Origin of the sequence: Paenibacillus cymbidii, assembly GCF_004764705.1 — a bacterium.
Classification (GTDB): domain Bacteria; phylum Bacillota; class Bacilli; order Paenibacillales; family NBRC-103111; genus Paenibacillus_AN; species Paenibacillus_AN cymbidii.
Genome location: NZ_SHLX01000040.1, coordinates 1 through 57,671, shown reverse-complemented (window position 1 = coordinate 57,671; position 57,671 = coordinate 1). Strand labels below are relative to the sequence as shown.

Here is a 57,671-nt window from a genome sequence, read left to right as displayed (position 1 = left end):
GAAAGATTTGCACGCCCATATGGAAGAGAAGCTGGCCCCCACGCTGACGGAAGGCCAACTGAACGTGCTGGAGCTGCTGTTGTCCGGCGACAAGATGAAGCCGTCCGACTTTATCGCCCACCTGGAAACGACGCCGGCGGCGATTACGACGCTGCTCGACCGGATGGAGAAAGGCGGGCTGATCGTGCGCGAACGCGACGACAAGGACCGGCGCATCGTGTGGGTCGTCGTGACGGAGCTCGGCCAATCCGAGTGTGCGCGCGGCATCCAGGTGCGGCAATCGTTTCTGGAATCGTACCTGAACCGGATTTCGTCGCACAACCAGCAGGTGCTCGTTTATTTGCTCGGCAAGATCGCCAATTGACAGAACGGGGATTATCGCATGCCGGCCGATTCGATTTTGGATCAGGAGCTGCAGCCGTATATTCGTTTTGCGGACCAGCTTCAATTTCACAACTGGCGGACGCCGCTAAGAATTATCACGGACTACTTGCTCCTCTATGTTCTGGAGGGGACTTGCCGTCTGGTCATGGAGAATGACGAAGCGCATACCGTGGAGACGGGGCAATTTTGCTTCGTGGAGCCCGGCACCGTCCACCGGTTCGAGGCGGAGGGAGATGTGGAGCTGTTGTCGCTGCACATGGACTGGTTCCCGTCAGCGGCAAGCCCCAGGCCCGGTCTGCTTGTGCCGGTCGAGCCGGGCAAGGCGGTGGATGCCGCCGGTTTGCAGCCCGGTTTGGTGCGTTTTGCCGATATCGTCATCCCGCCTGTGCCGCAGCCGCCGGGTTCGGAGTGGCTCGCGGAAACGATGCGCAAGCTTGTTGCGCACCGGCATGGCGGCAACGCCGTGGACCAGCTCCAGGCGCAGCTGCATGCGATGGAAATTGTGCTTTATTTGGTGAAAACGTATGCTGCTCCGAATACGAGAGGCAACTCGCTGCAATGGGTGCCGTCCTACATGCAGTACCGATTGTCGGAACCGCTGTCCGTCGAAGAGATGGCCCGCAAGGCACTGATGTCTCCTTCCTCCTTTACCCACCGCTTTCGCCGCAAGTTCGGGTTGCCGCCGCATCAATATTTGCTCAAGCTGCGCTTGCAATATGCTACGGAGCTGCTTGGCGCCACAGACCTGCCGCTTCAGGCGATCGCGGAGAGCTGCGGCTTTTCGAGCGTGCATCATTTTTCAAAAATGTACAAGCAGCACATCGGATACCCGCCGGGCAAAACGAGACAACAGCAGCAATAGGCGGGCCGCTCGTTTTGATAAATATTCGCCACGATTTGACAACGCCAAGCCGCAAGCCTCCTTCTATAATGAAACTATGATCGATGTAAGTCAGCGAAGTTGGCCCGGCGCTAGAGGTAACCTTCATTGCCGATTGGACCTGAGATGCGGTCCAATGCGGTAATGAAACTATGATCGATGTAAGTCAGCGAAGTTGGCCCGGCGCTAGAGGTAACCTTCATTGCCGATTGGACCTGAGATGCGGTCCAATGCGGTAATGGAACTATGCGCAGGAGCATGGATTTCATCGTGTGGAGGAGGAATCAACAATGGCGGATAAGCGTGGTGGTTACGATTTTCACAGAAGCATTGCAACCTACGACCGGGCGGATGTTGTCGTGATCGGCGGGGGGCCGGCGGGAACGGCGGCGGCGATCAGCGCGGCGCGCTGCGGGCGGAACGTCATCCTGCTGGAAAAATCGGCTCAACTCGGCGGCATGGGGACGCTGGGCAATGTGAGCATTTTTATGCCGATCGGGAATGTGACGGGGCTGTATCGGGAAATCATTCGCGAGGTGCTGGCGGAATATTTGCCGGAAGGGCACGACACGTCGATCGCTCCGCAGTACTCGCCGTTTTTGTTGCGGTATTATTTTAACGAGAAAATGAAAAAAGAAGGCGTGCGCGTCATCTACCACACCGAATTTATCGGCGCCGTGAAGGAAGGGGAGCGTCTGCAGGCGGTTATCGCGTCTACGCGGGAAGGGCTGCGGGCTTTCGAGGCGGCGCAATTCATCGATTGCACCGGGGACGCGCGGGTGGCGATCGACGCCGGGGTGCCGTATACGTCCGGCCGCGAGGAGGACGGGCTGACGCAGCCGATGACGCTGATGTTCATGATGCAGAACACCGGCAAGCCGGTGGTGCCGATCCTTCCGGAGGGCTGTTACCGGTATGAGGACGTGTCCGAGCTGCCGCAAGGGCGGCGCTTGTACTGGGAGCGCAACAAGGACGGGCAATTGCTGGTGAACATGACGCGGGTGAAAGGCAACGGCGCGAAAATCGAGGATATCAACTTTGCCGAGGCGGAGGCGCTTCGCCAGGTGTTTTCCGTTGCGAACTACTTGCAGCGCAACGGATTCGAGACATATGCGCTTGCTCATGTCGCGAATCAGGTCGGCGTGCGGGAAACGAATCAGATCCGGGGACTGTACACACTGACCGAGCAGGATGTGGTGGAAGGCCGGCGGTTTGCCGATGTGGTGGCGCAGACGAATTACGAGATCGACATTCACAGCCCCGACGGGAGCAAGACGACCGACGAACGCCACGTCAGCGGCTACGACATTCCGTATCGCTGCATGGTGCCGTCGGAGCTGACGAACTTGCTTGTGGCCGGACGCAGCATTTCGGCGACCCATGTCGCGATGTCGTCGATGCGCGTGCAGCCGACGTGTTACGCGCTCGGTCAGGCGGCCGGCATCGCCGCGTCCCTTGCGCTGGCGGATGGCTGCGATACGCGGAGCGTTTCGATCGAGAAGCTGCACGAGCGGCTGCAGGCGGGCGATGTCCGCCTGTATAAGCCGGCGGCGAAGGCGTAAGCGCCGAATGGTCGGGGCGGTTGGCGCGGTTGGTTGGTGCGGGCGCCCGGCCGGTTGCGGTGCGGTAGCCGGCCCGTAAGCCGGTGGTTTTGCAGCAGCGTGATCGAAATAGGCCATGTTTTATTGGCTATTACGCCCGAAATGGCCGCGAGTAAAGAAATAGCCAGTGATTTCACTGGCTATTTCTTTGAAACGTACCATTTTGCGGCTGATCGGTCGCAATAACCAGTGTTTTCACTGGCTATTTTCGCCCGAGCCGGTAAAAAGGTGCGAATAGGCCATTTTTTGTGGGCTATTTTGTTGGGTGAAGTGTGTTTCGGACGGTTCAATCAGCTTTTATTCGTATTAGGTGGGCGGGTGCATGGTGTGCATCCGTTTTTTAACGGGTACCTTACTTGTTTTGTTTTATTTAGTGGACATTGCCGGAAGCAGAAGAAGAACCGGAAGCAGAACCAGAAGCAGAACCAGAAGCAGAAGCAGAAGCAGAAGCAAATTCACACCACAACCGCAACCCGAACCACAACCCGAACCGCAACCGCAACCCGAACCACAACCCGAACCACAACCCGAACCACAACCCGAACCGCAACCCGAACCGCAACCCAAACCGCAACCCAAACCACAACCATACCCTAACCCAACAACCATACCACGATAACCACAAATTTTACTGCATTAATACACTGAAATTCGCACCTAACAGCAGATTTAAACGGCTTAACTGTATAAGCGCACTTAATATCCTTGTGAATTCCAATAAATGGGCATATTCTATGGATTTCAATGCTTTTTTACACTTAAAATATAGAACGGACCTTTCAGGCCGTGGTTGAGTATTTTTACGCTTAAGCCATAATCGGCGCTCATCGAGGTGCCAGTTTTTTGTGCGGCTGTTTGAAAAGTGAGCACCGCGGGGAGGGTGTCCGACGATTTCACAACGATCCGGTGAAGGATCAGGTGAGACACATGTGCGAAAGCGGGCAGCAGAGCGAGCATTTGTGTACTGCAAAAAAAGGGTGAGGAACGGGAGCGGAGCGGGAGGGTTGGTCCGGAGAAACGATAGTGGTCGCCTTTGGCTTTCGGATGGAAACCGCTGAATATTGTTCAGATCCATCCGAAAACAAGGAGCGATCGGAGGACCAACCCTCCCGCGCAGCGGCATGCCCTCACGGCCTTGCCAATCCGGCATGCCCTCACGGCCTTGCCAATCCGGCATGCCCTCACCGCTCTTACTATCCCAACTAGGAAAAGAGACTCACCCTTTCCCCTAACCGGCAGGATTTTCGCCATCCCGTGTCGAATCGTAACGATTGCGAAACATTTCTACCTCACAAAGAAAGCATGGGGATCAGTACGATGACGAAACGAAAACAGGCAAGCGGATTAACCGCTTGTTGCGCCAAAGCGCTGCTGGCGATTGTTGTCGCCGGCTCGGCCATAACGCCGCTGCCGTCGATCGGCACGCAGGTCGCTTTTGCGGAAGGCGGGCCGACAAGCCAGGACGCCGTATTCGCGGCCGATTTGAAAGTAAAGGGCGGCACGTCCGTCACCATCGCCAGCTCCGGCGTATCGTCGAACCAGATCTGGTTTGCGCCGGCGGGGACGACCAGTTTTGTAGCCGGCGTCACAATGACGAGAGCGACGAACGGCGTAGCGACAAAAATCAATGCGCCGAGCCGATCCGGTACCTATAAGCTGTATGTGCTCGATTCCGCCCGCAGGGCATCGCTCGCTTCGATCGCAACGCTTACGGTCGACAGCGATGCGCCGACGACGCAGAATGTGGTGTTTTCTGCCGCCAGAATGGTCAAGGGCGGAGCAACGATGCCGATCAACCCGTCCGGCGACGAAACGAACACGATCTGGATCGCCCCTTCCGGCACCAGCAAATTTGCGGCCGCTGCGAACATGACGCGGTCCGTTTCCGGCAATGCGACGGAAATGTCGGCGCCCGCCAACCCCGGCTCCTACCGGGTGTATGTCGTCGATGAGGTGGGCAACGTATCGCCAGCCTCGACTGCCGTCCTCACCGTCAAAAACACGCCGCCAACGAATCAGAATACGGTGTTTCCGGCCAGCGTCAAGAAGAAAGCGAACGGCGATGTGCCGCTCAGCAGCTCCGGCGTCATCGGGAACAGCGTGTGGTTTGCTCCCGCAGGCACCACTTCGTTCGCCGAAGGGCCGACGATGACGAAAGCGGCTAACGGCACCGCCAGGACGATCAAGGCGCCGGGAACCGACGGCGTGTACAATCTGTACGTGCTGGACGAGGCGGGCAATGTCTCTGCGCCATCCAAGGCGGTATTGACCGTCGACGGGCAGTCGCCAACGAACCAGGATGTTGTGTTCTCCGCCAACGTTTCCAAAAAAAGCGGGGCATCCGTCACGATCGTCAGTTCGGGCGACACAACGAATCAAATTTGGTTCGCGCCCGCGGGCACGACGAGTTTTGCGGCGGGACCGACCAAAACGAAAGCGGCAAGCGGCACGGCGACCACGATCCTCGCACCGTCGACAGTCGGCCAGTACAAGCTGTATATCGTCGACTCCGCCGGCAACGTATCTCCCGAATCGGCCGCTACGTTGACCGTAGACAATTCCGTCAGTTCGGTGCAAAATACCGTGTTCGCCAGCAACCGGACCGTCAAGGGCGGGGCGCCCGTAACAATCGTCAGTTCGAACGTTGCAACCAACGAAATTTGGTTCGCTCCCGCATCGGCGAAATCGTTCACCGCCGGCCCAACCATGACGAAAGCGGCCGACGGCTTGGCAACAACCATCAACGCACCAACTACGGCGGGCACGTACAAGCTCTTCGTCAAGACGGCGGCGGGAGACATTTCGCCGGCTTCGACAGCGGCGCTGACGGTGGACAATACCCCGCCGACGAATCAAAATACCGTCTTCTCCGCCAATACGGCCAAAACGAGCGGCGGCGCAGTGAAAATCGGCAGCGCGGGAGACGCGGGCGGCTTCGTATGGTTTGCGCCGGCAGGTACCACCGTATTCGCCGAAGGGCCGACGATGACGCGCGCGACAGGCACGGCCGTAACGATTGCGGCGCCGGCGGTCGAAGGGGCGTACAAGCTGTATGTGTTCGACACGGCGGGCAACCAGTCCGCGGCATCGAACGCGACGCTGACGGTCGACAATACGCCGCCGTCGAACCAGAATGCGGTATTTCCGTACAACGTGCTGCAGAAAGGCGGAGCAGCCGTAGCGATATACGGTTCGGGCAATGCAACCGACCAGATCTGGTTCGCGCCGGAACAGGCGCCGTCCGCTTTCGTGGCCGGTCCGACCATGACGAAGGCGGGAAGCGGAACGGCCAGCACGATTGCGGCTCCTTCCGCGGCAGGCGTATACAGGCTGTACGTCGTCGACGCTGCCGGCAACGTGTCGCCGCCTTCGACGGCGACGCTGACGGTGAACAACGCCGTGCCGACAAGCCAGGACACCGTGTTCGGCGCAAGCGTCCGCGTTCGCGGCGGCGCATGGGTTTCCATCGCCGGTACAGGCGATCCGTCGCAAGAAATGTGGTTTGCGCCGAACGGAACGAAGACGTTCACGGACAACGGCACGACGATGACAATGACAAGCGGTTCGGCTACCGGCATCGATGCGCCGACGACGAACGGGGCGTACAAGCTGTACATTCGTGATTCGCTCGGCCGCGTGTCCGCGCCTTCGGCAGCGACGCTGACTGTAAGCAACGCGCCGCCATCCAACCAGAACGCCGTATTCACCGCCAGCATCACGCGGCAAGGCGGGGCGGACGTGACGATCAACAGCTCGGGAGACCCGAGCAACGAAGTTTGGTTCGCTCCTTCGGGAGCCGTGTCGTTCTATGAAAGCGACACAATGACGATGGCGGACAGCGGACTGGCGAACACGATCGCGGCCCCGAACAACGAAGGCGTGTACAAGCTGTTTATACGCGACTCCGCCGGCAACGTATCGCCGGAATCGACGGCGACGCTGACGGTGCGCAATTCCGGGCCAACGGTGCAGAACAACGTATTCCCGCAAAATACGTGGCGCAAAGGCGGCACATCGGTTGCCATCGCAAGCGCGGGCAATCCGGCCTACCAGATCTGGTTCGCGTCGCCCGGGACGTCCGAATTTTCGCCGGATTCGTCCACGACAAGAGCGGCGAGCGGAACGTCGACCAGCATGCTGGCGCCTTCGGACGAAGGCGAATACAAGCTGTTCGTCGTGGACGAGCTCGGCAATGTGTCGGCGGAATCGAATGCTTCGCTGTTTGTCGACAATACCGCGCCATCGCTGAGCTCGAACGAAATCGACGGCTCCTTGCTTACGCTTGTTTATGACGAGCCGCTGCTCTCATCAAGCGTACCGGCTGCGAATTCGTTCGTCGTTGCGGTGAACGGCATCGCGCGATCGATTCAGTCGATCACGATTGTCGAGGACGCAGTACGCATTCGTTTGCTGTCTCCTGTCACGTCGGAACAAACCGTCACCGTCGGCTATTCCCGCGGCGAAACGAAGCTTCAGGACGCCGCCGGCAACGCGGCGGACAGCTTCAGCGAGGAAGAGGCTTCCAACATGACGTCGGAAGACGGCTCGGCGGATCCGGGCGAAACGCAAACGGACGGGGAGCAGACGGGGAGCGGCAATTTGTCTGTCGCCAGCAATGGCGTGACGATTTCGGCTTCCTCGACGCCGGTCAGCCTGCGCAACAAATCGTACGCCAAAGCAGCGATCGATGCGACTACGCTTACCGGCGCATTCGATGCTTGGAAAGGACGCAGCGGAATTTCCCACAAGCTGCGGATTGAAGCCGACGATTCGACGGGCGCCGCACGGATCGAGCTGGCGGGCGACGCCTTGGCGGCCGGGCGCAAAGCATCGGCAGACGCCGTCGTGCGAGTAACGTTTGGCGCCGCCAGCTACGAGTTGCCCGTTCGTGCGATCGATCCCGACGCCCTGGCGAAGTCGCTGGGCGTCGCAACGAAAAATGTGCGCATCGTCATTCAGGCGGAACTCCTTTCCGGCGACGAAGCGCAGCGCATCGCCGATCAGGCAGCGGCGGCGGGAGCGACGACGGTCAGCGGCAGCTACGATTTTGTCGTGTATGCCGAAGCCACCGGCAAGACGCCGCTCGAAGTCAAAACGTTCGCCGGGGGCTACATGACCCGCACGATTGCGCTTGACGAGGAAGTGGACCCTGCTCGGGCGACCGGGGCGATTGTCGATCGCGAGACGGGCGAACTGAGTTTCGTACCGACGATGTTCGAATCGCCGGGCGGCACTCCGATGGCGGTAATGAAACGGCCGGGCAACAGCACGTATGTCGTCGTTACGGCGGAGAAGTCGTTTGCCGATCTGGACGGCCATTGGGCGCAGGACGATATCGTGATGCTGGCTTCGAAGCTGATTGTCAAAGGCATCTCCGACGACGAGTTCGGCCCCGACAATAAAATTACGCGCGCGCAGTTTACGTCGCTGCTCGTCCGGTCGCTCGGCATGGCGGAAAATCGCGATGCGGCGAACTTTCTCGACGTGGCGCAAGGCGCCTGGTATGCGGGCGCCGTCGGCGCGGCGGTCAAGGCGGGCATCGTTTCGGGATACGACGACGGGCGATTCGGTCCGGACGACAACATCACAAGAGAGCAAATGGCGGTGATGGTAGCATCGGCGCTCCGGGCGGCGGGGAAGGAAGCAGCCGTCGGCGACCGTCAGGACGAGCTATTGGAAGTGTTTCTGGACGCGCCGTTCATCTCCTCGTGGGCGCAAGCGGCGGTCGCCATGTCGGTGGAAGCGGGCATCATTAACGGCATGACCGATATTACATTCGAACCGGCCGTCAATGCGACGCGCGCCCAAGCGGTTGTTGTGCTGCGCAAGCTGCTCCAATACGCCGAGTTCATGAACTGAACAAGCCGTCGCCAGCCGGACGAATGAAGGGGCCGCAGCCAGCGGTCCGCCCGAACGAACGATTCGTTCCGGCGGATCGTTGCTGCGGCCCTGTTGGTCAATATCCCCAACGTCCCGGGCTGATGCCCGGCGCGTCGCGTCTCATGCCGGTCGGCCGATTCGGCACGTTATAGTCGATATGGCGCGTATTCCGGCTTTTGAACAACGGCTTCACATGCTCCGGCAGCCGGGCGACGCGATTCGGATCCCAGTCCTCGATGTCTTCGATCGGTCCGGCCCATGCCGGCCGGTAAGCGATCGCCAGCAAGCCCCGGTCTTCCGCGCTGACGTTCGGGAAGTTGGCATGAAAGACGGTTTGATTGATGATGGCCGCCGAGCCCGCCCGGCACGTCACCGCTTTGGCGTCTGGATGACCGATGTAGCGGCTGTACGGATTGCCGTCGGCGTGCAGCGACAAGTGCGAGCGGGGGATGACGAGCAGCGGCGCTTTTTCCAGCGTCAAGTCGTCCAAATAATACAGCACCCGCACCAACCGGGGCGAACTGGCTTGTTTGCCGAAAATGCTGGAGCCGTACGGCTGCGCATCCGTATGAATGGCGATGCCGGGATGGCCGGGCCGAGAAAGCGCATAAACGCAAGAAGTGAATACCAACTCGTCGCCAAAAAGCCGTTCCAGGAAGGAAGTCACTTCCGGATGGGCAATCGTATCGATGACTTGCGGCGAATCGGTCCATTGAACGTTTTGCGCGCCAAGCTGCTTGTCGCTGTAATCGGTGGCGGCAAGCGGCAATCGTGCCAGCTCTGCTTTAATCGCGCGAAGCTGTTCCGGCGTCAGCAGGTCCGGCAGCATAACGAATCCTTCCAACTCCAGCCATTTGACCCGTTCGGCGTGCGAAAGGGCGGCCCAATCCATCTCAAGCAGTTGATCGTGTGCGGCAGGCAGCATATCCATAGCGGGATCCTCCGTTTCAAAAGTGGTTGCGGCAAAAGGGGGCCTACCATTGCAAATGCGCAAATGGGAGCAATTGAACGTCAGCGTGAGGCTGGGCTCATTGAAGTTCGATCTGTTGTTCAACCGGACGTTGGAGCCCGGCTATTCGTCTGCTTACAATCCGAAGCACAACCATTCCGTTTACGAGCTGCAGTTCATTATCGGCGGCGCCGGTACGCTGCATATCGGTGAGGACGCTTACGAGCTGCAGCCGGGCACCGTTCACTTGATCGGTCCGTATGTCTTTCATACCATCAGGAAGCGCAAAGGGAGCGGCATGACGAACGTTGCGATTCAATTCTCCTTTCATGAAGCCCATGATCGCGCCGATACGTTCCCTGGCGAAGAGGCCAGGCAATTGAAAGCAACGCTTGCGGCTGCCGGTCACATTCCTTTCGCCGAAGTGTCCGCCGCAAGCAACGCGGCGTTGTTTCGCCTGATGGAGCAGATGCGGGCGGAGCTGCTGGCGCCTTCTGCCGGCGCTTACGCCCAAATTCAAGGGCTGTTTCTGCAGATGCTGGCAGCGATCATGCGGGCGGACCGCAGCCGCGATTCGGTTTCGTACGCGTTGCCGGGCAAAAGCAAGGACGACTTGCGCATCCCGATTGCCGAACAGTTTTTTGCCCGTTGCGGCGAGCCGCTCACGCTGGGCCAACTGGCGGACCAGCTGCATCTTGGGCCGAAACAGGCAAATCGTTTCCTGCAGCGGACGTACGGCCAATCGTTCAAAGAGAAGCTGATTGAATCCCGACTGGAAATTGCCAAAGATTTGCTGCGCGGCAGCGACAAAGCAATTGCGTTCATCGCCGGCGAAATCGGGTATTCCGCCGCTTATTTCACTCGTTTGTTTACGGCCCGAATCGGTTTTTCTCCGGCGCAATACCGCGACCGCGGCAAAAGGGGCAGCACCTCCTGAAACGTTTTGTTTGCGAAACCCGGAGCGGGAAACAACTTCTGCCGGTTCGACGTCAGTGTACCAAACGGCAGCCGGGCTCAACAGCGACGAACCGGACTTCTTTTGGCCAAACGGGACCGATTTCGACAAGGAGGTACGGGAGGGAATGGAGGGGCAAGCAATAACGCCGCAAGCGGACATGTCCGGCTGCGGCGTTTGCGTTCAATGGGGGGCGGCTTCGCTCAACTGCGCCTCCGTCCACAACAGCCACGGAAACGCGCGCGGGGGCAGCGAACGAAACGTCAGCGTCTCCTCGCTTCGCACCGGATGGGGAATGCCTAGCAGCGTCGCCCACAGCGCGATTTGTTCACCGGGTCGGCTGCGGCCGCCGGCATAACGCTGGTCGCCGAACAGCGGGCAGCCAATCGCCGCGAACTGCACCCGGATCTGATGCGGCCTCCCGGTGACGAGATCGACGGCGACAAGCGAGAAGCCGTCTTCGCTGCCGACAACGCGGTAATGCAGCACCGCATCCTTGCCGTTCGGGTCGCCTGCAGGCACGACGGATACGGTGTTGGTGCGCTCGTCCTTGCGCAAACGGTGCGTCAACGTGCCGGCAGCGGCCGGCGGCTTGCCGTAAACGACCGCCACGTACGTTTTGCCCAGTTTGCGCGTGCGCACGGCATCGGACAGGCGGGAGGCGGCTTTCGACGTCTTCGCGAACACCATAACGCCACCGACCGGCCGGTCCAGCCGGTGCACCAGACCGAGATAAACATTGCCGGGCTTCTTGTGCCGCTGCTTCAGATCGTCCTTCAGCAAGGTCAGCATGTCGGCATCCCGGGAGTCGTCCTCCTGGACGGGGACGTTCGGGGGTTTGACGACGACGAGCAAATGATTGTCTTCGTAAAGGACGGGAATGGCCGGCCGATCGTTCATGCCTGCGACTCCCAGCGACCGAGGATGCCGCACGGCAAATAAAGTCCGGAAGCGGTAATCGGCAACCCGATTTCGCCGCTGGTGATCGTGCCGCCATACGAACGCTTCAGCGTCATGGACAACACATTCGTCAGGACGCTGGCCGAAATGCCGGTCGTATACGAGTTGATGAGGAAAAACAGCGGGTTGTCGGACAAGATCGCTTTGCACGATTCGACGAACGGGTACAGGTGCGTTTCCAGCTTCCACATTTCTCCGCTTGGTCCCCGGCCGTAGGAAGGGGGATCCATAATGATCGCGTCGTACAGGCTGCCGCGCCGCTGCTCGCGCTGCACGAACTTGAACACGTCGTCGGTAATATAGCGCACCGGCTTGTCCGCCAGACCGGACAGGGCGGCATTTTCTTTGGCCCATTGCACCATGCCCTTGGCGGCGTCGACATGGCATACGTCCGCGCCGGCGCTTGCGCAAGCCACCGTAGCGCCGCCGGTGTAAGCGAACAGATTCAGCACGCGGATCGGACGATTGGCCAAACGGATTCGTTCCATCATCCATTGCCAGTTGACGGCTTGTTCGGGGAATAGGCCCGTATGCTTGAAGCTGGTCGGTTTGATATGAAATTTCAGCTTGTCGTACGAAATCGTCCAGCGGTCCGGCAGCTTGACGCGCTCTTCCCAGTGGCCGCCACCGCTCGAGCTGCGATGATAGTGTGCGCTGGCCGACGTCCACATGGCGTTTTCCCGCTCCAGCGGCCAAATGATTTGCGGGTCAGGCCGCCTGAGCACGAAGCCTCCCCAACGCTCCAGCTTCTCGCCGCCGCCGGTATCGAGCAATTCGTAATCTTGCCAATCGTTTGCCGCGAACATGGCACACATCCTTCTGTTTGTGATAAACGCCCGTTTCGCTTGCGGGCCGATACGCTCCATTGTACACGATGGCAACGGCCGTTTCCAATGCCCTGCATACAAAAAAGGACGCCGGATTGCTCCGGCATCCTGATCCTGCTGCGGCTCGTGCCCGCGTGATTACTCCGCTTCGAGGTTGACTTCGACAATCAGGCTGGGCAGCTCGATCTGCTTGAACTGCTCCGTCAGCGTCGGCAGCACGAGATCGCGCAGCTGCGATTTGACGTCGTCCAGCTTCTTCGTCGTCCGGCTGTCCACCTTCACGATGTAGATCGCGCCGTCGCCTTCGACCGGGCCGCTGATTTCGCCGATCGGCAGCTCGATCGCCGCCTCGCGCACGCCTGCCGGCAAGTCGCCCACATTGACATTGTCGCTCTTGATCGTGGTTTCGTCCGAGTATTCGCCGGCGATTTCAGCGAAGCTTGCGCCGTCAAGCAGCTTCTCCTGCACTTCGTTCGCCCGCTCCATAGCCGCGTTTTTGGTGCGCGACTTGGTGCTGATGGCGATTTTTTGGACGGTGGCGTAGTCGAAAGTGTTGTCCGCCTTGAGCAGGTCATACTGCGTTTGCAGCAGCGCGTCGTCGGCCGTTTGCTTCAGCGCCTGCGTGGCGACGATCTGGGTGCCGACGTAGCTCAGAATGTCGCTGTCGGACAGCCTCAGGCGGCTTTTCTCCCGATCCCAGCCGGAGCCGATCGCCGCTTTTGCCTTGATTTTGGCCAGTTGTGCCTGCAGCACCGATTGGTCTTTGATCGCATTTTTGACCGAGGCGTCGCCTTGGGCGTACAATACGCGCAGCGCGATCATGTCGTTGATCGCATCGATTTCGTCGATTTCGTCTTTTGTTTCCTTCACCAGCGACTGAATGGCGACAAACTTCGCGAATTGTTTCTTCGTAATCGTTTCTTCGACGTCTCCGTTCATGTACGTGGCGACAATCACTTTATGGTCGACCGTAATCGTTTCGGTATCGCCGTTGTAATCGACTTCCTGGTTCAATGCTTCGCTTACGAAACGAAGCGAAACGTATGTAGTGTCATCATAGATGAACGCCTTCTGGTCGGATGCCGGCTGCTTCTGCGCGCCGTCGAAGAGGAAGGTGATGTTTTTGAAGTAAACGTCGATGGAAGATGAGTCTGCGGCGAATGCCGCCGTTCCGGTCAACATGGCGCCGATCCCGATGCCCATGACCAGTCCTTTCAGCTTGTCTTTCATGGTATCCCTCGCTTATGATATTTTTGTCATGACTATATTCTACCTTTGCCGAGCGAATCCTCCTTTGTTCGACAATTTTTTGCCGCTTGGCGATCGCCAGAGACCGGAAAGGATTGATTTCCCATGATTCAGACGACAATACCAGGCAAAAAGTTGCGGGGGCGCGCCGCCAAATCGGCAGCCATCGCCATTCCGCTCGCCGCAACGCTGTTTTTCGCCTCGGGCGGAGCCCCTGCATACGCGGACATGTACTGGGACGCGGAGCTGAAGGCGCAAGCCGAAGTGAAGGCGGGCAATACGGCCGGCGCGGTGCCAAGCTGGAAGCTGCTGCTGGAGCACGACGCGGAGACGGGGAATTGGACCAACGCGGCGCTGTACGCAAAGCGGCTGGGCGAATATTTCGACAGCATCGGCGATTACGAGACGGCCATTCCTTACTACGAGAGGGAGAACGAGTACTGGCTGAAGGCGGGGGAAAATTGGGGGGCGTCCGACCTGCAGCGCGCCGAACAAATTCGCACGACCGTCGACCTTTACGTAGAAAACGAAGATCCGGCGGCGGCCGCCCGGCTGGCGGCGCCGGCAAAGGGCGGACTGGCCAAGTTCGAGCCGGCTTACGGTACTTACATCGGCTTGTATTCGGAGAAAGATCCGCAGATGGGCAACGTGTTCACGCAGGCAGAATCGGTCTACGGCAAAAAACATGCCATGTTCCTCGCCTATTCGAACTGGGGGCAGCCGTTCCCGGCCCGTCACGCGCAAAATGCGAAGGCGGCCGGCGGCGCGCTGCAGATCGGCTGGCAGCCGATGGGCGGCCTGGACGAAGTGGTGGACGGGCCGTATTTGCGCCAGTGGGCGCGCGACGCGAAGGCGGCGGGCATTCCGATCTTCCTCCGCTACGCGTGCGAAATGAACGGCGCCTGGGTGCCGTGGCACGGCGATCCGCAGAAATATATCGAGAAGTTCCGCCTCATCTACAACGTCATGCGCGAGGAGGCGCCGAACGTGGCGCTCGTATGGAGCCCGGGCGACGTGCCGCGCTATACGATGGACGCTTATTATCCCGGAGACGATTACGTCGATTGGGTCGGCGTCAGCCTGTACACCGAACCTTACGGCAACGGCGATCCGAACGACCCGATGGTTGCCGGCAGCCCGATCGAGCGGCTGGACGAGCTGTATTCGCTGTATGCGTCGCGCAAGCCGCTCATGCTCAGCGAAACGGGCGTTTCGCATGCGGTGCATACCGACGGCAGCAATTTCCAGGCCTACGGGCTGCTTAACCTGGAGCGCCTGTACGAAATCATGCCGAAGAAATACCCGCGCCTGAAGGCGATTACGTATTTCAACGTCGATCAGGGGAAGACGGAATCCCACAACGACTATTCGCTGCGGGGCGATCCCGCCATACTGGCCGCGTACAAACGGCTGATCGCCGCGCCGACGTTTCTGAGCAAGGTGGAGCAGGGGGCCAAGCCGGCGGTGCCGCTGGCGTATGAACGGAACGACGGGGCGGCGGCTTTCGTGCGGGAGACGCGCATCGTGCCGTTCGTCAAAATTCCCGACATCTACATCGGCAAGCTGGAGTATGTGCTGAACGACGTCGTCGTCAAGACGGAAACGAGCCCGCCTTACGCGCTTTCGCTGAAAGCCGGCGATGTGCCGGAAGGATCGACGCTGCAGCTGCGCGTTTACAACCGGGAAGGCCGTCAGGTCGCTGCGCGCACGCGGACGTTGTCGTCCGAAATCGCGGTGGCGATCGACGGCGAGATATACCGTTTCGAGCAGCCGCCGGTCATTCGCGACGAGCGGACGCTGGCGCCGGTGCGGGCGATCTTCGAAACGCTCGGCGCCACCGTCGGATACGACGACGCGACCCGGACCGTTACCGGCCGCAAGGGCGGCACAACGGTCGTCATGCGCATCGGCGACAAGACGATGACGGTCAACGGAGTGGCCACGGATATGGATGTGCCGGCACAGCTGATAGACGGCCGCACGATGGTGCCCGCCCGTTATGTCGGCATGGCGTTCGGCGGCACCGTCACGTGGGACGACGACTTGCGCACGGTGAACATCGCCACGCGCTAAGCCAAGGCTATGGCGTCGCCTTGGCACGCTGCGCCATATGGCGCTGTTCGAGCGGCGGCGCTATCGCTTCCTTGGCCAGAATGTACATCGCCGTGCTCCAGCCGAGCGGCGTGTTCGGATTCGGCACCGAGGTGCCGGCATAATACAATTCCGGCCATACGCCCGGCTCGAGCATGACCGATTCCGTCAAGGCGAGAAACCGCTTCGCGTCGTCGTCCTGACCAAGCTCGCGACAGCAGAGCGCCAGCCACGGCAGCCCGAACGTCCATTCCGCTTCGCTGCCAAGGTAGAAGCCGGCAGGCTGGCTGCGCCCGTAAGCCCGTTCGAGTGTGCTGTAATAGCTGTCTCCTTCGTAGCGGATGACCCCGCGGGCGCGCAGCAGCCGTTCGCGCACATTGGCGACAATCTTGCCGCCGAGGAAGCCGGTGAACAGGCGGTACGGGTACACGAGGCTGAGCAGGGCGAGGTCGCACGGTTTGCTTTCGCTTTCCCGCGGAAACAGCGTCAGCAGCGTGCGCAGCCCGCGTTCGATCAGCGTTTCCGGCACGTTAACGTACGGCTGAACCGCCTTGAGGCCGGCGACGCAGGCGCCGACGGAGGAGGCGTGCAATTCGCGGCCCTCCTCCCACATGCCGTTGTCCGGATCGTGCCAATATTCGAGCCGCTCGAGGTAGGCGACAAGCTTGCGCACTATGTCGATGTCCCGGGGATCGCGCAGCATCCGTTTGCCTTGGCGCAGGCCGAGACCTGTGCCGTACAGGAAGGCGCCGATCATGTCGTGCTGCGCGTGTCCCCATTCCTGGTTGTGAATTTCTTTCAGCTCGGCGGAATAGCGGGCGTGAATGTATTCCCAGACGTGTTCGGGACGCCGCGTGCACAATTGATCCAACTTCCACTCGTAGGAGAGAAATAAATCAAACAGACGGTGATAGGTTTGTTCATACCGGCTGTCAGGCTTGTTGGCATACGGAAGCGACATATATACGGTATCCCGGATCCAGACGTACCGATAATCGTCCGAGCTGCTGGCATAAAAAACGTGCTCCGGATGGCGCAGTCGCTCGAGCACGGCGTAGCTTTCCTTCAGCATAACGAATGGCAACCCCTTCCGAAGCCGGGTCGGACCGAACGATGTTGGCCTCGCCTGTCTTCGTTTATCGTAACTTATGATATGAAATGATGCGAGAAGCGTCAACGCCCAATCGCATGCGCGAGCGGAAAAAAATTCCCCCATGAACCCGGGGTCAATTTATGGTAAAATGTTGCTAAACCTGACATAGCGCAAACAGGAAAGGAACATGCCAATGGACTGCGAAACGATTCCTTCCGCACACGATATGCACCTGTTTCACGAAGGCAGCCTGTTTCGCAGCTATCGCATGTTCGGTGCGCATATCCGCACCGAAGGCGGAACCGCGGGCGTTCGTTTCACCGTTTGGGCGCCTAACGCCGCGGGCGTCAGCGTCGTCGGCGCGTTCAACGGTTGGCGCGGCGACAGCCATCGCATGCAGCGGTGCAACGACTCCGGTTTGTGGTCCTTGTTTATCCCCGGCCTCGGCGAGTGGACGCTGTATAAATATTACATCGAGCCGAAGACGGGCGCCCCGTTTCAGAAGTCCGATCCGTACGCGTTTTTTGCCGAGAAGCGGCCGAACACCGCCTCTATTGTCATGCGGCTCGACGGCTACGCTTGGCAGGATGACGAATGGATGGAGCGGCAGCAACACGCCAGCAGCTTCAATCGGCCGCTGTTGATTTACGAAGCGCACCTCGGCTCCTGGCGGGTGCATGGCAAGGAGCAGTTTTATACGTATGACGAATTGTCCGATACGCTGATCGACTACGCGGTCGAGCTCGGGTATACGCATCTGGAGCTGCTGCCGCTGGCGGAGCACCCGTTCGACCGCTCGTGGGGCTACCAGGTGACCGGCTATTACGCCGTCACGAGCCGCTTCGGCACGCCGCAGGCGTTCATGCGTTTCGTCGAGCGTTGCCACCGGCGCGGCATCGGCGTCATTATGGACTGGGTGCCGTGCCACTTCTGCAAAGATGCGCACGGCTTGCGGCTGTTCGACGGCGAACCGGTTTACGAATACGCCGATCCGCGCAGGGCGGAGAAGCCGCAGTGGGGAACGCTCAGCTTCGATTACGCCCGTCCGGAAGTGCAAAGTTTCCTCATCTCGAACGCCATGTTCTGGATGGACCTTTACCATATCGACGGTTTGCGCGTCGACGCGGTCGCCAGCATGTTGAGCCGCAACATGGACAAGCCTGTCGACATGTGGACGTACAACGAGGACGGCGGCACGATCAACCGCGATGCCGTCGCATTCCTGAAGAAACTCAATAGCGCCGTATTCGCCGCTTACCCGCAGGCGCTCATGATTGCCGAAGATTCGTCCGATTATCCGCTTGTTACCGCTCCGGTGCAAGGCGGCGGTCTCGGTTTCAATTACAAATGGAATATGGGCTGGATGAACGACATGCTGAAGTATGTCAAGCTGGATCCGGAGGAGCGCCGGCTGCAGCACAATCACCGCCTCATTACCTTTTCGCTCCTGTACGCCTTCTCGGAAAATTTCGTGCTGCCGCTTTCGCACGACGAAGTGGTGCACGGCAAAAGGTCGCTGCTTGGCAAGATGCCGGGCGACTACTGGCGCCAATTTGCCGGCCTGCGGCTGCTGCTCGGCTATATGATCGGGCACCCGGGGAAGAAGCTGCTGTTCATGGGCGGCGAGTTCGGCCAATTCGACGAATGGAAAGACCTGGAGCAGCTCGATTGGGGGCTGCTCGAGTTCGATATGCATGCCCGCATGCGGCAGTATGTCTGTGCGCTTCAGCAGCTGTACCGGCGGGAGCGCAGCTTGTGGGAGATGGACCACGATCCTGCCGGGTTCGCCTGGATCGACGCGGATAATGCGGCGCAAAGCATCGTGTCGTTCGTGCGTTTCGGACGCAAGGAGGAGCTTGTGGTGCTGTGCAACTTTTCCCCCGACGCGTATCACGATTACCGCATCGGCGTGCCGGCCAAAGGGACGTATCGCGAGCTGCTGAACAGCGACGCGGAGCGTTTCGGCGGTTCGGGCGTGACGAACCCGCTGCCGCTAGAAGCGGAAGCCGTCGCTTGGCACGGCCGGCCGCACAGTATCGCCATGAGCGTTCCCCCGCTGGGCATCGCCATGCTGAAGCGCGAGTAACCTGCGGGCAAGCGGGAAGGCTCGCGAGGCGGGAGCCAATACAGGAGAGGAGCGAGCAAAGATGCAGCGAAAAGAATGTGTCGCCATGCTTTTGGCAGGCGGCGAAGGAAGGCGTCTCGGCGCGTTGACGAACAATTTGGCCAAGCCGGCCGTCCACTTCGGAGGCAAATACCGCATCATCGATTTTACGCTCAGCAATTGCACGAATTCCGGCATCGACACCGTCGGGGTGCTGACCCAGTACCAGCCGCTCGTGCTCAACGCCTACCTTGGCATCGGTACGCCGTGGGATCTCGATCGCAAGGAAGGGGGCGTCGCCGTTCTCCCGCCGCACGTCAAGAAGAAGGGCGGCAGCTGGTACAAGGGAACCGCCAACGCCATTTACCAGAACATCGGTTTCATCGAGCAATACGATCCGGAGTACGTGCTTATCATTTCCGGGGATCATATTTATAAAATGAATTATGACGCGATGTTGACCTATCACAAGGAGAAGCAGGCGGACGCGACGATCGCCGTGATCGAAGTGAAGTGGGAGGAAGCGAGCCGGTTCGGCATCATGAGCACGGACGGCGACATGCGCGTGACGAAATTCGCCGAGAAGCCGAAGCAGCCGGAAAACAACCTCGCTTCGATGGGCGTGTACATTTTTTCCTGGAAAGCGCTGCGAAATTACTTGATCCGCGACGAGAACAACAGCGAATCGAGCAACGACTTCGGCAAGGACGTCATTCCGGCGATGCTGGCGGACAAGGCGAACATGTTCGCTTATCCGTTCGACGGCTACTGGAAGGACGTCGGCACGATCGAAAGCTTGTGGGAAGCGAGCATGGACCTGCTCGAACAGAAGCCGATGCTGGACCTGAACGACCGCTCGTGGCGCATTTATTCGCTTAATCCGAATCAGCCGGCGCAGTACATTGCCCCCGGCGCGAAAGTGAAAAACTCGCTCATCAACGAAGGCTGCATGGTGTTCGGCAAAGTCGAGCACTCCGTGCTGTTCTACGGCGTTCATGTCGGCGAAGGCAGCATCGTCAAAGATTCGGTCATTATGCCCGGCGTGAAAATCGGCAAAAACGCCGTGATCCGCAAGGCGATTATCGGCGAAGGCACGACGGTCTCGGACGGCTGTCTCGTTGGCAGCGACGATTCGGACGACATTACGCTTGTGGGCAGTCATGAAACGATCGGACGATGACGGCCGCCCCGCATGCCATTAGCGAAAGGATGAATGCTGGATGAAAAACGTAATGGGCGTCATCAATCTGGTCAACGAACTGGAAAGCCTCGAAGAGCTGACCTACGGCCGCTGCGCCGCTTCGGTGCCGTTCGGCGGCAGATACCGGCTGATCGATTTTGTAATGTCGAGCATGGTCAATTCGGGCATTGGCAACGTCGCCGTATTCACGCATACGAAATACCGCTCGCTGATGGACCATCTCGGCTCCGGCAAAGATTGGGACCTCGACCGCAAGCGCAGCGGCCTGTTCCTGCTTCCTCCCGCCGTCGACGAACTGCAGGAGATGCTGAAGGGCGATCTGTACCACTTCTACCGGCACCGGGACTATTTTCATCGCAGCAAGGAAGAATTTGTCGTCATCTCGCGCAGCCACATGGTATGCAACATCGATCTGCGTCCCGTTGTCCGTTCGCACATCGAGCGGAACGCCGACATTACCGTCGTATACAAAGGCGGCAGCGGTCAGTCGCACGCCAAGACACGCAAGCTCGGCGTTCGCGAAGACGGCCGGATCGAGGCGATGCAGGACCACGGCGGCAAACTCGAAAGCGGCAATGTGTCGATGGAAATGTTCGTGCTGCGCAAAGAGCTGCTGCTCGACCTGGTGACCACGACGCTGGCCGAAGGCTACGACCATTTCGTGCGCAACGCGATCATGCAGAATACCGACCGGCTGGCGATTTTCGGTTACGAGCACCAGGGCTACCTCGGCGTCGTCAATACGATCGCCAGTTACTACGAACACAGCATGAATTTGCTGAATCCGGACGTGTGGAGCGAACTGTTTTTCAAACCCGGCCTGATCTATACGAAAATCAAGGACGAACCGCCGACCAAATACTTGAAACACGCCCAGGTTGGCAACTCGCTGATCGCCAACGGCTGCGTGATCGACGGCAAAGTCGAGAACAGCATCCTGTTTCGCGGCGTCAAGGTGCACAAAGGGGCGACGCTGAAAAACTGCATCGTCATGCAGAACGGTGAAATTCATGCCGGCACCAGCATCGTGAGCGCCATTCTCGACAAGGAAGTCGTAGTGGAGAAAGGCCGTGAGCTGCGCGGCGACTTGTCGGCGCCGTTCATTGCCGCGAAGCGGAAAGTGATCTGAGCAAAGTAGGCCGCAAACAAAGGAGGCGCCACCATGAACGTGCTGTTCGCCGCATCGGAGGCGGTGCCGCTCGTCAAGTCGGGGGGACTCGCCGATGTGATCGGCTCGCTGCCGCAGGCGCTGCAGGCAAGCGGCGTCGACGTACGGGTGATCCTGCCGAAATACGAAGATATCCCGGAACGGTACAAGGCGGCGATGGAAACGATCGCCACGCTGTCGGTGCGAATGGGATGGCGCGAGCAATATTGCGGCATCCAGCGGCTCGCCGTCGATGGCGTTGTCTTCTATTTCATCGACAATGAATACTATTTCAAACGTCGGGGGTTGTACGGCTACGGCGACGAGGCGGAGCGCTTCGTGTTTTTCAGCTTCGCCGTGCTGGCGGCGCTGCCGCATCTCGGGTTTGCGCCGGACATCATTCATTGCCACGACTGGCAAACCGGCCTTATTCCGTTTATGCTGAAGAAGCAGCTGGCCGGAACGGAATTTTACGCGCCGCTGAAGACGGTATTTACGATTCACAATTTGAAATATGCCGGCCATTTCCCGCGCGAGGTGCTGAAGGATTTGCTGTCGATCGGGGATGAGCCGTTCACGTACGACGGCATCGGCTTCTACGACGGGGGAAGCTGCCTGAAGGCGGGACTTATGTACGCCGACTGGCTGACGACGGTCAGCGAAACGTATGCGCGGGAAATCCAGACGCCGGAGTACGGCGAGCAGTTGGACGGCGTGCTGCGGTGGCGCGGCGACCGGCTGACGGGCATCGTCAACGGCATCGATACGGAAACGTTCGATCCGATGACCGATCCGCACATTCCGAGCCACTATCGCGATTCGCTCGCCAAGAAGCGGCTGAACAAGGCGGGGCTGCAGCGCCGACTCGGTTTGGCCGAACGTGAGGAGCCGGCACTGATCGGCGTCGTGTCGCGGCTCGTCCAGCAGAAAGGCTTCGATCTGATCGAAGCCGTGTTCCCCGACATCATGCGCCTCGACGTTCAGTTGGTTGTGCTCGGCACGGGCGAAGCGCGCTACGAGCAGTTGTTTCGCGACGCCGCCTGGCGATATCCGCAGCGGGTATCGGCGCAGCTGACGTTCGACGACGCGCTGGCGCGCCACATCTACGCGGCTTCCGATCTGTTCCTGATGCCGTCGCTGTTCGAGCCTTGCGGTCTCGGGCAATTGATTGCGCTGCGCTATCGTTCGATTCCGATCGTGCGCGAAACCGGCGGACTGAAAGATACGGTCGAGCCGTTCAACGAATATACCGGCGAAGGGCGAGGCTTCAGCTTTACGCATTACGATGCGGGCGACATGCTGTACACGATTCGCCGGGCCGTAGCGATGTACGGCGACGGAGCGACGTGGCCGCGGCTGATGGCCAACCTGCGCGGCGCCGATTTCAGCTGGAACCGCGCCGCCAAACAATATGTTGCCGTGTATCGCAAGACGCTGGACGCGGAATAAAGACGGCTTTTCAGCACCGAAAAGGTTGCGAGAACCCGAAGAAGGAGTAGCGGAGTTTAGGATGAACCTAAATGAGCAACGGACTTCGAGGGTGAACGCAAGATTCGATGCCGAATACGCTTCCGGAATTGCTTCGTGATCAATAGTCTTTTAAATGCAATAAAGGCTTAGCGCGACGATGCGATACCGTCGGCTAAGCCTTTTCCCTCCAGACGCTGGCAAGTCCGTTCGTTCGCGCCAGCTTACCGGTTCGGGTGAATGGGCAGCTTGCGCCTTGTAATTTCTGAATATAGCAGGCGGATAAACGCTTCGTCGAGCTTCATATCCACCGCTTGCAGGTAGCATTCGATTAAATAGCGATCCGACAGTTTCCGCATAGTTGCTTCACTCCTCCACTTCGGTTGAACCGGGTCGTTTGGCGGCTGTTCCGCTCAGGTCTGCACGTTCTGCACGATGTCAGGAAAAGACGAAAGATCTTATGTTCATCTTATACGGAATTGGGCATAGTTTCGACGCAAATTTGATGCATCCCGATGCAATTCGCACGCTCCCGCCGACAAAGCTCGCAGCGCTTGCGGGGAACCTTATGCGAAACGGAAGACGATCCCCATGATAAGAAAAGCACGGTACGGCTTGTTCCTTGTTCTCCTGTTGCTGATCCAGATCAAATTTGTGCTGTTGGTCGTCCACTACCCGATCGTCGGCATCGACGTCGAATGGAGCGAAGGCAATGGCGAATGGGTCATTTCCGATTTCGACCGGACGAGCATCGGCCCGCACTTCGGGCTGGCGCCCGGCGACGCCGTCGTACAAATCGACGGACAGCCGGCCGAAAGCAACGCGCTGCTGCAAAAATGGGGCAGCGTCGCGCAAACAAACGAGCTGGTTGTGGCCAGGGAGGGCATGAATCGTGTCGTGTCGCTGGAGGAGATGCCCCGGGCGAGCAATTACGATTTGCTTGCGTTTGCCGGCGAGCTGATCTGTTTCGCCTGCGGGGCGATGTTTTATCGCAGCGTGCGCGGCATGCCGTCGGCCCGGCTGCTAGTTGGCCTGTTTCTGCTGATGGGCGTTATTTTCTTGTGTCTGGTCGCTTCGGCTCGCGGCGATACGCTCGGCAAATTCCTGATTCTGAACGGCGTCAACTTGCTGCCGACGGTCATGTGCCATTTCGTCCTCGCCTTTCTGCAGGATCGCAGCGATGTGGCCGTTACGCGCCGCTGGCTGTACGCCATGTATGCAATCGACGCGGCGGCGATTGTGACAAGCGGCTCGTTGTTTTTCCGGGAGGCAGGGAGCCGGTTTTACCCAAGTGCAACGCTGATTACCGTTTCGCTGTTTCTGCTCGGCCTCGTCCATTTGTTTGCGATGCTGGTTTACGTACATGTCAAATACCGCAAGCGGGAAACCTATCATGCGCCGCTCCTGGCAATTATCGGCATCTCGCTGCTCGTTTCGATTGCGCCGTTTGCGCTGCTGTCGTTTTTGCCGCTGCTGCTTGGGGCAGGGCCGATTCTCGACACTCATGCGACCGGCTACTTGTCGATGCTGTTCCCGATGACGTTCGCTTATTTGATCGTAACCAAGCAGTTGTTCGATGCGCCCGGCGTGTTGCGGCGATTGGCGTTTACGGCGCTGCTGGCCATTCTGCCGAGCTCGCTGGCGACCGCGATCATGTGGCTGTTCGTGCGCGAATATGTGCCCGGCTTTCCATTGTTCGGCGTGTTCGTTTCCGTTTGGACGGTGTTCACGCTTGTGCTGTATGCGCTGGAGTTCATGACGACCAAGCTGAACCCGCTGATGTTCCCCCGGCAGGAGGAGCTTCGCGCCGCCATGAACCATATCGCGCACAAGCTCGAATCCGTGTCCAGTTTCCGCGAGCTCAAGGAAGTGATCCTGGTCGACATCGCCCGTGCGTTGCAGCTGCAAGGAGCGGCGATCGTGTTCCTGTACCGCGACGTGCCGGAGACGATCGCCTTCGGCAACATCGACGAGGAACGGATCGAGCGGCTGGCGATGGCGGGCATAACGGAACACCCCGACTATCATTTGTTCGAAGTGACGCGCAGGGAAGAGTATACGTGCTTCCTGATCGCCACGCGGCTGCATTCGAACAAGCGGCTTCCCGCCGAGGAAGCGCAGTGGCTCAAGCTGATCATTTCGTATTTGGCGGTCAGTCTGGAGAACATTCATTTGATCCGCAAGCTGACCACGCGGCTGGAGCAGCTCGCGTCGCAGCTGCCGAACGAACAGTCGGCGAGCGGGTTCGAATGGTTCCGCAAGCTGATGTTCGAGCTGCAGGAGCGGGAACGGATTCGCATCGCCAGCGATTTGCACGATACGACGATGCAGGATTTGTTTTATTTGAAACGGAAGCTGGCCGCATTCGCGAATCGCGAACCGTTGTCCGACGAGTCGGCCGAACTGCTGCGCAGCCACATGGAGTATGTCGATATCATCAATACGAATTTGCGCCAAAGCTGCTTTGAGCTGCATCCTTATTTGCTGGAGGAGACCGGATTGGTGCCGTCGCTGCAGAAGCTCGTGCGCCAGGAATCGTACGGGAACCCGTATACGATCCGCTTCGACGCAAGTCCCGTCCCGGGCATCGAAGCGTGCGATCTCGAGATGAAGCGGCATCTGTTCCGCATCGTGCAGGAGCTGCTGCATAATGCGCGCAAGCATTCCCAGGCCACGTCGCTTGATCTGTCGCTGCTTATTCGCGACCGCCGGCTCGAGCTGGCATACGAGGACGACGGCGTCGGTTATGAAACGAACCCGAAGGAAACCGCCGCTTTGTCGACCGGGGGCTTCGGGCTGGAGCAGTTGAAATCGAGAGTGGCGCATTTGCATGGCACCTTGCTGATCGATTCGCGCATCGGAAACGGCGTCCGCGTCAGCATCACGTTACCCCTTAAGGAGAGAGCCAGCGCATGAAACCTCGGGCAACATGCCGTCTGCTGATCGTCGAAGATCATCCGCTGATGGCGCAAGCTACGCAACAACTGCTGACGAAGCTCGAATGGCTGGATATCGTCGGCATCGCCGGAAACGGCAAGTCGTGCCTGGAGATGGTGGAGCAGTTCCGCCCCGATATCGTTTTGCTCGATTTCCAGCTGCCCGACATGTCCGGCCGGGATGTGACCGAACAAATCAAAGTGCAGTATCCCGAAACTCATGTCGTCATCTTCACCGGCAAAGACGTAGGCGACTTGTTCAACAAGCTGGCCGATCTGCAAATCAGCGGCATCATGTCCAAGGAAGCGTCCGAGGCGATGCTGGTGCGTCTGATCGAAAGCTTGCGGGAAGGGGCGACGGTCGTGCCGCTTTCGCTGTTTCACCGGATGCGGCTCGGCGATGCCGCTTACCAGGCCGATCCGGTGCTTACCCCGGACGAATTGAATATTATGGGCATGGTGCTCGGTGGGATGACGCACGAGCAAATTTCCGAACAAATTTACACGAGCAAACGATCGGTCGACAATTATTTGAAAAAAATATATGACAAGTTCGGCGTCTCCTCCAAAGCGCAGGCGATCGAACGGTTTATTCACAGCAAATATTACGCCGGCTACATGTCGCAGGCGGCCGGGCGTCCTGCGCCGGCGCGTAACGGAAAGGGAGAGAGGCGTGACGATGATTTCTGACGAAGAGCGCCGCCGAGAATCGTTGCGCGTAAGCGAGGTGGTCGGGCGGATCGGCGGGCGGCTGGAGAAGCTGAAACGGGACGCGGTCGAGAGCAAAACCGAAGTGGTCGACATCCGCAAACATTTCTGGAGCGACATTACGGTCAATATCGAACGCGGCGACGACCGCATGGAAACCGAAGCTGGCATTCGCCAGCAGACGGCGCTGTTGTCCGAACGGGAGCGAACGCTGGCGTTCGCCCAAGAGACGATCGGCAAGCTGGAGCGACTGCGGCAGTCGCCTTATTTTGGCCGCGTCGATTTTGCCGAGCGGGGCGAGGCAACGACGGAGCGGCTGTATATCGGCCTGGCTTCGTTTCTGGACGACAGGACGCAGCAGTATTTGGTGTACGACTGGCGGGCGCCGATTTCCAGCCTGTATTACGACCATGCGCCGGGGCCCGCCGCTTATGCGACGCCGTCCGGCACGGTTAGCGGCACGATGGAGCTGAAAAGGCAATTCGTGATCAAGCAAGGCAAGCTGGAGCTGATGTTCGACACCGGCGTCGCCATCGGCGACGAAATGCTGCAGCAGGCGCTTGGCGGCAGCGCCGATACGCATATGCGCAGCATTGTGGCGACGATTCAGCAGGAGCAGAACGCCATTATCCGCGACGACCGCGGCAAGCTGCTTGTCGTGCAAGGGGCGGCCGGCAGCGGCAAAACGTCGGTCGCCCTGCAGCGCGCGGCGTACTTGTTGTACAAACATCGCGAATCGCTTCGGGCCGATCAGATGGTGCTGTTTTCGCCGAACGGGCTGTTCAACAGTTACGTATCGACCGTGCTTCCGGAACTGGGAGAAGCGAATATCGAGCAGACGACGCTGCAGGACTATTTGGCGTTCCGACTGGACGGCCTGCTGCAGCTTGAGCATCCGTACACGCAGCTGGAGTACGCGCTGACGGCGCGCGAACTGCCCGGCTACGACGCGCGGATGGCCGGTATTCGCCACAAGGCGTCTGCCGATTTCTACGAGACGCTGGAGCGCTACTGCGCCTTGCTGGAGCAGCGCGGCATGCGTTTTCGCGACATCGTGTTCCGCGGAAGAGTGCTCATCCCGGGCGAGCGGCTGGCGGCGCAATTTTATGCCATGGACAGCGGCATCAGGCTCCACAACCGGATCGAAGCGTTGCAGGAATGGCTGCTTGCGGAGCTTGCGACGCTGGCGAAGGCGGAGCGCAAGCGCAAATGGGTGGAGGCGGCGATCGAGCTGCTGGACAAGGAGGATTACGCCCGTGCCGTGGCGCAGCTGCGCAAGAAACGGCCGGCCGCGGACGAGTTGTTCGACGACTTTCAGCAGGAGCGGGCGCTGCTGGCGCGGGCTGTTGTGAGCAAGCGGTTCAAGCCGCTGCGGGCCGGCATCAAACGGAAGACGTTCGTCGACGTGCCGGCGCTGTATGCGCAGCTGTTCGCCGATCCGGAGTTGTTCGCCGCAACGAACGGCGGTCGGCCGCTGCCTGCGGACTGGGACGCCATCTGCCGGCAAACGCTGCTTCGGCTGGAGGCGGGCGAGTTGGCGTACGAGGATGCGACGCCGCTGCTGGTCATCCGCGAACTGGTGGAAGGCTTTCAGACCTATACGCATATCAAGTACGTGATGGTCGACGAAGGGCAAGATTATTCGCCGCTGCAGTACCGCTATTTGAAGCGGCTGTTTCCGCGGGCGAAGCTGACGGTGCTCGGCGATTGGAACCAGGCGATCATGCCGCACCGGACGGCGCTGCTTGGCGAAGCGGGCCGCACGCAAGGTGCGGCGTCGATGCAGGCGCTGTTCGGCGAAACGAACGCCATCGCCTACCGGCTCGGCAAAACGTATCGTTCGACGCAGGAAATCGTCGCGTTCGCCAGCCGCATCCTGCCGGATGGCAGCGCGATCGAGCCGTTTCGCCGCAGCGGCGACCGGCCGACGATCGCGGTGGCGGACTGCCGCGAGCAGCTGGCGGCGCTGATCGTGGCGGAAATTGCCGCGCTGCAGGCTCGCGGTGTCGTCTCGATCGCCGTCGTCTGCAAAACCGCGGCGGAAACGGAGCTGGCCTGCGAGCTGCTGCGGCCGCATGTGCCGCTCGCTCGGGTGACGAAAGAGACGAGCGCGTTTGCGCCCGTGACCCAGGCGATGCCGGTCTATATGGCCAAAGGGGTCGAGTTCGACGCGGTGCTGCTGTTTGACGGTTCGCAGGCGGTTTACGGCCGCGAAAGCGACCGCAACTTGCTGTACACCGCTTGCACGCGGGCGATGCATCATTTGCGCGTTTTTTCGCTTGGCGCGCCTTCCGTTTTTTTGGATCATGGCGTAAGGCCGAGTGATTTGTGAGAAATTTGTCAGAATTCCCAGCTATACTGGTTTCACCAGGATAGGGGGCAGACGATGGGAATGATGGACAGCAAGATTGCGAAGGATGCCGATATCACGACTCCGCCGGTGGACGGCGACGAATCCGCCGTTGCGGCTGCAGCGTCGCAATTGGCCGTCGGGCTGAAGCCGGGCGATACGGATGCGCGCGTCACGCGCCATGTATTTATGCCGGGTCTTGGCTTGCACGGCACGCGGATCGACTGGTCCAGCTCGGACGCGTCGGTCGTGTCGAATTACGGCATCGTGCACCGGCGGTCGTACGGCGACGTGTCCGTTGCGCTGACGGCGACGATTCGCCGCGGCGACGCGGCAGCGACCAAGTCGTTCCTGCTGACGGTGGCTGCGCAAGAGCCGGAGGACGATCCGATATTTTAGCAACAATTGATAAGAAGTTATCCGATCCGGATAAAGCTTTCGCAGCTTGTTTCAGTACAATGAGAAGTGAGCAAACGCTTGCGGTTTCCGATCATTCGACTGAAAGGGCTGAGTGGCTTGTTTAACGGACTGGGAATGGGATTGGGCAATTTGTCGCTGTTGTCGCGCGCCAAAACCCGCTCGATCAGTGCAGAGAACCCGACAGGGGAGAAGGGCAAAGGAGCGATGGCCACGGAAGGCACCGGCGCCGGCTGCGCCCGCGATTTGGGCGTCGGCTGGAAAGTGTCGCCGTCCGTCGTCGTCAAAGCAGGCACGGTTCATACGATGGGGGCCATCGAAGGTCCGGGCGTGATCCAGCACATCTGGCTGACGTGCGCGCCGACCGCCTGGCGATACATGATATTCCGCCTCTATTGGGACGGGGAGGACCAGCCTTCCGTCGAAGTGCCGGTAGGGGACTTTTTCGCGAACGGCTGGGGCGAGCGGATTAACGTCAACTCGTTGCCGATTGTCGTGGGTCCGGCGGGCGGATTCAACAGCTACTGGGAAATGCCGTTCCGCCAGTCCGCCAGAATCACGATGGAAAACATCTCCGGCGCCGATGTAACGCTGTATTATCAAATCGACTATTCGCTCACGGACGTGCCGGACGAAGCGGCTTATTTCCATGCCGAATGGCGGCGCGTCAATCCGCTCCCGTACAAGGAGGTGCACACGATCGTCGACGGTGTCAAAGGGCACGGGCACTACGTCGGCACATATTTGGCGTGGCAGGTGAACAGCAATCGCTGGTGGGGCGAAGGCGAAATCAAGTTTTACCTCGACGGGGACGGCGAATACCCGACGATTTGCGGCACCGGAACGGAGGACTATTTTGGCGGTGCGTGGAATTGGGAGCATCCGAAAGGCGAATATTGCACCTATTCGACGCCGTTCCTCGGCATGCACCAGGTTATCAAGCCGGACGGCTTGTACAATGCCAACCAGCGCTTCGGCATGTACCGCTGGCACATCATGGACCCGATCCGGTTCGAGGAAGACTTGCGCGTGACGATTCAGGCGCTCGGCTGGCGGTCGGGCGGACGGTATTTGCCGCTGCAGGACGATATCGCTTCGGTCGCGTACTGGTACCAATCGGAGCCGCATGCTCCGCATCGCCCGCTGCCGGATATCGACAGCTTGGAAATTCTCTGAAAAGCGACTTCCCCGCTCGTAATGGCGGGGGAGTTTTTTGTATGATGGGGGGGCGGCGAAAAAAGGGCTGCTCCTCCGATCTATTGTTGTTTTCGGATGCCGGGAATCGATGGCCAAGGAAACCATCCGAAAACAAAGGCGAACGGAGCATGGGCTTTCGAAGCAACCAAAATAGCCCATGAAAAATGGGCTATTTGCCCGATTTGGGGTGCCGCCTCGAAAATAGCCAGTGATTTTACTGGTTATTTGCCCCATATCGCCTTCCAATAGGCACTTTAAGCGAAATAGCCAGTGATTTCGCTGGTTATTTTGAAGAGGCTGCTCGTTTTTGGCGAAATAGGCAAGAAAACATGGCCTATTTGGCAAGGGATAGTTTGTGGATGGGTGGCAAGTAAAGCGAGCAAAGCCATGCGGTGGCGAGCTTCAGGAAGGGGGGAGTAGCAATGTTGTAAGGTCAAGCGAGGGTAGCTGTCCCGGTCTACTGCAAGGCTGAAATCAGCCTTATTTCGTCCGGCGTTCGCCGAAACGCCGCTGCAAGGCTGAAATCAGCCTTATTTCGTCCGGCGCTCGCCGAAACGCCACTGCAAGGCTGAAATCAGCCTTATTTCGTCCGGCGCTCGCCGAAACGCCGCTGCAAAGCTGAAATCGGCCTTATTTCGCTAAGTTTCCAAGCAATGCAAATTGCTTTCCTTAACTTTATAACATGTTGATCTCCGGAGCTTCCTTTCTGCCCGCTATCCCCTTGACTCAATCTCCAGTATCAATAACTTGTATCCCATTTCTAGAAAGGTGCCCCCTGCTATGCAGTGACACCATTCAGGTATACGCTTCCCAACTCGATACATCCAAACGGTAACTTGAGCCAACGGGATAAACAGCAAACACATGCTTCCGTTGACCACCGCCGCCTCGCTCCCCTCCTCTCCCCATATACTTACTGCCACACCAGTCTGAGCCGACGGGATAACCAACAGACACGAAAGGCTGCCGAATATACGCACGCTCGCCGCCGTGCCAGCTTGAATCGATGGGATAACCAGCAAACACATACGTCAGTTAACCACTTTAGCATGGCTCGGAATGTCAGCGAACGATGGCTGTGTTCAGCCTTGTGTTAATGGGTAAAATTACTATTTCTTAACCTGATAATATTTGGGTAAGCAGGGGTGGGAGCGGAGAGCGGGGCTCGGGAAGGAGAACTTTTCACCGTCCTGTTGTATAATGGAGACGGTTTTGCACTCGTGGCATACCGGCCGATACATAGCAAACGGACAAAGGAGATTACGAGCATGACATCAACCGTTGAGGATAGACGCAAAGAGCTGCTGCTTGCTGCTGCGGAGGAAGCGAAACGACTGCCGCTGCTTGCGAGCGGCTTCTGGTTTCATGGTGATGTGCGCGACAATTTGTATTTCGCCATGCATTTGTATGCGGCTTGCGCGGAAGGGCTGCTGGACGCGGCCGAAGCTGCCCGCAGTGAAGAACAGGCGATCGCCATGCTGAGAAGCGTGCTGTCGCTGCAGAACCGGGACAAGGGCGACGCGATGTACGGCCATTGGCCGCTCGGTCTCGCTCCCGACCCGTGGCAAGCCAAACCGCACGCGCTGCCGGTCGAGCTGGCCGGCTGCCTGCTGGCGCTGTTCGAGCGCCGCTACCGCGACAGCGCAACGACGGAGACTCGCGCCGCGTTGTGGAGCGAGATCAATGAGGCGTGCCGCCACATCTACGAAGCGGGCGCTTATCGCAAGGCGCTGATCCATTACGGGCATCACGACGCCAAATATATCGCCCAGCAGCTGATCTGGGGCGCCCGGTTCGGCGACGGCGCGCTGCTCGCGGAAGGGCGGCAGCATTTGGAACAGCTGCTCGCGTACATCAATGAATGGGGGCGCTGGGAATACGGCAGCCTGCCCTGGTTCTGGCATTGGATGCAGGCGTTCACCTGCGCGGCGGAGCTGGCCGAGGACGAAGCGATCGCCGCCGGGCTCGACGATGTGCTGCGTTTCTTGTGGAGCGAACGCGTTCTGTACTACTGGCGCGGCGCGTGGGTAGGCCCGCACAACCGTGTGCTGCCTCACGACGTGCCGCTCGATCGCAATCATCTGTTCGACTATGTGCAGTTTGGCGATTTTCCGCTGCCTCAGCGGTTCGACCGGCTGGAAGCAGCCGGACTGCTGCGGCGGGAAGCGCCGGTGGACCTTCGCGCCGCAGCCGTTCGCGCCGGCAGCGAGGTTAGCGAAGCCAAAGTTCGCATCCCGCTGCCGCCGCCGCGCGAGCAGGAAGGAGCTAGGCACGCGTACGTGTACAAGACGGCAGCGTACGCGCTTGGCGGCATGTGGGAGCGGGCGGAGGAGTACGCCAACGAGCAGCACCGCTGGGACGTGACGGTAGCCGGCGGAGCGCAGTTGTTCTTTTTCCCGCCGGGCGATGGCTGGCGGGCCGGCGACCCGCGTCATGCGAGCGAACATGGCGAAGTGCTTCTGCATCGCGGCGTTGCCGCGGCGCTGTATCCGCTGCCGGCAGACGCAGCGTCGCCACTGCTTGTCGGCTGCCTGCCGCAAGGGGAGTGGGTCCGGCGGGAGCGGTTATTGGCCGGACGAGTCGGGGACGCGTGGCTGGTCGTGCATTTGCTGCGCGACATCGGCACGTGGACCGAACGCGACGGCTGGATCGAATTGACGTGCGAGGGCACGGCACATGGCGTCGTTGTGGAAGCGCTCGGCGCTGCGGAGGCGGCGGCGTTCGGGTGCGCCAGCGCCCACGCGCTGGCCGATGCGGCAGCAGCGCGGGCGCCGCGGTTTGTTGCGGAAGCCGGCGACGGCGGCGGGCCGCTTGCGGCGCTTGGCGTCGCGTACGCCAGCTTAGGGGGCGCAAACCTTGCGCTGCGAACCGACGCCGCAGGCGCGCTGGCAAAGCGCACGATCGACGGGGCTAGCGTCGATTGGTCCGCATACCGGATTCATCGCAGCGAGTAATAAGTCGACTATGCTGCCAAATTCCGATTATGAGCGGTAGACTCTCCCAAGCAACAGATAACAGCGGCAGCCTGGACGAACAATTAAGTTCTGGACTGCCGCTGTTTTGTTGTACTATTTCCGGCGCAGTTCAGTCAACTACCGTATTTCTTTCTCCAGTTTTCCAACCATTCTATATAAGTCAGCCCGGTTACTTCCTCCAATGTTTTTCCATCTATTGAATAGGGCGCCCCCATTAAAAGCATTTTTCCTTGAACGGGGAATGAAGTTCCGCCTATTACTTTGCCTTCGCAAAGTAAGATAGAAACGTTAGTGTCGATATTGTATTTTTTTTCTAGTGGATGATTTTTCACTGTGAATCGATATACGGTTATTACTTTGCCAAAATACGTATCGGGCTCCTCGGTTTGAACCCCCCAGCTTTGCTGGTATGGTATCGTTTCAGTGCTGCCGTATAGTTTGCTTTTGTCCAAAACGTATTGTTGAACTTCACCTTTTCGAGAAGTAATTTTATATCCTTGTTGTTCAATATATTGCTCGGCTGTTTTTTCATCGCCTGTAACTTCTTTGCCGCATCCGGCAAGGATTAAGAACAACAACCCCAACATAATCCCTAAATTTGCATGGATCCTTCTTATCTTCCCCACTTCCTTTAACAAATTCGATAGGGTTGCAAAAAGAAAGAGAAAAGCCCCATAGCGGGGCTTGCTCGGGGCAACATGAGGTTGATGCTGCCGAAAAAATTACCCCTGCATCGCCGTCGCCATATCGTTCAGCTTGCGTACGGTGTTCCAGTTGCGCGTCGTGGAGCCGGTACCGAGCTTTTGCAAACAGGGGGCATAATTCGTATCGAGCATGCTTTGACGGAATAAAAAATAAATGCGGCGATCGTCGACGCAATATTCGTCCGGCCCCGGGTTTACCGCCTGAAGCATATCGCGTTTGGCTTGCGGCAGCTGCTCGTCCAGCAGCGTCAACTGAATGGTCCATTTTTCCTGAAGCTCGATTGGGTCATAGGGACAGGCTGCGATAATTTGCTTCCATTCTTCATGTGTTCTCAGGAGCACCGAACAAGCGATGCCGAATGCCGATTTGACTTCCGCCTGGAATTGACTGCGAAGCGATTCGGCATCCTTGTCCGATTCGAACAGAACGTTGCCGCTCTGGATATACGTTTGTACGCGCTCGAAGCCTGCTGCAAGCAAAACGCGCTTCAGCTCCGCCATGCTGATTTTGTTGTTGCCGCCGACATTGATGCCGCGCAGCAAGGCAATGAATACCGCCATCGTTCGGCGCCTCCTCCTCGGGTTCATTTGCGTGCAAGTTCCTGCTTCTACCATCATATCGATTTGATGTATGCTTGTACAGCCAGCCACAGCGACCATGAGTTCGACGGGGCGCTGGACTTTGTTGCCGTCAGCCGGCGAGCGGGTGATTTCCATTTTTGCCATTGCCAAATTCGCCATTTCCTTTATAATGATAATGAAATTCATTTTCATAAATTCCAACGCTGCGCTACCATCAGGAGGTTTCGGAAATGACTGCCGAAGACGCACGCGATTTGCTCGAAAACTACTTTGCCGTCCTGGCGGCGCCGCCCGAAAGCCCCGTTTTTTCTGCGTCCGCGGCCGATTTGCCCGAACGGGGGAACATGCTCGCCTTATTGGATACATACGGCCCGCTGATCAAAGCGCTGGACCGCTCGGCGGCGGCCGTTTATTTTGCCAATTTGTTCGGCAATCTCGCTTCCGGCTTGCTCGTATCGTTATCCTTGTACGGCCGGTCGTTTGACGCGTCGCTCGGCAACATGACGATCCACCTGTTCCACGCCGCGAACCATTACCGCTTCGGCTACCAGCTCGCCGACGCCACCCTGCGCGCCATTCCTGACGGCGCCGCGCGCGAGCAGGACGTGCTGGCGGCGCTCGGCCGTTTCTTCGGGCAAACGGTCCGCCCGCTGTACGAAGCGTGCGCCGCTGCCGGCGACGTGCCGCTTGCGCATGCGTGGGGTTTGCTGCCTTCGCGGATGCTCTATTTCGCCGAACACTACGCCGACAAGGCTACCCAGGCGGGCGACGCCGCCGGAGCCGCCAGGCTGCGAAGCGATTATGCCGCCATCAAGCGGCAGCTCGGCCTGGACGTTTTCGGCCTCGCCAAACATCCGTTCGACATTGTCATCCGCACCGTCGAAGATTTGGCCGATCCGGCCAAGCAGATGCGGATGAAGAACGCCTGCTGCCTGTACTACCGCACCGAAGGCGGCGACTATTGCTACACGTGTCCGCGCCTGAAAGAGTCGGTACGGGCGGAGCGGCGCGCCGCCTACCGCAGCAAAGCCGAGGCGGCACGCTAACGGACGCCACTACGAGAGGAGACAGCACGACCGATGCTTCGTCGTTTTTTTGCCTACTATCGTCCTTATAAAAAATTGTTCCTGCTCGACTTCTCCTGCGCCGTCATTGCCGGATTGCTGGAGCTCGGGTTCCCGATCGCCGTCAACCAGTTCGTCGACAAGCTGCTGCCCGGCAAAGACTGGGAGCTGATCGTCTGGGCGTGCATAGGGCTGCTTGCCGTGTATGCGCTTAATGCCGGCCTGCAGTACGTTGTTACGTACTGGGGGCACATGCTTGGCATCAACATCGAAACCGACATGCGCAAGAAGCTGTTCGACCATATCCAGAAGCTGTCGTTCCGCTTCTTCGACAACAACAAAACCGGCCATCTGCTGTCGCGGCTGACGAACGACCTGATGGAGATCGGCGAAATGGCGCATCACGGCCCGGAAGATTTATTCATTGCGGTCATGACGCTGATCGGCGCGTTCAGCCTGATGCTGGCGCTTAACGCCAAGCTGGCGATCCTTTCGTTCATCGTGGTGCCGATCATTGTCTGGCTGGCGCTGTACTTCAACCGCCGCATGACGCAAGCGTTCCGCCGGCTGTTTACGGATATTGCCGATTTTAACGCCCGCGTCGAGGACAACGTCGGCGGCATGCGCGTCGTGCAGGCGTTCGCCAACGAAGAGCTGGAGAAGGAGCAGTTCGCGGTCAACAACGGCCGCTTCCGGACGACCAAGCTGCTGTCGTACAAAATCATGGCGTTCAACTCGTCGATCAGCTACATGTTGAAGCGGCTCGTCACGTTGTTCGTGATGGTGTGCGGCACCTGGTTCGTCATCCAGGGCGAGCTGTCGTACGGCGAGTTCATCGGGTTCCTGCTGCTGGCAAACGTCTTCCTTGCGCCAATTGAAAAGATCAACACGATCGTCGAAAGCTATCCGAAAGGCATCGCCGGCTTCAAGCGCTATACGGAGCTGATCGACACGCTGCCCGACGTGGCCGACGCGCCGAACGCCAAACCGGCCGGACCGCTGCGCGGCGATATTTGCTACAGCGGCGTCACGTTCGGCTACGACAACCAGGCGAAGGTGCTGAACGGCATCGATTTGACGATCAAGGCCGGAGAGACGATTGCGTTCGTCGGCCCGTCCGGCGCCGGCAAAACGACGCTGTGCAGCTTGCTGCCGCGCTTCTATGAAATCGACGGCGGCAGCATCACGATCGACGGCACCGATATTCGCCGCATGACGCTGGCGTCGCTGCGCAGCCAGATCGGCATCGTGCAGCAGGACGTGTTCCTGTTCTCCGGCACGATCCGCGAGAACATCGCTTACGGCAAACGAAACGCAACGGAGGAGCAGCTGTGGGAAGCGGCGACGCGGGCGCAGTTGGCCGACTTTATCCGCGCGCAGCCGGACGGGCTCGACACGATCGTCGGCGAACGCGGCGTGAAGCTGTCGGGCGGCCAGAAGCAGCGCCTTGCGATCGCCCGCATGTTTCTGAAAAATCCGCCGATCCTCATCCTCGACGAAGCGACGTCGGCGCTCGATACGGAGACGGAAGCGGCGATCCAGCAATCGCTCGCCGAGCTGTCGGCGGGCCGTACGACGCTGGTCATCGCGCACCGCCTGGCCACGATCAAAAACGCGGACCGCATCGTCGTCGTCACCGAGGACGGCGTCAGCGAGCAGGGCAGGCACGAAGAGCTGGTAACCGCCGGCGGCCATTACAGCAGGCTGCACCAGGCGCAGTTCGGCTGATCCGCACGAGAATGGAAAAAAGACAGCTTCCGCCAACCGGCTTCAACCGCCGTGGGGAGCTGTCTTTTTTTGCTAAACCACTTAAAGCACCCGTCTTGCCGTGACGTACCGGCTTGCCCAATAACCGCTCGTCAGCGACGAGGTCATAACGCCGTCTTCCGACGGGCTGTTATGTATGAACTGCCCGTTGCCGGCGTAAATGCCGACATGGCCGATTTCCTTCGAGCTGCCGACGCGAAGGAAGACGAGATCGCCTTTCTTCAAATTCGCTTTGGCGACGAACGTGCCGGCATCTTTCTGGTACCGTGTGCCCCATTTCAGGTTGACGCCGAAGAAGCTGTACACGTATTTGACGTATGAGGAGCAGTCCAGCAGTGTCGGCGCCTGGTTTACACCGTATTTGTAATGGGTAATTCCTTTGAGCGACAGCGCCTTGGCAATTACTTGATCGGCTTTGGACGATTGCGACGAGCCCGAGTTGCCCGAGCCGCCGGAGCTTGTCCCGCCGGTGGATACATAGCCCGTGGAGACGTAGCCGGTTTTGCCGCCGACGCTCACTTTCAGCCAGTAATCGTTGACTTTGCTGAGCACCGTAAACGAGGTGCCTGATTTCAACGTGGAGATGACCGAACTGTCCGTATTCGGCGCCGTGCGGAAGTTGACGGACCGATCGACGGTGCCGGAAGCGGCGAATGCGTTGGTGGCGATCGTAAGCGACAGGACGGCGGATGCGGCCATTAGCATCAATTTCTTGTTCTTCATGAATCATCCTCCTTACCCCAATTGTAACCAAGTTATGATGGGGAACCAGTCCAAAAATGTTGGCAAGCGAGTAAAAGTAACCCATCCTGCGCATGCTGATTGCGGCAAGATGAAGGGCCGCGGCGCGCAAAGCCGCATAGAAAGCGGTTTCGCGGCAGGAAGGATTTGGGCGGGTGAGCGGCGAATACGAACAAAATTCGTTAGTAGGGAGAGTTTAGCAAGCTAAGCTCCCTCTATTAGGACCGAAAGGCGGGAACATCATGGAGCACAGCAGCAAAAAGATTCTATCCGAGGAAGGGCTTGCGATGGAAAGCAAGGTGAGGTCGATCGTCGCCGGTCTGCCGGAAGCGGAGGAAACGATCGATGGTTTTGGCCATACGGTGTTTAAAGTCCGCGGCAAAACATTCGTGATGATGGGAGAAACGGGGGAAGGGACGGGACTGTCGATCAAGGCGACCAAAGAATCGCAGGAGCTGCTGCTGGCGCTCGGCGGCTTCGTCAAAACGCCTTACATCGGCCATCACGGCTGGGTATCGCTTGCCAAAGGAACGCCGCCCGACTGGAGCCGGCTGGAAGAACTGCTTGTCGAAGGCTACGCGCTGGCGGCCCCGAAACGGCTCGCCCGGCAATGGAAGAAGGACGGCGGCAATCAACCGGATTGACGGTACGCCTTGCGGAAGGCTTGCGGCGTCGATTGCGCGACGGTTTTGAAGATGCGTTCGAAGTGGCCGATATGCTCGAAGCCGACGGCGGCGGCAATATCGGAAATTTTGTCGTCGGTGTCCCGCAGCAGCCGCTGAGCTTCCTTGACGCGGGTCAAATGGACGTAGCCGGTCAGCGTAAACCCGGTTACTGTCTTGAACGTGCGGCTGAGGTAGGACGGGCTCATGAAAAAGGCGGCGGCGACGCTCGACAGCGTCAGGTTGTCCCGGTAGCAGCCGTTGATGTGGCGGACGATGTCGGCGATTTTGGCATGGACGGCGCCGGCCGGAGCGGGCTCTGCCGCTTCTTCGCGGCCGCGCTGGCGCGAGCTGAACAACAGCAGCTCGAGCAGCAGCAGTCGCAAATACGTCTCGTAGCCGTGCGAACGTTGGCTCGCCTCGCGGCCGAGCTTGCCCAGCAGCTCCAGCACAAAGCGCTGCTCGGGCTCGCGCAGGCGCAGCACGTTCACTTCGCCGCGGAACTGCGCGACGAGCCGTTCCGGATGAAGCGGGGCGCCGGCGCCGAGGAAATCGTCGCTGAAGTTGATCACGACCCGCTCGTGGGCGGCTTCGCCGAGCACGGTCGACTTGTGCACGTCGTATTTGTCGATGAGCACCAGGTCGCCGCCTTCGATCCGGTAGGAGCGGTCCTTGATGAAATACGTGCGTTTCCCGCTGATCAAATAGTACAGCTCGTACGTGCTATGATAATGTTTGACGCGTTCGAACGGTTCGGTACGGCGCACGTGGTGGAAATAAAACGCGCCTTCCTCGTGCCCGTAAGCAGCCAAAATGTGATCGCTCATGGCGGTGCCCTCCGGCAATCGTCTGGTTTGCAAGCATTGTAGCAGAATGGCCGCCCGATGGAAAGTTTCCAAAGTCAAAATCCGCATAGTTTCACGTAAAACAAACAAAAAAGCGCAAGATCATCGGCCGATTTTGCCCTATACTGAAGGAAGGAACGACGAACTATCGCCGCAAAGGGGAGCTTGCTGTTGAAACCGTTCATGGACGACAACTTTTTATTGACGAATGCTGTTGCGGAGCGCCTGTACCACGGCGTGGCCAAACCGCTGCCGATTATCGATTACCATTGCCATTTGAACCAGCAGGAAATTTATGAAAACAAGCGGTATCGCAATTTGACCGAAGTGTGGCTGTACGGCGACCATTACAAATGGCGGGCGATGCGGGCGAACGGCGTGGAAGAGAAGTACGTGACCGGAGGCGAAGGCGTAAGCGATTACGACCGGTTCCTCGCCTATGCGCGCACCGTGCCGATGACGGTCGGCAATCCGCTGTACCATTGGTCCCATCTGGAGCTGCGCCGGCTGTTCGGCATCGAAGAGCTGATCAACGAGAAGAATGCGCCGATTATTTGGGAAAAAGCGAATGCCAAGCTGAACGGCGAAGGGTTTGCGGTGCGCGATTTTATTCGGATGAGCGACGTGCGCGTCATCTGTACGACGGACGATCCGGCCGATTCGCTCGACTACCACTTGAAGCTGAAAGAAGAGCAGGACCTCGGCTTCGTTGTGCTGCCGTCGTTCCGCCCGGACAAGGCGCTCGAAATCAATCGTGCGACGTTCCTGCCGTGGCTCGGCCGCCTCGAACAGGCGATCGGCGCGCCGATTCGCGACTACGAGGCGCTGCTGGCCGCGCTGGAAGCGCGCATCGCCTTTTTCCACGAAGCGGGCTGCCGCGTCTCCGACCATGCGCTCGATTACGTGCCTTACGCCGAAGCGACGCACGAGGAAGCGGCGGCGATTTTCGCCAGAGGGCTGGCGGGCGAACCGGTCAGCCACGAGGATGAGATGAAGTACAAAACGTACACGCTGCTGTTCATGGGCCGGCTGTACGCCGACCGCGGCTGGGCGATGCAGCTGCACATGCACGCGCACCGCAACAACAACTCGCGCCTGTTCGCGCAGGTCGGCCCGGACACGGGCTTCGATTCGATCAACACCGGCCAGTTGGCCGTGCCGCTGGTCAAGCTGCTCGACGGGCTCGACCGCGACAACAAGCTGCCGAAAACGATTCTGTATTCGCTCAATCCGGCGGACAACGACGTGCTTGCGGCGATGATCGGCAGCTTCCAGGGCGGAGGCGTCATCGGCAAAATCCAGCACGGCGCCGCCTGGTGGTTCAACGACACGAAGGACGGCATGTTGGCGCAGATGAAGGCGCTGGCGAACGCCGGGCTGCTGAGCCGTTTCGTCGGCATGCTGACGGACTCGCGCAGCTTCCTGTCGTACACGCGCCACGAGTATTTCCGCCGCATCCTGTGCAACCTGATCGGCGAATGGGTGGAAGCGGGCGAAGTGCCGAACGACGAAGAGCTGCTGAACGGTTTGATTCAAGGCATTTGCTACGAAAATGCGGCTTCGTACTTCGGCTTCGGCCAATAAATCGGCGCCGGGGCGGGGGAGCACAGCGATGAGCGGAGAAGACAAGAGGATGCCGGCAGAACGTCCGCGGCTTGACCGCGGCGCGCTGACGGGCGAAGCGTTGGCTGCGTTCGAGCGGATGCGGCAAAGCCCGGTGAAAGTGTTGCAAATCGGCGAAGGCAACTTCCTGCGCGGCTTCGTCGATTGGATGCTGCAGAAGAGCCGCGACGCCGGCCTGTTCGACGGCTCAGTCGCGGTAACGCAGCCGCGGCCGCACGGTGCCGCCAAGCTGGCCGAGCTGAAGCGGCAGGATGGCTTGTATTACCAGCTGACGCGCGGCATCCGCGACGGGCGGCAGGTGGAGGAGCGCGAGCTGATCGGCGTCTTCGGCGCCATCGTCGATCCGTACGCCGAGTGGGAAACGTTCCTCCGGCTGGCGGAAGGGCCGGAGCTCGCCGTCGTCGTGTCGAACACGACGGAGGCGGGGCTGGTGTACGCGCCAAGCGAATGGAACCCCGCGCAGCCGGTCGTTTCGTATCCGGCCAAACTGACGATGTTCCTTTATAAGCGGTTCGTTCATTTCGGCGGCAAGCCGGAAGCGGGGTTGCTGCTGCTGCCGTGCGAGCTTGTCGAGCGGGCCGGCGACAAGCTGCGCGAGCTGGTGCTGCGTCATGCGGCTGACTGGCAGCTGCCGGAGCCGTTCGCGGACTGGCTGCGGGCGCATAACCGCTTCCTCAATTCGCTGGTCGACCGCATCGTCACCGGGTATGCGGAGGACGCGGCCGAAGCGCTTGCCGCCGAGCTCGGCTTTGCGGACGGGCTGCTGAACGCGGCGGAGCCGTACTATTTGTGGGCGATCGAAGGCGAACCGGCGCTGGACGATGTGCTGCCGCTGGCCAAGGCCGGGCTGAACGTGCGCTGGGTGGGCGAGCTGGCGCCGTATCAGCTGCGCAAGGTGCGCATTTTGAACGGGGCGCATACGCTGCTTGCTTCATTGTGCCTGATTAACGGCGTTAATGAAGTTCGCGAAGCGGCCGAACACCCAGTGTACGGCCCGCTGCTCTTGCGGGCGCTGGACGAAGAAATCGTGCCGGCGGTGCCGCTGCCGCAAGCGGAAATGAAAGCCTATGCGGCAGACGTGTTGGAGCGGTTCCGCAACCCGTTCATTCGTCACCGGCTTGCCGATATTGCGATGAACAGCTTGTCCAAGTTCCGCACGCGGCTGCTGCCGACGCTGCTCGGCCATCTGGAGCGGACGGGTGAGCTGCCGCCGCTAGTTACTGAAGCATTGGCGTCGCTGCTGCGCATGTACCGCGCCTGCCGCGAGGGCGAGGGCTTCGTCGGCGCGCGGCTCGACGGTTCGCCGCTGCCGCTGCGGGACGACGCGGCAGCGCTGGCGGAGCTGGCCCGGCTGTGGGCGGCGGTCGACGCGGGAACGTCGACGCTGGAGCAGCTGACGGCCGAAGCGCTCGGCAACGCGGCGTGGTGGGAGCGGGATTTGAACGAGCTCCCCGGCTTGGCGCAGGCGGTGGCCGCTCATTTGCGGCGGATGGAGACGACGAACCGGTGAGCGAAACGATTGTTGTTGCATCCGGAGCCGGCGACGGCTCCGGTTCCCATTTGTGCCTCGCTGTGGTATGCTGTGGAGCATAACCTCTAGCAGGAACGGGTGGAAGCATGGCAGACAATAAAGTCGAACTGACACGTTTCGGCGTGTCGTTCCCGGGTGCGCTTATCGATCAGTTCGACCGCTATATCGAGGAACAGGGCTACACGAACCGCTCCGAGGCGATTCGCGACATGGCCCGCAAGGCGATGCTCGAGCCGACGCGGATGAACCCGGAGGCGCTTGTCGCCGGCACGATCGTGATGGTATACGACCATCATGTCAGCGAGCTGCCCTTGGTGTTGACCGAACTGCAGCATCAGCACCATCATGCGATCATCTCGACGATGCATGTGCATCTGAACCATGCGCAGTGCCTCGAGGTGATTGTCGTGCGCGGCAAGCTGGCCGGGCTTCGCGAGCTGCTGCAGCAAATCCAGGTGCTGAAGGGCGTCACGTATGCGGAGCTGTCCGTCACGTATGCGGACGAGCATGGCCAGGCGCACGGTCATGAGCATACGCATGAGAGCGCGCATGGGCATGACCATACGCACGAGCAATAGCGCAGCAAAGAGGCAATCTTCCGGGGGGAAGATTGCCTCTTTGCGCCTAACAGGTGCCGGCCGGGTAGCGTCAACATAGCAGTGGATTAACCGTATAAATCGCCGAAAAGAAACGGAGAGGGGATCAGCCATGCAAGCGGATTCGCAAACGCAAACAGAAGCGCCGCAGCCGGAAACCGGCACGGGAGGAACAAGCGGCCTGGAAATACTCGCCGTATCGGCCAAATTGGGGCTGACCTCGTTCGGCGGGCCGATCGCGCATCTCGGCTACTTTCACAACGAATACATCCGCCGGCGCCGATGGCTGGACGAGCGCACCTACGCCGACCTTGTCGCCTTGTGCCAGTTTCTCCCCGGCCCGGCGAGCAGCCAGGTCGGCATCGGTATCGGCATGCTGCGCGGCGGCGTTCGGGGCGGCTTGCTCGCCTGGCTCGGATTTACGCTGCCGTCCGCCGTATTGATGATCCTGTTCGCTTATGTGCTGCAAAGCTTTGACATCGCCCAAGCCGGCGCGGTGCACGGCCTGAAAATCGTGGCCGTGGCCATCGTTGCGCAAGCCGTGCTCGGCATGGGGCGCAAGCTCGCTCCGGACCGCACCCGGGCGACAATCGCCGTCGCCGTATGCGCCGGTTCGCTGCTGTGGCATGCGGCCGTCGGCCAACTGGCGCTGCTTGCGGCGGCCGGGGCAACCGGCCTGCTGCTGTATCGCCGCGTTGCCAGTCCCGCGCTTCCGGCGCTGCGGGTGCCGGTCGGCCGCGGCTTCGGCGCCGTCTGCCTGGCGCTGTTCTTCGCGCTGCTGCTCGGGCTGCCGCTGCTGCGCTCGTTCGGCGGCCCGGCGTGGCTCGCGCTTGCCGACAGCTTCTACCGGACGGGCGCGCTCATCTTCGGCGGCGGCCATGTGATGCTGCCGCTGCTTGAACGCGAGTTCGTGCCGTCCGGGCTTGTGTCACAGGCCGATTTTCTCGCCGGTTACGGCGCCGCGCAAGCGCTGCCGGGGCCGCTGTCGACGTTCGCCGGCTACCTCGGCGCGATGATGAGCGGCTGGTCCGGCGGACTGCTCGCGATTGCGGCTATTTTCCTGCCCGCTTATTTGCTCGTGGCCGGCACGCTGCCGTTCTGGAACGGCCTGCGCGCGAATGCCGGCGTGCAAGGCGCACTGACCGGCATCAATGCGGCGGTCGTCGGCATCCTGCTGGCGGCGCTGTACGATCCGCTGTGGACAACGGCGATTCTGGCGCCGGCCGATTGCGCCGTCGCCGTGCTGCTGTTCGTCATGCTCGAATTCTGGAAGCTGCCGCCGTGGACCGTCGTGCTGGCCGGTTTGCTCTGCGGCACCGCAGCCGCCTGGCTGTAAGGCCCGGCTTAACCGACAATGCCCGGCAGCACGTCGACCAAGTCGCGCAGCGAAACGATCGAACGATGCGGCACGCCGGGGTCCGGCGCCGACTTGCCGGCGGGGTTGACCCAGACGCCATGGACGCCGAGCCTTGCGGGCGCGGCAATTTCCCATTCGAAGTTGTCGCCGATCATCCCCGCGACCGCCTCGTCGAGACGCGCTTCCTCCGGCGCAAGATGCTCGCCGCAAACCTTTCTCCAGCAGGCGTTAACATCGAAGCCGTGCTCGTAAGCGATAATAGTATCGTCCATGTCGATTAGCAGCGCTTTGGGCTGCGGCAGCCGTTCGTTCATCTTGTCCTCCCGGTTACGGTTCGATTCGTTTGGAAAACAGCAGCGCGCGTTTCTCGAATTGCAGATGCTCGTAGAACAAGTGCGCCTGTTCGCGATGGAAGCCGGAGTCGAGCTCGATGCGGCGGCAGCCTTCCCGAGCGGCAACGGCGGTCAGTTCGTCGAGCAGTCCTTTGCCGATGCCGCGACCGCGGCAGGCTTCATCGACGACAAGCGTCGTCACGTAGCCGACGAACGATTGCTGCCAGAAGCTGTTTTTGACGACGAGGCTGCCGAAGCCGACGACTCGGCCGGTCCCGTCTTCTGCACAAATCATATGGTCGCTGTCCGAGGATAAGCAGCGGCTATAGACGCTGCCCGTTTCCGCAAGATGGAGCGGTTGATGCGGCCATAACTGCCGGAGCAGCCCGAAGACGGCTGCAAGATCTTCCGCCAACGCCTTGCGATAGACGATCTCCATCGTTCTTCCCACCTTCACCTTTCATTTCATTTGTTTCACGGCTTCCCGCAAATCCCGTAAAAAAACAGATGCACCAACCCTTCCAGCAGCTCGTCCATATGGTCGGAAGCCTGCGCGATTTCGAGCAGGGTCTCGTATTGGCCCATGTACAGCCGCATCATCGTCAACACGCTTTCGACGGAAACGGCAGCGGAAATTTCGCCGCTTGCCTTGCCTTCTTCGATGATGCGCACCGTAAGCGGAATCGCCCGCTCCTTGTACAACATGTCGATGTAGTCGCGCAGCTCCGGGTCCTGGCCGACCAACTGGCGGATCATGCCGGGAGGAAAATCGTGGTACGTCGTTTTCTCCAGCGACAGGATGTGGGCGATTTTCTCCTTGACCGTGTGGCCGTCATTCAAAAACGCTTCGAATTCGGCGACTGCCTGATCAATATAGCCTTTGAATACGTCGCGGACCAGCGCTTCCTTGCTCCCGAAATAATTGTAGATCGTCACCTGCGAAACCCCGGCGTTTTTGGCGATATCGGCGATCCGCATCCCGGCCGGATCCGATATGCGCATCATCTCGAGCGTTGTCGCCCGAATCTTCTCTTTGATGCGCAGCGCGCGTTTTTCGAAACCGTTCATCGCGGCCTCCTGCAATTTTTATGAAATATTTACACGCCAATAGTTCATAAAATGATTGACGCCTTGTTGGCATAGGTATATTATAACATATGAAATATGGTCGTCATAAGAGTTCATTTCTTTATGCGGAGGTGCCGGGATGTTGATCGTCGACCGTCTTACGAAAACATTTTCCAGCGGCAAAGGCATTTTCGACGTGTCGTTCGCGGTGAACAAAGGGGAAGTATTCGGTTTCCTCGGGCCGAACGGGGCCGGCAAGTCGACCACGATCCGCCACATCATGGGATTCATGCGGCCGGATCGCGGGCAGGTGAGCATAGGCGGTCTGGATACGTGGAAGGAGCAGGGGAAAGTCCAGGCCTACGTCGGATACTTGCCGGGGGAAATTGCCTTCTTCGACGGCATGACCGGCAAGTCGTTTCTCGGCTTCATGGCCGCGATGCAAGGAGTGAAGGACCGCACGAAGATGAAGCGGCTGGTCGAGCGGCTGCAGTTCGACGCCGGCACGCCGATCCGCAAAATGTCCAAAGGTATGAAACAGAAGGTCGGCATCGTTGCCGCCTTCATGCACGACCCGGAAGTGGTCATCCTCGACGAACCGACCTCGGGGCTCGACCCGCTGATGCAGAAGGTGTTCATCGACATCGTGCTTGAAGAGAAGGCCAAAGGAACGACGTTTCTTATGTCGTCGCACAGCTTTCCGGAGATCGAACGCACGTGCGACCGCGCGGCAATCATCAAGGACGGCGTCATCGTCGCCGTCAAGGACATACACGAGCTGCAGCAGATGCAGCGCAAGCTGTTCGAGGTGACGTTCTACCGCGAGCAGGACGCCGCGGCATTCGCGCGCGCCGGGCTGCAAGTCGAGTCGCAGGCGGGCAATCGGGTCAAGGTTGCGATCCAGGGCAATTACGACCAGTTCGTTCGCGAGGCGGCACGCTTCGACGTGCACAGCATCGATCAAACGACGCAAAATCTGGAGGACGTCTTCATGAACTATTATGACCGGAAGGAGACGGTCCGATGAACGCCACGCTGTACAGGCAAATGATGAGCGTCTATTTGAAAGGTTTCCTCAATTATGCGTTCGGTTCGGCCTTTTACATCCTGCTCATGTTGTGGCTGTATCCCGGCATCGCGGACAATGTGAAAGCGATCGACGATATCGTGAATTCGATGCCGGCGGGAGTCGGCCGGGCGTTCGGGCTGAACGGCTACGGCACGGCGGAAGCGTTTATTTCGGGGGAATATTACGGACTGATTCTTGTGCTGATCCTTGCGATCGTCTGCGTGCAGCTGTCGACGCAGCTGATGGCGAAGCTGGTCGATCAGGGCTCGATGGCGTATTTGCTGTCCACCCGTACGACGCGGGCCAAAGTTGCCGTTTCGCAGGCGGCGGTGCTCGCCTCCGGTTTGCTGCTCATCTTCGCGGTGACGATTGCCGCCGGCGCGCTCGGGAAAATGTGGTTCCTCGGCGACAAATTTCCGTTCGACATGGGGCGATTCCTGGTGATGAACGCGGCGGCGTTTCTGCTGTTTTTTGCGGTGGGCGGCATTTCGTTTCTGGTGTCGTCGCTTGCGAACGACGAGAAGAAGGCGATGGGTGTTTCCGGGGCGATCACGTTCGGCTTCTTCAGCCTCGACCTTCTAGGTAAGCTGAGCGACAAGCTCGACTGGCTGCGCGACGTGTCGATTTTTGCGCTGTACCGGCCGGGAGAAATCGTGAACGGGACCGCACATCTGGCGCTGCCGTTCGTTGCGCTTGCCGCGATCGGGCTCGCTTCGTTTGCGCTGGCCGTCGCGCTGTTCCGCCGCAGAGATTTGCCGCTTTAACCTCCGACACAACGAGAAGAAGCCGGGTGTAGACACGTTCTACATCCGGCATATTTCTTTCGGGCAATTTTCGCAGCTGCATACATCGCGCAAGTAGGCGATATTTTTCACCGTGATCGTGCCGTCCTGCAGCGAAATGACGTTGTCCTTCCTCATGTCGCCCAGCATCCGGTTGACGCTTTCGCGGGTGGTGCCGATCATGTCGGCCATTTCGCCGTTGGTGATTTTGCAGTCGATCCGCACGGCGTCGCCTTCGGGCACGCCGTACGTGTTGCTCAGGCGAATCAGCAGCGAACAAAGCGCGCCCGGTTTGCCGAACATGAGCAGGTCGCGGAATTTGGACTGCGTCATCCGGTGCATGAGCCCCATCCATTTCATAAATTCGATCGCCAGATCTCCATGCTGCCAGAGCAGCACTTCCAGGTCCTTCTGCTGGATGACGCCGATTTCGCTGTCCTCGATCACTTCGGCGGTAAAAATTTGCGCGGAATTGCGGAACGGATCGATCTGCCCGAACAAGTCTCCGGCCTTGTGGATATACAGGGTCAGGGTGCGGCCGTTGTCCACCGTTTTGGAGATGCGCACCTGGCCTTTTTTGACATAATACAGTTTGTCCGCCGTATCTTCTTCCCAATACAATCGGGTTCCCGCCTTGGCCGATTTGGCATACATGACGCTGTAGAGCCGCTCCATATTATCCTCCGAAAAAAATGCAGCAATTCCCGTCTGTACCGCTTCGCTATTTGCGTTCGTCACGTTCAGCCGCCCCCTTGCGTTTCCTTGTTTCTATCTTAGTGGAAGGCAGGTCGTTTTCCTATCGGGGAATGACCTGAATTTGCGGGAGGGAATTCCCTGTCGCGCTGTGATAAATGTCACAGCCGGCCGCGGAAGCGCGCGCTTACAATGGGGGAAGGAAAGGAGGCGATCGACGTGATCACATGCCAGGAATGCGGCAAAATGAACGGCAGCGGCCAAATTGGCACCAGTTGGATTTGCGAGGACTGCAAAGTCGAGCAAACGAATTCGCGCGAGCAGTCGGATCCGGAACACGCCCCTGCGCCCGCAAGCGACGACACTGTCCAATAAATCCGACTATATGCCAACTCCGCCTGTCAATGCCCGCCGAGCGGGCTTTTTTTGTTTGGTGTGATTAAAATTACATCGCCGGCGCGCCGGACGGCGTACAGTAGGGAGACAATGAACCTGGAAGGAGAGACGGTTATGATGACAGGCCTCATTCTGGCGGGGGAACCGGACAAACGAATGGGAGGAAGGAGGGAGTCGCTGCTGCCGTTCGGCGGCGAACCGCTGCTGGCCAGGCAAGTCCGGGAAATGCGCCGCGTCTGCGCCGAAGTGGTGATCGCGGCGGACAACCCGCGCCCGTATTTGCGCATCGTTGACGCGGACGTGCGGATCATCAGCGACTATTACTCTGGCAAAGGGGCGATCGGCGGCATGCATGCGGGCTTCAGCCTGGCGCGGCACGACGCGGTATGGGTCGTCGGCTGCGGCATGCCGTTCCTGTCGGCCGCCGCGGCCGAACTGCTGTGCGGATTGAAGGAAGCGGGCGCCGACGCCGCGGTGCCGGTGATCGGCGGCAAACCTTCGCCGCTGCACGCCGTTTACGACAAACGCTGCTCCAGCCAGGCGCTCGAAGCGATCGAGCGCGGGGAGCGGCGGGCGGAAGGGCTGCTGCGCGCGCTGAACTGGACACCGGTCGATGAGTCGTTGTTTGTCGCCGCCGGCATCGAGCCGCACTTCGTCGCCGCGATCGGCAGCTACGCCCGTTACACCGCCATGGCGCAGGCGCTGGAAACCGATAAGTTCGAGTTCAAAAAGCCGGCTTTTCAGCACCGAGAAGGTTGCGAGAACCTGAAGAAGGAGTAGCGGAGTTTAGGCAAAACCCGATATAGGGAGTTTAGCTTGCTAAACTCTCCCCGCTAACGAAATGAGCAACGGACTTCGAGGGTGAACGCAAGATTCGACGTCGAATATGCTTCCTGAAATACTTCGTGATCAAAAGTCGGCTTTTTGAACAACCGAATCTGTGACGGAACGATGACGGTTTGCCGGCAAGTGTTGCCGATCCGGCTTTAGTGTGAAGCAGATCACAGCGGCGCGGGCGGCCGGTTCGATAGGATAGCTATGCAAGCAAGAGATCGTTAGGTGAGGAGGACGGCGAATGGACAAGCGGGAGCAGAAGCGGCAGCACGCGGAGGAACGGGAGCGCGGCGGCGAACCCGCCTTGAAAGGAACGTTCGTCAGCGTCATGCTGCTGGGGGCGTTCCTGATCGCGAGCTGGGTGGCGGTATTCGTGTTGTTCGCGACGCGTCAATAAGGAAGGGGGAACTCGAAAATGCATATGCAGCGGTTGGAAAAAATTTGGCTCGCGTTCGGCGTAGCCATGCTGGCCGTCTTTTTGCTTGTCATCGGCGTGTCGGCATTCGCCTTGGGCGCTCAGCCGCCGAGCGAGCATCATCACATGATCGACCCGACGAAAGTGAACGAAACGGCGCCGTTCGATCAACCCGGCGTCCGGCAAGTGGCAAAGGACGAATACGAGGCGGTGATCGTGGCCTGGACGTTCGCTTATACGGCCGGCACCGGCGAAGACGCGAACGTGGTTCGGGTGCCGGCCGGCTCCACGGTCCATTTCACCGTCACCAGCCAGGATGTCGTGCACGGCTTCGAAATTCCCGGCACGAACGTCAACTTTATGGTCGAGCCCGGACAAGTGAGCCAGGCGTCGCACAAGTTTACGAAAAAAGGCGAATACCTCATCCTGTGCAACGAATACTGCGGCGCCGCTCACGAGCTGATGATGATGAAGCTGATCGTGACGTAACGGGACCGGCGAGGTAAAAATCCCTGTTTTCGAACGTAGAGAGAGGAAGATGGCGATGACGGAGCTTGGCAACGAACGGCGGTTCGACGCACAGGACGGAAAGCTTGTGCTCGCTTACATCCTGTTCGCGTACTTTGCGCTGACGCTCGGCGGCGTTGCGGGGCTGCTGCAAAGCGTCGTGCGCGGAGGCATGTACACGCTGCCCGGCGGCATCGGCTACTACCAGCTGCTGACGGCGCATGGCGTGCTGATGGCGATTGTGTTTACCACCTATTTTATTATCGGCTTCCTGTATTCCGGCGTCTCGCACCAGATGGGCGGCAAGCTGCTGCCGACCGTGCGCGGCATGGGCTGGTGCGGCTTCGCCCTGATGACCGGCGGCGGGCTGCTTGTGCTGGCGATGATCTTGCTGAACCGGGCGAGCGTGCTGTATACGTTTTATGCGCCGATGAAGGCGGATCCCGTGTTTTACATCGGGCTTGCATTCGTTGTGATCGGCAGCTGGATCAGCGGGGCCGGCATCTTCTATCAATACCGGTACTGGCGGCATACGCACCGCGGTCGGGTATCGCCGCTGTTCGGCTTTATGGCCGTCGTTACGATGCTGCTGTGGCAAATCGCCACTATCGGCGTCGCCATCGAGGTGGTTGTGCAGCTGATCCCGTGGTCGCTCGGCTGGACGGAAACGATCAATGTGGTGCTGAGCCGCACGCTGTTCTGGTATTTTGGCCATCCGCTCGTTTATTTCTGGCTGCTGCCGACTTATATTTGCTGGTATGTCATCATTCCGAAGCTGATCGGCGGCAAGCTGTTCAGCGATGCGCTGGCGCGGCTGTCGTTTATGCTGCTGCTGCTGTTTTCGATTCCCGTCGGTTTCCATCACCAGCTGATGGAGCCGGGCATCAGTCCGCTGTGGAAATACATCCAGGTCGTGCTGACGTTTATGGTTGTCGTGCCGTCGCTGATGACCGCGTTTTCGCTGTTTGCGACGTTCGAGCGCGCCGGTCGGGCCAAAGGAACCACCGGCCTGTTCGGCTGGCTGAAGGTGCTGCCGTGGCGCGACGTCCGCTTTTTCGCTCCGTTCATGGGCATGCTCGTCTTCATTCCGGCCGGCGCGGGCGGCATCATCAACGCCAGCAACCAGATGAACGCCGTTGTGCACAATACGCTGTGGGTGACGGGCCACTTTCATTTGACGGTGGCGACCAGTGTGGCGCTGACGTTTTTCGGCATTACGTATTGGCTGCTGCCGGTCGTCACCGGCCGTGTGCTGACGCCGGCGATCAACCGCCTCGGCATCGTGCAGACGCTGCTCTGGTGCGTGGGCATGCTGTTCATGTCGGGCTCGATGCATATCGTCGGCTTGTTCGGGTCGCCGCGACGCACGGCGTATACGACGTACCAGGATCACCCGGATGCCGTCATGTGGATGCCGTACCATGTGGCGATGGCGATCGGCGGCATCATCTTGTTCGCGGCGCTGCTGATGATGATCTATAATGTGGTCGCGCTGTTCCGGCTGCCGCAGGGCGAAACGGAATACCCGATCGCCGAGGCGGAGGAGTCCGAGCAAACGACGCCGCGTTTCCTTGAGCGGTGGGGGATGTGGATCGCGATTTCGGTGATTCTGATCTTGTTCGCGTACACGATTCCGATTATGGACATGATCGGACCGATGCATCCGGGAGCGCCGGGCGTGCGCACGTGGTAAGCTGCTTCAACAAAAAGGACCTCGACCTCCACCAGGCAGTGGAAGGCGAGGTCCTTTCGTGCAGCAAGGGAACGTTACTTCGTCTTGCTCAGCAGCCACGTATAAATGGCCGGGTTGCCGTACGCTTCGTCCCAGCCGCCGTGTCCCGTCTGCTGGTACACCGTAAACATCGGCGACGGATCGGGCGTCACCTTGCTGTTGACCATCAGCTTCAAAATCGCTTCCGTCCCTTCCCGGCCGACAGTCGGGTCGTCCGCATTATTGAATGTCCACATCGGAACCCGGTTCAACCGGAACACGTTCGTGTCGTTGATGAACGGCTGGTTGACGATTTCGATGTTGTTTTTGCCGGCGACAGGAATGACCGCCGCCACTTTTTCGGGATGCTCGTCGGCATAGTAGAACGCGCCGCCGCCGCCTACGCTGAGGCCCGTCACGTAAATGCGCTGCGGATCGATCGGGTACCGCTTCATCGCATCCTGCACGAATTCGTCGACGAATCCCGCCGTGTACCAGTGGTCGTTCACCCGTTTTTGCGGCGAAATGACGATGAACGGCAGTTCCTGTCCTTGCGCGATCAGCATCGGCGGACCATGCAATTTGACCGCGTTCAGATTGTGCGACGCGTCGAACGACTCGCCCTGGCCGTGCAGGAACAGGAGCAGCGGGTACTTGGCGTTCGGGTCGCGATAAGCGCTCTCCGGTTCATACGCCAGGTAGTGGAACGTGGCGCCCATCACCGCGGAAGCGACAGCGATGTCTTTCTGCTTCACCTGCAGCGTGTTCGTGGCGCTATATACTGTGCCGAGCGAAGTCGTTTCGCCGACCCAATACGTGTAGTACGTCGCATTCTCCGGCAGCGCGGCGATCGCGCGCACGAGCTCGCTGCCGGAGCTTCCGGCCGTTACGGCGATCGTGCCGTTCTTCACGAGCGCGCCGCCGGTCGCTCCTTGCGCCGCCGCTTTTACCGCCGCTGCGGTCGGAGTGCCCTGCGAGGCGTTATACACGACATAGTAGATGTTGCCGGCTTGCGCCAGGCTCGCATGCAGCTCCAGCGACGACGCGCCGCCCGTTACATACCCGCCGGCCGGCGCCGCTGTCGCGGTCAGCGAGGCGACGTTCGACAGCGCGGAGACATTGCCGACCTCGTCGATCGTTTTCAGCGCAAAATAATACGTCGTGCCCGGCTGCAGCCCGCCCACCGTCATCGTTTGGCCGGAGCCGGCCGCCAGCGGCGCCGGTTCGCCGAACGCTTCGGCGGCGCTGTCCCAGTTGGCGGCCGTGATGGCCGACGTGCTGAAGCGCACGTCGTACGCCGCCGCCGTTCCGCTGCCGCCGTCGTCGCCCGGCGCGGTCCAGGACAGCTGCGCCTTGAGCAGGCCGGCGTTCGCCGCGCTCAGACCCGAAACGGCAGCCGGCGCAGTATTGTCCGCCGTGCCGGTCGTTGCTGCGCTCGCCGCGTTCGAGACCGGGCCCGCATTGCCGGCTTCGTCGATCGCCTTGACCGCGACATAATACGTCGTGCCCGGTTTGAGGCCGGCGACGGTCAACGCTTCGGCGCCCCCGCGCGGCTGCGGAATGACCCAGATGTCCGCCTTGCTTGCCGCGTTCCAGTTCGCGTCCGTTATGGCGGCCGTGCTGTAGCGCACTTCATAGGCGGAGACCGCGCCCCAGGGGCCGGTCATGCCCGGCAGCGCGATATCGTCGTCGCCCGGCGCCGTAAAGGTCAGCCGCACACTGGATGCGCCGAGCGCGGAAACGGCCGCGTTCGTAATCGCGTTCGGGGCGATCGTATCGGTCAGCGCCGTCAGCCGCGGCGTGTGGATGATTTCCTTCGACTGGCTGGCGCTCGACCAGCTCGTTTGCAGGAAGCTGCTGCCGCTCGCGCCGTAATATTCCGCCCGGACTTCGTATGCCTGGTTCGCCGTCAGCGCGATCGTGCCCGATTGCTCCGTTGCGGTCGGACTGCTCCACGTGTCGACGAGAAGCTGCCGGTTCACCCACAGGCGCACGCCGTCGTTTGCCGACGTTTTGGCATAAAAGGTATACGTCTGCGAATACTGCGGCGTCACTTGGCCGGTAACCCGGCTGCCGAATGTATTGTAATCCGATACGATCAAATCCCACGGATGGAACTGGAACGAGCCGAGCGCCACGCGGCCCTTGAACGCCGTCAGCCCGGTATCGTCGTACGATTCGGCGACAAGCCCGGCGGAAGCGCCGGCGCTGTCCCAGTTCGTCATCGTGGCGACGGAATCGGACAGGCCGGAGGAGTTGTTCGCTTCGTCCTTCGCCTCGACGGTGAAGCTGTACAATTTGCCCGGCTTCAGCCCCGTGACCGTCAACGTTTCCTGTTGACCGGCCGGCTTGGGCACCAGCGACTGGGCGTAAACCGGCGCCCCGGTCCACGTATCCTTGCCCAGCTTCGTCATCGTCGGGTAAAAGTCGCTGTAGCGCACCTCGTAGCTGGTCGCCTGCCCGGTGTTGCCGTCGTCCCCGGTGGCGGTCCATTTGAGCGTAATGGTGGTGCCCGTTTGCGAATCGACGGAGAGGCTCGTAATTGGCGCGGGCGCGGTCGTATCGGCGGCGGCTGCCGTCGTCGTGGCGCTGGCCACGTTCGACAGCGCCGACACGTTCGGCACTTCATCGCTCGTCTTCATCGCAAAATAGTACGTCGTGCTCGCCGCAAGCCCGCTCACGGTCTTCGACTGCGATGTGCCCGCCGCCGCAGGAGCCGGTTCGCCGCTGACCGGCGTGGCGCCGGCCCAGTTGGCGTCGGTGATCGTCGCCGAGCTGTAGCGGATGTCGTACGAAGCCGCCGTGCCGGCGGCGCCGTCATCGCCCGGCGCGGTCCACGTCAGCGTCACGGACGACGAAGTCGGGCTGCCCGCCGCCAGGTTCGCGACGGCGGCCGGCGCCGTTGTGTCCGGCGTTGCCGTCGTTGCGGCGCTGGCCACGTTCGACAGCGCCGACACGTTCGGCACTTCATCGCTCGTTTTCATCGCAAAATAGTACGTCGAGTTTGCCGCAAGGCCGCTCACCGTCTTCGATTGCGACGTGCCTGCCGCCGCAGGAGCCGGTTCGCCGCTGATCGGCGTGGCGCCGGCCCAGTTGGCGTCGGTGATCGTCGCCGTGCTGTAGCGGATGTCGTACGAAGCCGCCGTGCCGGCGGTGCCGTCATCGCCCGGCGCGGTCCACGTCAGCGTTACGGACGACGAGGTCGGGCTGCCCGCCGCCAGGTTCGCGACGGCGGCCGGGGCCGTTGTGTCGCCGCCGCCTGTTGTCGCCGCGCTCGCCACGTTCGACAACGCCGACGTGTTGGCGCTCGTCGTCGTTGGGTTGGAATAATTCAAATCGCTCGCTTTCAGCGCGAAGTAATATGTGGTGCCTGCCGCAAGCCCGCCAATCGTCATGGATTGGCTCGTGCCGGCTTCGGTCGGCGTCGGTTCGCCGGTTGCCTGAGTGGCGCCGGCCCAGTTCGCGTCCGTGATCGGCGACGTGCTGTAGCGAATGTCGTAGCTGTTGGCGAAGCCGACCGGGTCGTCGTCGTTGCCCGGCGCCGTCCAGGCGAGCTGCACGGACGATGCCGTCGCGCCGCCGGCCGTCAGGTTCGTCACCGCGCCAGGCGGAGTCGTATCCAGCGCTGCGCCGGAGCCGACGAGCTGGATCTCCGACAGCTTGGCATCGCCGCTCGGCGACGTCAGCGCGAAGCGGAAGTCGGACCCGATCTTGTTGACGGTATGGGTCAACCAGCCCGGCGTTCCCGTGAGCGTATCGGTGTACAGCAGGCTCCATTGCCCGGGACGTCCGGCATAAACGGACAGGGTGCCGGTGCCGCCGGTCGTATACACCTTGATTTGGTTCACCGACACGATATTGTTGTACAGATAGCCAAAATTGACGTTCATGCTCGCCGGATAGCCGGTCGGGTCCCACGTGGTCGCCGTATTGCCGTCGATCAGCTTCGTCAGGTCGCCGCCGCCCGCCTCGCTGACCAGTTTCGACGCATCGAGCGTCATGCCCCAGGCGGCGTTCGTTTTTTTGCTGCCGACGTTGGACAGGCCGGATTCGTTGCCCGCTTCATCTTTCGTTTTCATGGCAAAATAGTACGTCGTGTTCGGCGTCAAACCGCGTACGATTTTGATTTGCGTCGTGCCGGCTGCGGCTGGCACGGGCACGGTCGCCACCGGCGTGGCGCTCGCCCAGTTGGCGCTTGTGATCGTCGCCGTGCTGTAGCGGATGTCGTACGATTGCGCCGTGCCGGTGCTGCCGTCGTCGCCCGGCGCCGTCCAGATCAGCTTCAGCGACGTCGACGAGCAGTGCCAGAAATCGCACGTTGCCGGGTCGCTGTCGTTATCGTCCTGATCGACGGTTACATTCGTTACCGCCGCCGGCGGCGTCGTATCCCCGTCGGCGCGCACCAACGCTGCGGGCCCCCATGCGCCCGCCAGCAGCGATAACGCGAATAACCCGCTTGTCACACAAGCGGTAAGTCGGGTTTGCCATCTTCTCATTACGGTCCAACTCCTCTCGTCGCGAACGTATTGCCGTGTCCATTCGAATTAGAAAGCAGCTTCCGGAAGCAGCGTGCAGCATCTTCGTCAGCCTTTTCCGTCGCCTCCTTTGTCGCAGCCGCAGCCGCTTGTTTCGCCGGGGTGGAGCGCAAGGCGCGCGTCCGCCGAAAACAAAAAACGCCGCCGACAAACCCCTCATGCGGAATTGTTAGCAGCGTTTTCCAAAACCTGGCGTACTTCTATCATCTCGCACCGCATTGCGTCCGGCAATGTCACAATCATATCTTTCGTTATCCTTCGATACCTTGTTCCGCCGGACAAACCGCCCCGATAGATCGTAATATAGTAGCTACACTTTCGACACAACACTTCTATAAATCATTCGCTCGCTGCTTGGCGAAGTGTACCTTTGTCAAGAAAGTAGACACACAATTTAAGCGATCTGCTGTTGCTCGTAGTACCTTTTTTCGCATAAATGCGGGGTGAGGTAACCAATTGACGAATGGATGCGAGTGCGATTGTAATC

At 59.9% G+C, this 57,671-nt stretch carries 46 protein-coding genes (1 of these 46 running past the window's edge); 31 read left to right on the top strand and 15 right to left on the bottom strand.

The genetic code is table 11. The features are described 5' to 3' along the window. From EXY20_RS34320 to EXY20_RS34300, 5 genes are all read left to right on the top strand, one after another. Window positions 1-364, top strand: the 3' portion of a protein-coding gene (locus EXY20_RS34320; protein ID WP_135556944.1) for a MarR family winged helix-turn-helix transcriptional regulator. Its footprint begins 41 nt before the window's first position; 364 of the gene's 405 nt are visible here — the last part of the coding sequence; the start codon falls outside the window, past its left edge; it ends in the stop codon at window positions 362-364. 18 nt (window positions 365-382) lie between these two features. Continuing rightward, window positions 383-1,246 carry an AraC family transcriptional regulator gene (locus tag EXY20_RS34315; RefSeq protein WP_135556943.1) on the top strand — a complete coding sequence of 288 codons (864 nt, stop codon included), beginning with the start codon at window positions 383-385 and terminating at the stop codon, window positions 1,244-1,246. Between the two features lie 308 nt (window positions 1,247-1,554). Further along, a complete protein-coding gene (locus EXY20_RS34310) occupies window positions 1,555-2,826 on the top strand; it encodes an FAD-dependent oxidoreductase (protein WP_135556942.1) in 1,272 nt (423 codons plus the stop codon). 419 nt (window positions 2,827-3,245) lie between these two features. Then, window positions 3,246-3,659 (top strand): hypothetical protein, encoded by a 414-nt coding sequence (locus EXY20_RS39350; RefSeq protein WP_167859722.1) that lies wholly within the window; start codon window positions 3,246-3,248, stop codon window positions 3,657-3,659. Between the two features lie 523 nt (window positions 3,660-4,182). Continuing rightward, window positions 4,183-8,724 (top strand): S-layer homology domain-containing protein, encoded by a 4,542-nt coding sequence (locus EXY20_RS34300; RefSeq protein ID WP_167859721.1) that lies wholly within the window; start codon window positions 4,183-4,185, stop codon window positions 8,722-8,724. A gap of 97 nt (window positions 8,725-8,821) precedes the next feature. Here the strand turns inward: EXY20_RS34300 and EXY20_RS34295 are convergent, their stop codons facing one another. Then, complete coding sequence (locus tag EXY20_RS34295) at window positions 8,822-9,676, bottom strand: phytanoyl-CoA dioxygenase family protein (protein ID WP_207671381.1); 855 nt, start codon at window positions 9,674-9,676, stop codon at window positions 8,822-8,824. Window positions 9,677-9,731: 55 nt separating this feature from the next. On the opposite strand from EXY20_RS34295, the gene EXY20_RS34290 reads away from it, so the two are divergent. After that, window positions 9,732-10,631, top strand: coding sequence for a helix-turn-helix transcriptional regulator (locus EXY20_RS34290; protein ID WP_235886337.1), 900 nt, complete (start codon window positions 9,732-9,734; stop codon window positions 10,629-10,631). A 201-nt stretch (window positions 10,632-10,832) separates the two neighbouring features. Here EXY20_RS34290 and EXY20_RS34285 read toward each other — a convergent pair whose 3' ends face one another. From EXY20_RS34285 to EXY20_RS34275, 3 genes are all read right to left on the bottom strand, one after another. Further along, window positions 10,833-11,549, bottom strand: coding sequence for an RluA family pseudouridine synthase (locus EXY20_RS34285; RefSeq protein WP_135556938.1), 717 nt, complete (start codon window positions 11,547-11,549; stop codon window positions 10,833-10,835). Continuing rightward, window positions 11,546-12,415, bottom strand: coding sequence for a class I SAM-dependent methyltransferase (locus EXY20_RS34280; RefSeq protein WP_135556937.1), 870 nt, complete (start codon window positions 12,413-12,415; stop codon window positions 11,546-11,548). The genes EXY20_RS34285 and EXY20_RS34280 overlap by 4 nt, the downstream gene beginning before the upstream one ends. Window positions 12,416-12,574: 159 nt before the next feature. Next, window positions 12,575-13,666, bottom strand: a complete 1,092-nt coding sequence (locus EXY20_RS34275; protein WP_135556936.1) for a peptidylprolyl isomerase — start codon at window positions 13,664-13,666, stop codon at window positions 12,575-12,577. A gap of 123 nt (window positions 13,667-13,789) precedes the next feature. Between EXY20_RS34275 and EXY20_RS34270 the strand changes: the two genes are divergently transcribed. Continuing rightward, on the top strand, window positions 13,790-15,757 hold the full coding sequence (locus EXY20_RS34270; protein ID WP_135556935.1) for a stalk domain-containing protein: 1,968 nt from the start codon (window positions 13,790-13,792) through the stop codon (window positions 15,755-15,757). Window positions 15,758-15,764: 7 nt separating this feature from the next. On the opposite strand, the gene EXY20_RS34265 is transcribed toward EXY20_RS34270, so the two are convergent. Next, window positions 15,765-16,847 carry a glycoside hydrolase family 15 protein gene (locus EXY20_RS34265; protein WP_135556934.1) on the bottom strand — a complete coding sequence of 361 codons (1,083 nt, stop codon included), beginning with the start codon at window positions 16,845-16,847 and terminating at the stop codon, window positions 15,765-15,767. Window positions 16,848-17,055: 208 nt separating this feature from the next. Here EXY20_RS34265 and glgB point away from each other — a divergent pair, with 208 nt between their 5' ends. From glgB to glgA, 4 genes are all read left to right on the top strand, one after another. After that, window positions 17,056-18,954, top strand: coding sequence for a 1,4-alpha-glucan branching protein GlgB (glgB, locus tag EXY20_RS34260; protein ID WP_407944951.1), 1,899 nt, complete (start codon window positions 17,056-17,058; stop codon window positions 18,952-18,954). Window positions 18,955-19,015: 61 nt separating this feature from the next. Then, a complete protein-coding gene (locus EXY20_RS34255) occupies window positions 19,016-20,152 on the top strand; it encodes a glucose-1-phosphate adenylyltransferase (protein ID WP_135556933.1) in 1,137 nt (378 codons plus the stop codon). 40 nt (window positions 20,153-20,192) lie between these two features. Beyond that, window positions 20,193-21,302, top strand: coding sequence for a glucose-1-phosphate adenylyltransferase subunit GlgD (glgD, locus tag EXY20_RS34250; protein WP_135556932.1), 1,110 nt, complete (start codon window positions 20,193-20,195; stop codon window positions 21,300-21,302). Between the two features lie 33 nt (window positions 21,303-21,335). Continuing rightward, the gene (gene glgA, locus EXY20_RS34245; RefSeq protein WP_135556931.1) at window positions 21,336-22,769 is read left to right on the top strand and encodes a glycogen synthase GlgA; all 1,434 of its coding nucleotides are present in this window, start codon (window positions 21,336-21,338) and stop codon (window positions 22,767-22,769) included. Between the two features lie 242 nt (window positions 22,770-23,011). On the opposite strand, the gene sda is transcribed toward glgA, so the two are convergent. Then, a complete protein-coding gene (gene sda, locus EXY20_RS34240; RefSeq protein WP_135556930.1) occupies window positions 23,012-23,146 on the bottom strand; it encodes a sporulation histidine kinase inhibitor Sda in 135 nt (44 codons plus the stop codon). Window positions 23,147-23,378: 232 nt separating this feature from the next. Here sda and EXY20_RS34235 point away from each other — a divergent pair, with 232 nt between their 5' ends. The 6 genes from EXY20_RS34235 (at window position 23,379) to EXY20_RS34210 (ending at window position 33,349) form a co-directional block, all read left to right on the top strand. Continuing rightward, complete coding sequence (locus EXY20_RS34235) at window positions 23,379-25,703, top strand: sensor histidine kinase (RefSeq protein ID WP_135556929.1); 2,325 nt, start codon at window positions 23,379-23,381, stop codon at window positions 25,701-25,703. Then, window positions 25,700-26,413 (top strand): response regulator transcription factor, encoded by a 714-nt coding sequence (locus EXY20_RS34230; RefSeq protein ID WP_135556928.1) that lies wholly within the window; start codon window positions 25,700-25,702, stop codon window positions 26,411-26,413. The genes EXY20_RS34235 and EXY20_RS34230 overlap by 4 nt, the downstream gene beginning before the upstream one ends. Beyond that, window positions 26,403-28,763 carry an RNA polymerase recycling motor HelD gene (gene helD, locus EXY20_RS34225; protein ID WP_135556958.1) on the top strand — a complete coding sequence of 787 codons (2,361 nt, stop codon included), beginning with the start codon at window positions 26,403-26,405 and terminating at the stop codon, window positions 28,761-28,763. Before EXY20_RS34230 ends, helD begins: the two co-directional genes overlap by 11 nt. A 54-nt stretch (window positions 28,764-28,817) precedes the next feature. After that, on the top strand, window positions 28,818-29,180 hold the full coding sequence (locus tag EXY20_RS34220; RefSeq protein ID WP_135556927.1) for an immunoglobulin-like domain-containing protein: 363 nt from the start codon (window positions 28,818-28,820) through the stop codon (window positions 29,178-29,180). Between the two features lie 117 nt (window positions 29,181-29,297). After that, entirely contained in the window at window positions 29,298-30,374 is a 1,077-nt protein-coding gene (locus EXY20_RS34215) for a glycoside hydrolase family 172 protein (RefSeq protein ID WP_328592616.1), read from the top strand. A 1,289-nt stretch (window positions 30,375-31,663) separates the two neighbouring features. Continuing rightward, window positions 31,664-33,349, top strand: coding sequence for a hypothetical protein (locus EXY20_RS34210; protein ID WP_135556926.1), 1,686 nt, complete (start codon window positions 31,664-31,666; stop codon window positions 33,347-33,349). A 134-nt stretch (window positions 33,350-33,483) separates the two neighbouring features. On the opposite strand, the gene EXY20_RS34205 is transcribed toward EXY20_RS34210, so the two are convergent. Continuing rightward, window positions 33,484-33,957, bottom strand: coding sequence for a DUF4830 domain-containing protein (locus EXY20_RS34205; RefSeq protein WP_207671380.1), 474 nt, complete (start codon window positions 33,955-33,957; stop codon window positions 33,484-33,486). 135 nt (window positions 33,958-34,092) lie between these two features. Next, window positions 34,093-34,635 (bottom strand): DUF1697 domain-containing protein, encoded by a 543-nt coding sequence (locus tag EXY20_RS34200; RefSeq protein ID WP_135556925.1) that lies wholly within the window; start codon window positions 34,633-34,635, stop codon window positions 34,093-34,095. A 251-nt stretch (window positions 34,636-34,886) separates the two neighbouring features. On the opposite strand from EXY20_RS34200, the gene EXY20_RS34195 reads away from it, so the two are divergent. Then, a complete protein-coding gene (locus EXY20_RS34195; protein ID WP_135556924.1) occupies window positions 34,887-35,702 on the top strand; it encodes a (2Fe-2S)-binding protein in 816 nt (271 codons plus the stop codon). A 33-nt stretch (window positions 35,703-35,735) separates the two neighbouring features. Next, complete coding sequence (locus EXY20_RS34190) at window positions 35,736-37,448, top strand: ABC transporter ATP-binding protein (RefSeq protein WP_135556923.1); 1,713 nt, start codon at window positions 35,736-35,738, stop codon at window positions 37,446-37,448. An 81-nt stretch (window positions 37,449-37,529) separates the two neighbouring features. Here EXY20_RS34190 and EXY20_RS34185 read toward each other — a convergent pair whose 3' ends face one another. Beyond that, window positions 37,530-38,210: a C40 family peptidase gene (locus tag EXY20_RS34185; RefSeq protein ID WP_135556922.1), complete on the bottom strand. Its 681-nt coding sequence runs from the start codon at window positions 38,208-38,210 to the stop codon at window positions 37,530-37,532. A gap of 260 nt (window positions 38,211-38,470) precedes the next feature. On the opposite strand from EXY20_RS34185, the gene EXY20_RS34180 reads away from it, so the two are divergent. Beyond that, window positions 38,471-38,872, top strand: coding sequence for an MmcQ/YjbR family DNA-binding protein (locus EXY20_RS34180; protein WP_135556921.1), 402 nt, complete (start codon window positions 38,471-38,473; stop codon window positions 38,870-38,872). Here EXY20_RS34180 and EXY20_RS34175 read toward each other — a convergent pair. Further along, the gene (locus tag EXY20_RS34175) at window positions 38,860-39,717 is read right to left on the bottom strand and encodes a helix-turn-helix transcriptional regulator (RefSeq protein WP_135556920.1); all 858 of its coding nucleotides are present in this window, start codon (window positions 39,715-39,717) and stop codon (window positions 38,860-38,862) included. The genes EXY20_RS34180 and EXY20_RS34175 overlap by 13 nt on opposite strands. 189 nt (window positions 39,718-39,906) lie before the next feature. Here EXY20_RS34175 and uxaC point away from each other — a divergent pair, with 189 nt between their 5' ends. From uxaC to chrA, 4 genes are all read left to right on the top strand, one after another. Beyond that, on the top strand, window positions 39,907-41,319 hold the full coding sequence (gene uxaC / locus EXY20_RS34170; RefSeq protein ID WP_135556919.1) for a glucuronate isomerase: 1,413 nt from the start codon (window positions 39,907-39,909) through the stop codon (window positions 41,317-41,319). A 28-nt stretch (window positions 41,320-41,347) separates the two neighbouring features. Then, window positions 41,348-42,868: a tagaturonate reductase gene (locus EXY20_RS34165; protein WP_235886334.1), complete on the top strand. Its 1,521-nt coding sequence runs from the start codon at window positions 41,348-41,350 to the stop codon at window positions 42,866-42,868. Window positions 42,869-42,975: 107 nt separating this feature from the next. Then, window positions 42,976-43,467 carry a nickel-responsive transcriptional regulator NikR gene (gene nikR, locus EXY20_RS34160; RefSeq protein WP_135556918.1) on the top strand — a complete coding sequence of 164 codons (492 nt, stop codon included), beginning with the start codon at window positions 42,976-42,978 and terminating at the stop codon, window positions 43,465-43,467. Window positions 43,468-43,597: 130 nt separating this feature from the next. Continuing rightward, window positions 43,598-44,821, top strand: a complete 1,224-nt coding sequence (gene chrA / locus EXY20_RS34155; protein WP_135556917.1) for a chromate efflux transporter — start codon at window positions 43,598-43,600, stop codon at window positions 44,819-44,821. A gap of 8 nt (window positions 44,822-44,829) precedes the next feature. Here chrA and EXY20_RS34150 read toward each other — a convergent pair whose 3' ends face one another. Genes EXY20_RS34150 through EXY20_RS34140 form a run of 3 tightly spaced genes read right to left on the bottom strand, consistent with a single transcriptional unit; the run spans window position 44,830 to window position 46,242 of the window. Beyond that, entirely contained in the window at window positions 44,830-45,156 is a 327-nt protein-coding gene (locus EXY20_RS34150) for an HAD family hydrolase (RefSeq protein ID WP_135556916.1), read from the bottom strand. Window positions 45,157-45,169: 13 nt separating this feature from the next. Beyond that, a complete protein-coding gene (locus EXY20_RS34145) occupies window positions 45,170-45,613 on the bottom strand; it encodes a GNAT family N-acetyltransferase (protein WP_135556915.1) in 444 nt (147 codons plus the stop codon). Between the two features lie 35 nt (window positions 45,614-45,648). Beyond that, window positions 45,649-46,242 carry a TetR/AcrR family transcriptional regulator gene (locus EXY20_RS34140; protein ID WP_135556914.1) on the bottom strand — a complete coding sequence of 198 codons (594 nt, stop codon included), beginning with the start codon at window positions 46,240-46,242 and terminating at the stop codon, window positions 45,649-45,651. 139 nt (window positions 46,243-46,381) lie between these two features. Between EXY20_RS34140 and EXY20_RS34135 the strand changes: the two genes are divergently transcribed. Beyond that, the gene (locus tag EXY20_RS34135) at window positions 46,382-47,269 is read left to right on the top strand and encodes an ABC transporter ATP-binding protein (RefSeq protein WP_135556913.1); all 888 of its coding nucleotides are present in this window, start codon (window positions 46,382-46,384) and stop codon (window positions 47,267-47,269) included. Then, on the top strand, window positions 47,266-48,075 hold the full coding sequence (locus EXY20_RS34130; protein ID WP_135556912.1) for an ABC transporter permease subunit: 810 nt from the start codon (window positions 47,266-47,268) through the stop codon (window positions 48,073-48,075). The genes EXY20_RS34135 and EXY20_RS34130 overlap by 4 nt, the downstream gene beginning before the upstream one ends. 39 nt (window positions 48,076-48,114) lie before the next feature. Here EXY20_RS34130 and EXY20_RS34125 read toward each other — a convergent pair whose 3' ends face one another. After that, on the bottom strand, window positions 48,115-48,831 hold the full coding sequence (locus EXY20_RS34125; RefSeq protein ID WP_407944950.1) for a Crp/Fnr family transcriptional regulator: 717 nt from the start codon (window positions 48,829-48,831) through the stop codon (window positions 48,115-48,117). Between the two features lie 174 nt (window positions 48,832-49,005). Between EXY20_RS34125 and EXY20_RS39345 the strand changes: the two genes are divergently transcribed. The 5 genes from EXY20_RS39345 to EXY20_RS34105 all read left to right on the top strand — a co-directional run bounded on the left by EXY20_RS39345 (window position 49,006) and on the right by EXY20_RS34105 (window position 52,631). Beyond that, window positions 49,006-49,161 carry a hypothetical protein gene (locus tag EXY20_RS39345; protein WP_167859720.1) on the top strand — a complete coding sequence of 52 codons (156 nt, stop codon included), beginning with the start codon at window positions 49,006-49,008 and terminating at the stop codon, window positions 49,159-49,161. 135 nt (window positions 49,162-49,296) lie between these two features. Further along, entirely contained in the window at window positions 49,297-49,962 is a 666-nt protein-coding gene (gene mobA / locus EXY20_RS34120) for a molybdenum cofactor guanylyltransferase (RefSeq protein WP_167859719.1), read from the top strand. 295 nt (window positions 49,963-50,257) lie between these two features. Continuing rightward, window positions 50,258-50,413, top strand: coding sequence for a cytochrome c oxidase subunit 2A (locus tag EXY20_RS34115; RefSeq protein WP_135556910.1), 156 nt, complete (start codon window positions 50,258-50,260; stop codon window positions 50,411-50,413). A gap of 18 nt (window positions 50,414-50,431) precedes the next feature. Further along, complete coding sequence (locus EXY20_RS34110; protein WP_135556909.1) at window positions 50,432-50,920, top strand: cytochrome c oxidase subunit II; 489 nt, start codon at window positions 50,432-50,434, stop codon at window positions 50,918-50,920. Between the two features lie 49 nt (window positions 50,921-50,969). After that, entirely contained in the window at window positions 50,970-52,631 is a 1,662-nt protein-coding gene (locus EXY20_RS34105; RefSeq protein WP_135556908.1) for a b(o/a)3-type cytochrome-c oxidase subunit 1, read from the top strand. A gap of 74 nt (window positions 52,632-52,705) precedes the next feature. Here EXY20_RS34105 and EXY20_RS34100 read toward each other — a convergent pair whose 3' ends face one another. After that, window positions 52,706-57,145 (bottom strand): alpha/beta fold hydrolase, encoded by a 4,440-nt coding sequence (locus tag EXY20_RS34100; RefSeq protein ID WP_135556907.1) that lies wholly within the window; start codon window positions 57,143-57,145, stop codon window positions 52,706-52,708. Window positions 57,146-57,671 lie beyond the last annotated feature (526 nt).

What these genes read in the sequence shown, in the direction of transcription:
- EXY20_RS34105 (WP_135556908.1), top strand. Translation starts at nt 50,970, where the DNA reads ATGGCGATGACGGAGCTTGGCAACGAACGGCGGTTCGACGCACAGGAC.
- EXY20_RS34300 (WP_167859721.1), top strand. Translation starts at nt 4,183, where the DNA reads ATGACGAAACGAAAACAGGCAAGCGGATTAACCGCTTGTTGCGCCAAA.
- EXY20_RS34165 (WP_235886334.1), top strand. Translation starts at nt 41,348, where the DNA reads ATGAGCGGAGAAGACAAGAGGATGCCGGCAGAACGTCCGCGGCTTGAC.
- EXY20_RS34115 (WP_135556910.1), top strand. Translation starts at nt 50,258, where the DNA reads ATGGACAAGCGGGAGCAGAAGCGGCAGCACGCGGAGGAACGGGAGCGC.
- EXY20_RS34180 (WP_135556921.1), top strand. Translation starts at nt 38,471, where the DNA reads ATGGAGCACAGCAGCAAAAAGATTCTATCCGAGGAAGGGCTTGCGATG.
- sda (WP_135556930.1), bottom strand. Translation starts at nt 23,146, where the DNA reads ATGCGGAAACTGTCGGATCGCTATTTAATCGAATGCTACCTGCAAGCG.
- EXY20_RS34220 (WP_135556927.1), top strand. Translation starts at nt 28,818, where the DNA reads ATGGGAATGATGGACAGCAAGATTGCGAAGGATGCCGATATCACGACT.
- EXY20_RS34190 (WP_135556923.1), top strand. Translation starts at nt 35,736, where the DNA reads ATGCTTCGTCGTTTTTTTGCCTACTATCGTCCTTATAAAAAATTGTTC.
- EXY20_RS34310 (WP_135556942.1), top strand. Translation starts at nt 1,555, where the DNA reads ATGGCGGATAAGCGTGGTGGTTACGATTTTCACAGAAGCATTGCAACC.
- EXY20_RS34210 (WP_135556926.1), top strand. Translation starts at nt 31,664, where the DNA reads ATGACATCAACCGTTGAGGATAGACGCAAAGAGCTGCTGCTTGCTGCT.
- EXY20_RS34295 (WP_207671381.1), bottom strand. Translation starts at nt 9,676, where the DNA reads ATGGATATGCTGCCTGCCGCACACGATCAACTGCTTGAGATGGATTGG.
- EXY20_RS34195 (WP_135556924.1), top strand. Translation starts at nt 34,887, where the DNA reads ATGACTGCCGAAGACGCACGCGATTTGCTCGAAAACTACTTTGCCGTC.
- EXY20_RS34135 (WP_135556913.1), top strand. Translation starts at nt 46,382, where the DNA reads ATGTTGATCGTCGACCGTCTTACGAAAACATTTTCCAGCGGCAAAGGC.
- EXY20_RS34285 (WP_135556938.1), bottom strand. Translation starts at nt 11,549, where the DNA reads ATGAACGATCGGCCGGCCATTCCCGTCCTTTACGAAGACAATCATTTG.
- EXY20_RS34280 (WP_135556937.1), bottom strand. Translation starts at nt 12,415, where the DNA reads ATGTTCGCGGCAAACGATTGGCAAGATTACGAATTGCTCGATACCGGC.
- EXY20_RS34130 (WP_135556912.1), top strand. Translation starts at nt 47,266, where the DNA reads ATGAACGCCACGCTGTACAGGCAAATGATGAGCGTCTATTTGAAAGGT.
- helD (WP_135556958.1), top strand. Translation starts at nt 26,403, where the DNA reads ATGATTTCTGACGAAGAGCGCCGCCGAGAATCGTTGCGCGTAAGCGAG.
- EXY20_RS34290 (WP_235886337.1), top strand. Translation starts at nt 9,732, where the DNA reads ATGCGCAAATGGGAGCAATTGAACGTCAGCGTGAGGCTGGGCTCATTG.
- EXY20_RS34100 (WP_135556907.1), bottom strand. Translation starts at nt 57,145, where the DNA reads ATGAGAAGATGGCAAACCCGACTTACCGCTTGTGTGACAAGCGGGTTA.
- mobA (WP_167859719.1), top strand. Translation starts at nt 49,297, where the DNA reads ATGATGACAGGCCTCATTCTGGCGGGGGAACCGGACAAACGAATGGGA.
- glgA (WP_135556931.1), top strand. Translation starts at nt 21,336, where the DNA reads ATGAACGTGCTGTTCGCCGCATCGGAGGCGGTGCCGCTCGTCAAGTCG.
- EXY20_RS34255 (WP_135556933.1), top strand. Translation starts at nt 19,016, where the DNA reads ATGCAGCGAAAAGAATGTGTCGCCATGCTTTTGGCAGGCGGCGAAGGA.
- EXY20_RS34270 (WP_135556935.1), top strand. Translation starts at nt 13,790, where the DNA reads ATGATTCAGACGACAATACCAGGCAAAAAGTTGCGGGGGCGCGCCGCC.
- EXY20_RS34200 (WP_135556925.1), bottom strand. Translation starts at nt 34,635, where the DNA reads ATGGCGGTATTCATTGCCTTGCTGCGCGGCATCAATGTCGGCGGCAAC.
- chrA (WP_135556917.1), top strand. Translation starts at nt 43,598, where the DNA reads ATGCAAGCGGATTCGCAAACGCAAACAGAAGCGCCGCAGCCGGAAACC.
- nikR (WP_135556918.1), top strand. Translation starts at nt 42,976, where the DNA reads ATGGCAGACAATAAAGTCGAACTGACACGTTTCGGCGTGTCGTTCCCG.
- glgD (WP_135556932.1), top strand. Translation starts at nt 20,193, where the DNA reads ATGAAAAACGTAATGGGCGTCATCAATCTGGTCAACGAACTGGAAAGC.
- EXY20_RS34185 (WP_135556922.1), bottom strand. Translation starts at nt 38,210, where the DNA reads ATGAAGAACAAGAAATTGATGCTAATGGCCGCATCCGCCGTCCTGTCG.
- EXY20_RS34235 (WP_135556929.1), top strand. Translation starts at nt 23,379, where the DNA reads ATGATAAGAAAAGCACGGTACGGCTTGTTCCTTGTTCTCCTGTTGCTG.
- EXY20_RS34175 (WP_135556920.1), bottom strand. Translation starts at nt 39,717, where the DNA reads ATGAGCGATCACATTTTGGCTGCTTACGGGCACGAGGAAGGCGCGTTT.
- EXY20_RS34150 (WP_135556916.1), bottom strand. Translation starts at nt 45,156, where the DNA reads ATGAACGAACGGCTGCCGCAGCCCAAAGCGCTGCTAATCGACATGGAC.
- EXY20_RS34315 (WP_135556943.1), top strand. Translation starts at nt 383, where the DNA reads ATGCCGGCCGATTCGATTTTGGATCAGGAGCTGCAGCCGTATATTCGT.
- EXY20_RS34110 (WP_135556909.1), top strand. Translation starts at nt 50,432, where the DNA reads ATGCATATGCAGCGGTTGGAAAAAATTTGGCTCGCGTTCGGCGTAGCC.
- EXY20_RS34145 (WP_135556915.1), bottom strand. Translation starts at nt 45,613, where the DNA reads ATGGAGATCGTCTATCGCAAGGCGTTGGCGGAAGATCTTGCAGCCGTC.
- EXY20_RS34205 (WP_207671380.1), bottom strand. Translation starts at nt 33,957, where the DNA reads ATGTTGGGGTTGTTGTTCTTAATCCTTGCCGGATGCGGCAAAGAAGTT.
- glgB (WP_407944951.1), top strand. Translation starts at nt 17,056, where the DNA reads ATGCCAATGGACTGCGAAACGATTCCTTCCGCACACGATATGCACCTG.
- EXY20_RS34265 (WP_135556934.1), bottom strand. Translation starts at nt 16,847, where the DNA reads ATGCTGAAGGAAAGCTACGCCGTGCTCGAGCGACTGCGCCATCCGGAG.
- EXY20_RS34140 (WP_135556914.1), bottom strand. Translation starts at nt 46,242, where the DNA reads ATGAACGGTTTCGAAAAACGCGCGCTGCGCATCAAAGAGAAGATTCGG.
- EXY20_RS34275 (WP_135556936.1), bottom strand. Translation starts at nt 13,666, where the DNA reads ATGAAAGACAAGCTGAAAGGACTGGTCATGGGCATCGGGATCGGCGCC.
- EXY20_RS34230 (WP_135556928.1), top strand. Translation starts at nt 25,700, where the DNA reads ATGAAACCTCGGGCAACATGCCGTCTGCTGATCGTCGAAGATCATCCG.